35 protein-coding genes and 3 pseudogenes are annotated in these 48,085 nt (G+C 75.1%); 7 read left to right on the forward strand and 31 right to left on the reverse strand.

Features of this window, described 5'->3' with window-relative positions:
* The 10 genes from AB0M99_RS27925 to AB0M99_RS27970 form a co-directional block, all read right to left on the reverse strand.
* The coding region (locus tag AB0M99_RS27925) for a hypothetical protein (RefSeq protein WP_365925115.1) at positions 1-1,330 on the reverse strand (1,330 nt) is incomplete at its 3' end.
* 146 nt (positions 1,331-1,476) lie between these two features.
* Complete coding sequence (locus AB0M99_RS27930) at positions 1,477-1,635, reverse strand: DUF6760 family protein (RefSeq protein ID WP_365925117.1); 159 nt, start codon at positions 1,633-1,635, stop codon at positions 1,477-1,479.
* Positions 1,632-2,123, reverse strand: a complete 492-nt coding sequence (locus AB0M99_RS27935; RefSeq protein WP_365925118.1) for a hypothetical protein — start codon at positions 2,121-2,123, stop codon at positions 1,632-1,634. Before AB0M99_RS27935 ends, AB0M99_RS27930 begins: the two co-directional genes overlap by 4 nt.
* A gap of 7 nt (positions 2,124-2,130) precedes the next feature.
* Positions 2,131-2,574 carry a phage tail protein gene (locus AB0M99_RS27940; RefSeq protein ID WP_365925120.1) on the reverse strand — a complete coding sequence of 148 codons (444 nt, stop codon included), beginning with the start codon at positions 2,572-2,574 and terminating at the stop codon, positions 2,131-2,133.
* 22 nt (positions 2,575-2,596) lie between these two features.
* Positions 2,597-4,192: a phage tail sheath subtilisin-like domain-containing protein gene (locus AB0M99_RS27945; RefSeq protein ID WP_365925122.1), complete on the reverse strand. Its 1,596-nt coding sequence runs from the start codon at positions 4,190-4,192 to the stop codon at positions 2,597-2,599.
* 118 nt (positions 4,193-4,310) lie between these two features.
* Positions 4,311-11,729, reverse strand: coding sequence for a DUF4157 domain-containing protein (locus AB0M99_RS27950; RefSeq protein WP_365925124.1), 7,419 nt, complete (start codon positions 11,727-11,729; stop codon positions 4,311-4,313).
* 16 nt (positions 11,730-11,745) lie between these two features.
* Positions 11,746-13,773 carry an ATP-binding protein gene (locus tag AB0M99_RS27955; RefSeq protein ID WP_365925126.1) on the reverse strand — a complete coding sequence of 676 codons (2,028 nt, stop codon included), beginning with the start codon at positions 13,771-13,773 and terminating at the stop codon, positions 11,746-11,748.
* Positions 13,773-14,498, reverse strand: coding sequence for a DUF4255 domain-containing protein (locus tag AB0M99_RS27960; RefSeq protein ID WP_365925128.1), 726 nt, complete (start codon positions 14,496-14,498; stop codon positions 13,773-13,775). Before AB0M99_RS27960 ends, AB0M99_RS27955 begins: the two co-directional genes overlap by 1 nt.
* A 6-nt stretch (positions 14,499-14,504) precedes the next feature.
* On the reverse strand, positions 14,505-18,494 hold the full coding sequence (locus tag AB0M99_RS27965) for a hypothetical protein (RefSeq protein ID WP_365925130.1): 3,990 nt from the start codon (positions 18,492-18,494) through the stop codon (positions 14,505-14,507).
* Positions 18,495-18,711: 217 nt separating this feature from the next.
* Positions 18,712-19,389 (reverse strand): response regulator transcription factor, encoded by a 678-nt coding sequence (locus AB0M99_RS27970; protein ID WP_365925132.1) that lies wholly within the window; start codon positions 19,387-19,389, stop codon positions 18,712-18,714.
* 182 nt (positions 19,390-19,571) lie between these two features.
* Between AB0M99_RS27970 and AB0M99_RS27975 the strand changes: the two genes are divergently transcribed.
* A complete protein-coding gene (locus AB0M99_RS27975) occupies positions 19,572-20,846 on the forward strand; it encodes a hypothetical protein (RefSeq protein WP_365925134.1) in 1,275 nt (424 codons plus the stop codon).
* Positions 20,847-20,876: 30 nt separating this feature from the next.
* Here the strand turns inward: AB0M99_RS27975 and AB0M99_RS27980 are convergent, their stop codons facing one another.
* Both AB0M99_RS27980 and AB0M99_RS27985 read right to left on the reverse strand, forming a co-directional pair.
* On the reverse strand, positions 20,877-23,483 hold the full coding sequence (locus AB0M99_RS27980) for a LuxR C-terminal-related transcriptional regulator (RefSeq protein WP_365925136.1): 2,607 nt from the start codon (positions 23,481-23,483) through the stop codon (positions 20,877-20,879).
* 109 nt (positions 23,484-23,592) lie between these two features.
* Positions 23,593-23,814 (reverse strand): hypothetical protein, encoded by a 222-nt coding sequence (locus tag AB0M99_RS27985; RefSeq protein ID WP_365925139.1) that lies wholly within the window; start codon positions 23,812-23,814, stop codon positions 23,593-23,595.
* Positions 23,815-24,120: 306 nt separating this feature from the next.
* Here AB0M99_RS27985 and AB0M99_RS27990 point away from each other — a divergent pair.
* A pseudogene (locus tag AB0M99_RS27990) lies at positions 24,121-24,573 on the forward strand (helix-turn-helix domain-containing protein); the annotation flags it as partial.
* Complete coding sequence (locus AB0M99_RS27995; RefSeq protein WP_365925141.1) at positions 24,570-27,329, forward strand: SpoIIE family protein phosphatase; 2,760 nt, start codon at positions 24,570-24,572, stop codon at positions 27,327-27,329. The pseudogene AB0M99_RS27990 and the gene AB0M99_RS27995, both read left to right, overlap by 4 nt.
* A gap of 58 nt (positions 27,330-27,387) precedes the next feature.
* Here AB0M99_RS27995 and AB0M99_RS28000 read toward each other — a convergent pair whose 3' ends face one another.
* The 3 genes from AB0M99_RS28000 to AB0M99_RS28010 form a co-directional block, all read right to left on the reverse strand.
* Complete coding sequence (locus AB0M99_RS28000) at positions 27,388-29,460, reverse strand: SpoIIE family protein phosphatase (protein WP_365925143.1); 2,073 nt, start codon at positions 29,458-29,460, stop codon at positions 27,388-27,390.
* A gap of 823 nt (positions 29,461-30,283) precedes the next feature.
* Positions 30,284-31,699, reverse strand: coding sequence for an NAD(P)/FAD-dependent oxidoreductase (locus tag AB0M99_RS28005; RefSeq protein WP_365925145.1), 1,416 nt, complete (start codon positions 31,697-31,699; stop codon positions 30,284-30,286).
* Between the two features lie 136 nt (positions 31,700-31,835).
* Positions 31,836-32,660: an inositol monophosphatase family protein gene (locus AB0M99_RS28010; protein ID WP_365925147.1), complete on the reverse strand. Its 825-nt coding sequence runs from the start codon at positions 32,658-32,660 to the stop codon at positions 31,836-31,838.
* Between the two features lie 204 nt (positions 32,661-32,864).
* Between AB0M99_RS28010 and AB0M99_RS28015 the strand changes: the two genes are divergently transcribed.
* Positions 32,865-33,995: an alpha/beta hydrolase family protein gene (locus AB0M99_RS28015; RefSeq protein ID WP_365925149.1), complete on the forward strand. Its 1,131-nt coding sequence runs from the start codon at positions 32,865-32,867 to the stop codon at positions 33,993-33,995.
* 42 nt (positions 33,996-34,037) lie between these two features.
* On the opposite strand, the gene AB0M99_RS28020 is transcribed toward AB0M99_RS28015, so the two are convergent.
* From AB0M99_RS28020 to AB0M99_RS28040, 5 genes and pseudogenes are all read right to left on the reverse strand, one after another.
* Positions 34,038-34,586 carry a hypothetical protein gene (locus AB0M99_RS28020; protein WP_365925151.1) on the reverse strand — a complete coding sequence of 183 codons (549 nt, stop codon included), beginning with the start codon at positions 34,584-34,586 and terminating at the stop codon, positions 34,038-34,040.
* Positions 34,587-34,613: 27 nt separating this feature from the next.
* A complete protein-coding gene (locus tag AB0M99_RS28025) occupies positions 34,614-34,793 on the reverse strand; it encodes a hypothetical protein (RefSeq protein WP_365925153.1) in 180 nt (59 codons plus the stop codon).
* A gap of 103 nt (positions 34,794-34,896) precedes the next feature.
* A complete protein-coding gene (locus AB0M99_RS28030) occupies positions 34,897-35,220 on the reverse strand; it encodes an STAS domain-containing protein (RefSeq protein ID WP_365925155.1) in 324 nt (107 codons plus the stop codon).
* Between the two features lie 354 nt (positions 35,221-35,574).
* A pseudogene (locus tag AB0M99_RS28035) lies at positions 35,575-36,033 on the reverse strand (SRPBCC family protein); the annotation flags it as partial.
* 298 nt (positions 36,034-36,331) lie between these two features.
* Positions 36,332-36,865 (reverse strand): type 1 glutamine amidotransferase domain-containing protein, encoded by a 534-nt coding sequence (locus tag AB0M99_RS28040; protein WP_365925157.1) that lies wholly within the window; start codon positions 36,863-36,865, stop codon positions 36,332-36,334.
* A 194-nt stretch (positions 36,866-37,059) separates the two neighbouring features.
* Between AB0M99_RS28040 and AB0M99_RS28045 the strand changes: the two genes are divergently transcribed.
* Both AB0M99_RS28045 and AB0M99_RS28050 read left to right on the forward strand, forming a co-directional pair.
* Complete coding sequence (locus AB0M99_RS28045; protein ID WP_365925158.1) at positions 37,060-37,185, forward strand: hypothetical protein; 126 nt, start codon at positions 37,060-37,062, stop codon at positions 37,183-37,185.
* A 117-nt stretch (positions 37,186-37,302) separates the two neighbouring features.
* Entirely contained in the window at positions 37,303-37,491 is a 189-nt protein-coding gene (locus AB0M99_RS28050; RefSeq protein ID WP_365925160.1) for a DUF6381 family protein, read from the forward strand.
* A 53-nt stretch (positions 37,492-37,544) separates the two neighbouring features.
* Here AB0M99_RS28050 and AB0M99_RS28055 read toward each other — a convergent pair whose 3' ends face one another.
* From AB0M99_RS28055 to AB0M99_RS28070, 4 genes are read right to left on the reverse strand one after another with little or no spacing between them, the layout of a single operon-like run.
* A complete protein-coding gene (locus tag AB0M99_RS28055) occupies positions 37,545-37,724 on the reverse strand; it encodes a hypothetical protein (protein WP_365925162.1) in 180 nt (59 codons plus the stop codon).
* Positions 37,725-37,737: 13 nt separating this feature from the next.
* Positions 37,738-38,787, reverse strand: a complete 1,050-nt coding sequence (locus tag AB0M99_RS28060) for an NAD-dependent epimerase/dehydratase family protein (protein WP_365925164.1) — start codon at positions 38,785-38,787, stop codon at positions 37,738-37,740.
* A gap of 15 nt (positions 38,788-38,802) precedes the next feature.
* Positions 38,803-39,387, reverse strand: a complete 585-nt coding sequence (locus tag AB0M99_RS28065; RefSeq protein WP_365925166.1) for a hypothetical protein — start codon at positions 39,385-39,387, stop codon at positions 38,803-38,805.
* Between the two features lies 1 nt (position 39,388).
* Complete coding sequence (locus AB0M99_RS28070) at positions 39,389-39,931, reverse strand: hypothetical protein (RefSeq protein WP_365925168.1); 543 nt, start codon at positions 39,929-39,931, stop codon at positions 39,389-39,391.
* A 97-nt stretch (positions 39,932-40,028) separates the two neighbouring features.
* Here AB0M99_RS28070 and AB0M99_RS28075 point away from each other — a divergent pair, with 97 nt between their 5' ends.
* Complete coding sequence (locus AB0M99_RS28075) at positions 40,029-40,370, forward strand: SpoIIE family protein phosphatase (RefSeq protein ID WP_365925170.1); 342 nt, start codon at positions 40,029-40,031, stop codon at positions 40,368-40,370.
* Positions 40,371-40,485: 115 nt separating this feature from the next.
* On the opposite strand, the gene AB0M99_RS28080 is transcribed toward AB0M99_RS28075, so the two are convergent.
* The 7 genes and pseudogenes from AB0M99_RS28080 to AB0M99_RS28110 all read right to left on the reverse strand — a co-directional run bounded on the left by AB0M99_RS28080 (position 40,486) and on the right by AB0M99_RS28110 (position 47,964).
* Positions 40,486-41,487, reverse strand: coding sequence for a TIGR03842 family LLM class F420-dependent oxidoreductase (locus AB0M99_RS28080; protein ID WP_365925172.1), 1,002 nt, complete (start codon positions 41,485-41,487; stop codon positions 40,486-40,488).
* Positions 41,488-41,526: 39 nt separating this feature from the next.
* Positions 41,527-42,915: a dihydropyrimidinase gene (gene hydA, locus AB0M99_RS28085; protein ID WP_365925174.1), complete on the reverse strand. Its 1,389-nt coding sequence runs from the start codon at positions 42,913-42,915 to the stop codon at positions 41,527-41,529.
* Between the two features lie 194 nt (positions 42,916-43,109).
* Positions 43,110-43,594 (reverse strand): annotated as a pseudogene (locus tag AB0M99_RS28090) (amidohydrolase family protein); the annotation flags it as partial.
* Positions 43,595-43,611: 17 nt separating this feature from the next.
* Complete coding sequence (locus tag AB0M99_RS28095) at positions 43,612-44,907, reverse strand: aspartate aminotransferase family protein (RefSeq protein ID WP_365925176.1); 1,296 nt, start codon at positions 44,905-44,907, stop codon at positions 43,612-43,614.
* Complete coding sequence (locus AB0M99_RS28100) at positions 44,904-45,746, reverse strand: nitrilase-related carbon-nitrogen hydrolase (protein ID WP_365925178.1); 843 nt, start codon at positions 45,744-45,746, stop codon at positions 44,904-44,906. The genes AB0M99_RS28095 and AB0M99_RS28100 overlap by 4 nt, the downstream gene beginning before the upstream one ends.
* Positions 45,747-45,918: 172 nt before the next feature.
* Positions 45,919-47,481, reverse strand: a complete 1,563-nt coding sequence (locus tag AB0M99_RS28105; RefSeq protein ID WP_365925180.1) for a hypothetical protein — start codon at positions 47,479-47,481, stop codon at positions 45,919-45,921.
* 90 nt (positions 47,482-47,571) lie between these two features.
* Positions 47,572-47,964: a PPOX class F420-dependent oxidoreductase gene (locus AB0M99_RS28110; protein ID WP_365925182.1), complete on the reverse strand. Its 393-nt coding sequence runs from the start codon at positions 47,962-47,964 to the stop codon at positions 47,572-47,574.
* Positions 47,965-48,085 lie beyond the last annotated feature (121 nt).

Below are 48,085 nucleotides of genomic sequence, written 5' to 3' on the forward strand. Positions count from 1 at the left end.
GCGGCGGATCGACCACGGCGCGCTGCACCGGCGGAACCGACGGCACAACCGGCAACTCCCCCGCCGGACCAACGGCCCGTACCGGCAGATCCGGCACAACGGGCGGCCCGAGCGGCGGATCGACCACGGCGCGCTGCACCGGCGGAACCGACGGCACAACCGGCAACTCCCCCGCCGGACCAACGGCCCGTACCGGCAGATCCGGCACGACAGGCGGCCCGAGGGCCGGATCGGCCACGGCGCGCTGCACGGGCGGAACCGACGGCATGGCGGGTAGCTCCCGCGCCGGGACCACGGCCCGTACCGGCGGGTCCGGCACGACGGGCGGCCCGAGCGGCGGCTCGACCACGGCGCGCTGCACCGGCGGAACCGACGGCACAACCGGCAACTCCCCCGCCGGACCAACGGCCCGTACCGGCGGGTCCGGCACAACGGGCGGCCCGAGCGGCGGATCATCGGGCACGGCGCGCTGTGCGGGTGTCGCGGGCTCGGGCGGGAGGTCCGACTCGGGGCCCCGGGCCGCGGGGTCGGCCGCGCGCTGCACCGGCGTCCGGGCGGGCAGCGGGGCGGCGCCGGGCGGCGCCGACGGCAGCGGGGCACCCAGGCCGAGGCGGCGGGTGGGCGGTTCCGGCGCGACGGGGGCCGGTGGTGCCGGGGACTCCGGCCGGGGCGGGAGCGGGGCCCCCAGGCCCAGCCGTTTCGGCGCGGCAGGCAACGGCGACGGCAACGGATCCGGAGCCGGAGCCGGAGCCGACGGCTCGCCCCCCACCAACGGGCGCTGGACCGGAGGGACATCCGGCGCGGGCGGCTGCGCCTCAAGGCGCTGCACCGGAAGCCGGCGTACGGGGAGGTCCACCGGCGGGGCCACCGTGAGCGCCTCCTCCCGCCGGGCCTCCACGACGGGCAGCGGGGCGGCGGCGGCCGGGGCCTCGGGCGGCGGGGGCGGCGCTTCGGCGGAGCCGCCCGGGAGCTCCGGGGAGGCGGCGGAGCCGCCCCGGGCCGACCGGCGCCGGACCGGAGCCGGCTCACCGTGCACCGTCCCGCCCGGGACCTCCGGCAGCCGGGCCGGCGCCTCGGCGGAGCCGACCGGGAGCCCCGAGGTGGCGGCGGAGGCACCGGAGCCGCCCGGGGGCGCCCAGCGCTGGACCGGAGCCGGCTCCGCGTACACCGTCCCGCCCGGGGCCTCGGGGGTCACGGCATGGCCCAGCGCACCCGTCAGCGACGGGTCGCGCCACGTCGTCAGCCCGGCGCCGAAGCCCTGCGGGTCGGTCAGCAGCGCGGGTGCGCCGAACGTCCCTTGCTGCGGCGGCAGTTGGGGCCACTCCGGCAACCGCGCAGGCGCAGGCGCAGGCGCAGGCGTAGGCGTAGGCGCGGGCGCGGGCGCGGGCGGCTCCGCAGCGTCAACCGCGGGCGCAGGCGCAGCCGACTCCGCGGAACGCCCCCGCAACCGGCTCCGCAACGCGTCGAACACCCGGCTCACCGCCCCCCGGCCAACCGGTTCAGCCGCGCGATCTGGTCCACGTACAGCCGCCGTTCGGCGTGCTCCAGGTCAAGGATGGAATCCATCGGCCAGTGGAAGTGGTAGGCGATGTACGCGACTTCGCCGTACAGCTCGTCCGTCGTCGCGTACGTCACGATTCCCCCAGGCGCCCACCACCCGCGAGGTCGACGGCGAACGCCGTCTCGCACGACGGGCACGTCACCTGCGCCCGCGTGTGGCCCTCCGCGTTGATCCGGCGGTAGAAGTCCTGGAGGAAGGCCAGGTCGGAGGCGAACAGGTCCTCGATCACCCCGGCGTGCACGTCCGTCACCGAGCCGATCCGCTCGACCACCCGCCCCAGCAACACCACCGACAAGTACGCCGGGTTCTCCCGCACCCGGTCGTCCCGCAGCGGTACCAGCTCGTCCCGTGCGGTGGCCAGCCTCATCACGCCCGTGCGGTGCACCTGCCCCGCGCCGTCGACGTACCCGCGCGGCAGCTCGAAGGCGAACTCGGTCCGCATCGACCCGCCGGAGGCCGGTCCGGCCACCGGCGACGGCAGGGCGGCGGCAGCCGCCGCTGCCGCCGAGGAAGCCTCCGCGCCCGCACCCGCACCCGCGCTCGGCGCCATCTGTCGTCGCATCAGCCGATCACGCCACGTCCATGGACTCGTACGTGATGACGAGCTTCTCGGTCAGGACACTGGTGTCGCCCGCCTTCAGCGAGCTGATCTCCAGGCTCTTCGGCCAGGCGTTGACCAGGGTGTACCGCTTGATCGGCTGGCCCTCGTAGTCGAAGACGATGATCGCGCCGCCCTTGCGGGCCGAGCTCATCTTCCCGAACCGCGCGTCCTTGATCCATTTCTCGAAGTTGTTGTCCGCCGTCAGACCGCGCGTCAGTGTGACCTCGCCCGCCTTCGGCCGCCCCGGCAGCTTCTTGATGACGTACTTGCCGTCCGCCGTGTTCTGTTTGAGCTCGATGACGTCCTGTTCCATCTTCAGGCCCGTCACCTCGTTGATCTGCTTGATGACGACCCCGTCGATCTCCAGCCCGAAGGAATGGCCGACCGAGGTGTCCATGTCGGGAAGTGCCATGCTGCTGACTCCCTAGCCGCTGCTATTCGTTGACGAGACTGGTGCCGCCCGAGAACTGGGCCAGCCGGAAGATCACGAACTCGGCGGGCTTCACCGGCGCGATGCCGATCTCGCAGACCACCTGGCCCGCGTCGATCCCCTCGGCCGGATTCGTCTCGCGGTCGCACTTGACGTAGAAGGCCTCGTCGGGTGTCAGCCCGAACAGCGCACCGCGCCGCCACTCGTTGACCAGGAACGCCGAGATGGTCCGCCTGATGCGCGCCCACAGCGCGTCGTCGTTGGGCTCGAAGACCACCCACTGCGTGCCGATGAGGATGGACTCCTCGATGTAGTTGAAGAGCCGGCGCACGTTCAGGTAGCGCCACGACGGGTCGGAGGACAGGGTCCGCGCGCCCCACACCCTGATCCCGCGCCCGGCGAAGGAGCGGATGCAGTTCACCCCGATCGGGTTGAGCAGGTCCTGCTCCCCCTTGGTCAGGTGGACGGCCAGGTCCACCGCCCCGCGCACCACCTCGTTGGCGGGCGCCTTGTGCACGCCCCGGCTCTCGTCGTTGCGCGCCCACACCCCGGCCATGGCTCCGCTCGGCGGGATGAACCGGGACTGGCCGCCCGCCGACGGGTCGGCCACCTTCACCCAGGGGTAGTACAGGGCCGCGTACTTGGAGTCGTATCCGGCGCCCGTCATCCGCCAGTCCTTGACGCGCTGCGGCGACAGGTCGGGCAGGGGGTCGATGATGGCGACCCGGTTCCCCATCAGCTCGCAGTGGGCGATCATCGCGAGCTGGACCGCCTTGACGCCTTCGGCGTCGATCGCGCCCTGCTGGTAGGCGCTCATCACGTCCGGTACGGCGAGCATGGTGATCTCGTCCACCGTCTCCAGCCCGCCGAAGCCGGTCCGGTCGTCCGAACTGCCCACGTACGAGGCCGGGGTGAGCGTCACGGGGACGACGGGCACGGGCGCGGGCGCCGGGGCGACCGCGACCGTCTGGTTCTCCGGCCGGGTCAGGACCTGGGAGGGACCGGCGTCCTCGACGGTGACCAGCCGGGAGCGGTCCCGTACGACGGTGACGACGTAATTGCGGCTGCTGCGCTTGCTGGAGACCTCCCAGGTCTCCTCGGTGCGGTCCCCGCGCTTGATGTTGAGCGTGAACGCGTCCTCGGCCGGGGACTCGCCGCCGACATCGGCGACTTCGACGCTGATGCCCTCGCCGGTGCCCTCCAGCGCGGCCACCTGGAAGCCGCCGAGCGCGGTACGGGCCCCCGCGGGCAGCGCGCCGGGCCTGGACCGCTTGCCGCCGGCCGCCGCGGGCGGGGCGGCGGGCCGGGCCCGGTCACCTTCGCCGCCGTCACCGCCGTCGCCGCCGACCCGTACGACGTAGCAGGTGCCGCCGCCGTTGAGGAAGTACGCGTAGACGGAGTGGGCGAGGTACGCCCCGTCCATGAACTCGCCGAAGGTGGAGGCGAACTGGCTCCAATTCGTCACCAGGGTCGGTGTGTTGTACGGCCCGTCCGCGGCCAGCCCGACGAAGGCGGCGACGGCGGTACCCACACCCTCGATCGGGCGCGAGCCCGCCTCGACCTCTTCGACGTAGACGCCTGGTGACAGGTACGACGGCATCCGGGTCCTCCCCCTGGGGTGTGACGGTCGGTCCCACCCTCCCCCTTGGCCCCGCCCCATGGTCATGACCGGTCGTACGGACCCGGGGGAAACCCGCGCTGCCCCTTCGGGCAGCCCGTCACGGCCGGCGCACCTGCGGATTGGCGATGGCCTCCGCGATCGCCGCCCGGGCGCGGGCGTCGGCCGCGAGCAGCGCCTCCACGACGTCAGGGGGCAGGGGGTCACCCGCGGCCCGGCGGGCGGCGATCCAGTCCGCGACCGAGCGGTTGCCCTTGGAGCCGTTGGCCTCCGCGGTCATGGGCAGGAAGTTCTCCGGCACCTCCAGCAGGACGAAGCGCTGCTCCGCCGGGGAGAGCCGCTGGAACTCGGGCAGCTTCGAGATCTCGCTGCGCGACATGATGTGGTCGGTGGCCCAGTCGCCGGTCGTCATCGGCTGACCGGTCTCGACGTCGATCGGCATGCCGCCCCGGGGTTCCAGCGGCCCGCCCAGAGCGGCCGCGTTCTCCATCGCGGGAGCCCGGCCGGCTTCGCCGGGGGTGGCTGCGTCCACCCGGGCCTTGAGGCTCTCGGTGAGGCCGCTCACGCTGTCCTGCAGCGCTGCGCGGGCCGCCCTCAACTCGCCGCGGATCCGGGAGAGTTCCCTGCCCTCCGGCGAGTTGGGCGGCGGCTCCATGTTGCGGCGGATGCCCCTGCGGTACTGCTCGGGGGTGGGTTCCTGGGAGAGCTGTGCCCGCTCCGCGGCCACGAGGTCCGCCACCTCGGCCTCGTACGTACGGATCCGCTCCTCCGACCCCGCCACGGCGGTCGCTTCGCGCTGGGCCGCCGCCTCGTTGGCCTCCAGCGGCCGGAGCTCCCGCTGCGCCAGGTCCACGGCCTCCTGGGCCTCACGGGCCATCTGCCTGGCGTCCCGGTTGCCCGGGGCTTCGGCGAGGAGCGCCTCGGCCGCCTCCAGATCGGCCCTGGCCTCGGCGAGTTTCGCGCGGGCGGCGTCGGCCCTCTCCGTGGCGCCGGCCAGCGCGGCCTCGGTGTCGGCGATCCGCCTCTCCGCCGCCTCGGTGTTGGCGGTACGGAGCTCGGGCCTCTCCGCCGGAACCTCTGCCGGGCCGGCGGTGTCGGCCGGGGCCGACGGGTCCACGGGGGCCACGTCCGTACCGGCGGGGGCGACCTCCGTACCCGCCGGAGCCACGTCCGTACCGACCGGGGCGACGTCCGTACCCGCCGGAGCCACATCCGTACCGACCTTGGCGACGTCCGTACCCGCCGGAGCCACATCCGTACCGACCTTGGCGACGTCCGTCCCCGCAGGAGCCACATCCGTACCGACCGGGGCGACGTCCGTACCCGCAGGAGCCACATCCGTACCGGCCGGGGCGACGTCCGTACCCGCCGGGGCCACATCCGTACCGGCCGGGGCGACGTCCGTACCCGCCGGAGCCACGTCCGTACCGGCCGGGGCCACATCCGTGCCGGCCGGGGCCGCGCCCGTCCCCGCCCGGGCCACGTCCGTACCCGCAGGGGCCGGATCCGTGCCGACCCGTGGGCCGGAGTCCGGGGTGAGGGGGCCGCCCGTGTCGCGGACCGTGGGGTCCGTGCCCGTGTGGGCGGTATCGCCCGGCGGGGTGCGTTCGGCGCCGCCGCCCACCGGGCGGTCCGCCGTCGTGGTCCCGGCGCCGCCCTCCAGCACCCTCAGCTCCGGCGGCCGGGGCCCTTCGCCCGGGGGCAGCAGCCCGTCCGCGGTCATCTGCCCGGCCTCGGGCGGGAAGCCCGCGTTGTCGTTGGCCGGTATGCCCATGGCGTTGTCGTTGGCCGGCGCCCCGCCCAGGTCCAGCCGCTCGCCGAGGGGCGCGCGCTCAGCCGGCACCGGGCCGGTGTCCACGGCTCCGGGGGCCGCGTCGACCGGCGTCGCCACCGGATCCGTGCCCCGAGCCCCCGGCGCCGAAGGCGCCTCCACGGCAGCCGTCGCCGGATCCGAGACCTGGGCGCCCGGCCCAGGAACGACCTCCGCCGGGGCCACCACCGGATCCGTGACCCGGGTCCCTGACGCCGGGACCGCCTCCACGGGAGCCACCGCCGGATCCGTGACCCGGGTGCCGGAGGCCGGGGCCGCGTCCGCCGGGGCCGTCACCGGATCCGTCGCCCGGCCCGGGGCGGCGGGCACCTCCCCGGGGACCGCCGACGGTTCCGTTACCTGACCCGGCGCCGACGGCGTCACGGCGGGCTCCGTGATCTGAGCGCCCGCGGTGCCGGAGGTGTCCACCGGGGCCGGAGTGCCCGGGGCGGCGGACGTGTCGACGGGTGTCGCCGCCGGATCGGCGACCTGGGCAGGCGCCGCATCGGCCGGCCCCGCCGGGGTGGGCGCCGCGTCGGCCGGCCCCGCCGGGGTGGGGCCGCCGCCCGGGCCCGGTGCGGGGCGCAGCGCGCCGTAGCCCTCCTTCGCCGCGTGCATCACGGCACCCATGGCGAAGCCCATGCCCGCCCCAGAGGCGGTACCGCTCATGCCCGCCCGCAGGATGGCCTCCAGCGGGTCGCCGCCCTTCCAGGTGGCCTCGTTCATCATGGCCGAGGCCATGCCTCCGGGGAGTCCGCCCAGGGCGCCCTCGATCGCCCCCTCCGCGCCCTTCTCCAGGATCCGGCCGAGGGCCCCGCTCTCCGCCGCCTGCACCAGGGCCACCGCCAGCGGGGAGGTCGCCGCCGCCTTGATCGCCCTGATGGCCGCCTCGCCCATGCCGGCCGTGGCCACCGCCACCCCCGCGCCCACGAGGGCCTGCCCGAGGTCGGCGCCGAACTCCTCCAGACCGTACGCACCGCCCCTGCCGAGCGCGTGCACGGCGATCGTGGCCACCCCGCTGGCCAGCGCCCCGTACAGGGCGACGACCGCCGGCGCCGCGGTGCCCGCCGTGGCGACGGAGACGACGATGCCCACCACCGTCGCCGCCACCGTCGCCGCCGTGTCGGTGGCGCTGTCGACCGCCGCCCGGTGGGCGTCGATCTCCTCGTCGCCGTACCCGGCCCACCGCCTGAACCGGTCCAGCGCCGCCTGCGTCCGCGGGTCGTCCGCCCCGAACTGCCCCACCAGCCGGCGGTACTCCTCGTACGCGCCCTGCGCCTCGTCCGCCGTATCGCCCAGCACCTGCGCCTCGTCCCCGGCGAAGAGCGCGCCGAGCACGCCGGTGCCGTCCCCGAGCTCCCACTCGCGGCGCGCCCGCAGGTACGCGGCCATCTCCTCGGGCGTGCTGGTGCCTTCGAGCATCGCCTGGGTGTCGGCCCAGTCGCGGCCGCCGAGATCGCCCTCCAGGTCGTCCAGCAGCGGCCGGCCCGTCAACCGCTGGTAGTCCGCGGAGATCCGTGCGATCTCCTCGCGGGACTTGCCCCGCAGGGTCCGCCGGATGGCCTCCTCGTCGGTCCCTTCGCCGGCCACCGCGTAGTGCAGTTCCTGGGCGTCGGTCAGCCGTCCGCCCTGGGCGATCAGGTCCCGCGCCTGTTCCTGCGCGTAGCCGGACAGCTCCCATGCCACGAGCACGTCGAAGGAACCGGTGCCGCCGCCCGAGGAGGCGTCGTAACGGCTCTCCAGCGCGGCCAGGTTCCGCTGCGCCCGGGCTTCGATCTCCCCCTCGGCCTCGCCGCGGATGCGTTCGGCGGCGGCCGTGCGCTGCTCGGGGGTGAGCGACGGGTCCCGCATCACCTCGCGGATCCTGACCTGGGTGTCCCGGTTGACCTCCGCCGCGGCGCGCTCGTGCTGGCGGCGCAGCACGCTGTTGACGCGGTCGTCGTCCGTGTACATGGACTCGTGCTCCTGCTGGATGGCGGCCGCGTCCATCGCCGTCCGGTCGCCCGCCTGTTCGGCCAGCGCCATGTTCAGCTCGCCGCCCTCCAGGTCGTCGCGCAGATCGGCCTCCAGGGCGCCGGCCCCGCCGCCGGTCTGGGTTCCGTACCGCTCGGCGACCAGGTTGTTGCGGCGGCGGATCTCGGCCTCCACCTCGGCCGTTGACATGCCCTCCCGGGCCGCCCGGGCCTCGACCTCGGCGCGGATCCGGTCGTACGTGGCGTGCAGTGCGGCCTCGTCGGTGCCCAGGCCCTGGACCGCCTCGGCGAGGGCGTAGGCGTCGGCGGCCTCGGTGTCGCCGGTCAGCAGCGCCTGCGCCTGGCCCGCCTCGTTGCCGCTGAGGTCCCCCTCCAGGTCCGCCTGGAGGTCCACGCCGTACCGCTCGCGGTAGGCGCGCATGATGGCCTCGCGCTCCAGCTGCGACTTCCCGCGCAGCGTCTGCATGATGACCTCGGTGTCCGTGCCGAGGCCGTCGACGGCGCCGTGCAGTGCCGCGACGGCGCCGCCCACCTGATCGCCCGCGAGCAGCGCTTCGGCCTGGGCGATGGTGTCCTCGGACTCGTCGTCGAGGTCGCCCCGCAGGTCCTCGTCCAGGTCCGAGCCGTTGGTCACCACCGGATAGGCCTTGCGGATGGCGGCGATCTGGATCGGGGTGCGGCCCTGGAGCGCCGCGAACAGCCTGGTCCTGTCGGTACCCATGCCGCGGACCGAGTCGTTGATCTGGTGGGCCACCGCGCGCGGGTTGAAGCCGGGGGTCTGTGCGGCCCCGAGCAGCCCGAGGTTCTCCCAGTCCAGGGTGGCGATCGCCCGCTCCTCCAGGGTCCTGGCCATCTCCGGGGTACGGGTGTTCTTCAGCCGGTCGACGAGCAGCCGGGCCACGGCCGTGATGGGGTTGCCGCCGCCGGAGTTCAGGAACGCGAGGGCGATGGCCCGCTGTTCGCCGGAGAGCCGGGCCAGTTCCGCCTCGACCGCCGCTTGGCCCTGGGTCTGCTGGGCGTCGCGCAGCCGGGTCAGCAGGGCGAAGTCCCCGGCGATGGCGTCCCGGTTCTGGGCGTCGACCTGGCGCTGCCAGGCCGCCGTGTCGGTCTTGGCCTGCTCACCCCAGTCCCGGAAGCCGTCCAGCAGCCGGTCCCACCAACTGCGCTGGGTGCCGGACTGGTTGGCCGCCCATTCGCGGATCCGTTCGCGCGCGCCGTCACGGGAGCCCTGGAGGGTGGTGGTCAGCCGTTCCACCTCGGCGGTGTTGTCCCGCTTGAGGTGGTCGAGGGTGACGTCCACCTGCTCGGCCTGCCGCGCCGCCCAGTCCAGTGCCCGGCGGCCCTCGACCCGGCCCTCGTCCTCCGTCCGGCCGTCGCGGACGAAGTCCCGGCGGATGCGGTCGGCCGCGGCCCGGGCCTGCTGCTGGTAGGCGGTCTTCTGCTGCTGGGCCACCCGGTCCAGTTCGGACTCCCGGGCGCGGCCCGCGGACTGGTAGGCGGCCGACCCCGCCGACAGGGCGGAGTCGACGGCGCCGAGGTAGCCGTCCCGGCTGCGCTCGATGGCCGCCTCGTCCGGTGCGCCCTCGGCGGCCCGGGCCCGCTGGTCCACCCCGGCGTCGGCCGCCTGCCGGGCTCCGTCGATCAGCGCGGCCTGTTCGGCCCCGGCCTGCTGGAGCCGGGCGGTCTCCGCGGTGGACGCGGACTCCAGGGCCGCCGCGGAGCTCTGCGCCTGCTGGGTCGCGGTCGCCTCGTGGGTGGCCACCCCGCCGGCGAGCGTGCCGGCGGCCAGCCCGGCCGCGGAGACGACTCCGTCGAGCTCGGCCGTGATCGACTGCTCCTGGTCGGCCTTGAGCGCGTCCACGAGGGGGGTCAGTGCGGACACCGACCCCCGGGGGTCGAGCCGGCTCTTGGCCGCGTCGGCGAACTCCTGGGCGTACTGGGCCGTATGGGACCTGACCTCGGCGACCACGGCGCCGATCTGTTCGGCCTGGGCCGCCGGCGGGGGTTCGAGGGAGGCGGCTCCCGGATCGTGCAGGGTCACCGCCTGGCCCGCTCCCGCGCCGGCGGTGGGCGGGGTCGCGGCGGCCACCTCGCCGGACACCCGGTCCGCGCGCGGATCGGCGGGCACCGCGCCCGGCTCGACCGGGCCGCCGGGGGGCCGTTCGGTGGGCATGGGCTGCGGCGGTACGGCCGTGGGCCCGGCGGCGCCGCCGGGGCCCGGCGCGTGGCTGCCGCCGCCGAAGGCGGGCATGGGGGTCATCCCGGGGAACGTCTGGTCCCGCAGCCGGGTCGCACCCTGCTCCCGGACCCCGCGCACCACGTCCTCCGGGACGTGGGTGTCGAGGGTCGCCTGCCGTTCGGGCTCGGCGGGCGGCGGGGCGACGCGGGCCTGCGCCTGCGCGGCGTAGTCGGGCCGGGCGGCCTGCCGCTCCGCGTCGAGCGATGCCGCCTGGCCGGTCAGCGCGGCCGCGGCCGCGCCGGGCTCCAGCTGCGGCGCGGCGATGCCTCCGGCGGCTGCCGACACGGCGCTGGTCCACTGCCCGAGCGGATCTCCCCCGGCCGCGCGGGCGGCGGGCCCGGCCGGTGCCGGTGCCGCCTGACCGGGCCCTGCCGAGCCGGGCCGCGCACCGCCCGCGGGAGCCGCACCATGCGCTACGCCGGCTGCGGATGCGGGGGCGTGCGGCACCCCGCCCGCGGCCGCACCCCCACGCCGCCCCCCGCCGCCGCCCACTCCGGGGGCGGACTCGCGCGCCGCCGGTCCGGCCGCACCATGGGCAGCCTGCCCCGCCCCGGCGCCGGCCACCGCCGACTGCGGGCCCACCCCGGGGGCGGACTCGCGCGCCGCCGGGGCGGACTGCCCCGCCCCGCTCAGGTCGGCACCCCGCGCCGCGCCACCCGCCACCGGCACACCGACCGCCCCCGCGTCAGCCACCCGCGCCGCCGAACCCGCGCCCCCACCGCCGTCCCCGCCCCGCGCCGCATCAGCCGCCCGCGCACCCACCGACCCCGCGGCAGCCACCCGCGCCGCCGAACCCGGCCCGCTCACCCCGGCCGCGCCCTGCGACGACTCCGCCGCCACCGGCGCACCGGCCGAACCCGTGGAGGGCACGCCACCGGCGGCGTCCGCGGGCTGCGGGCCCGCCCGGCCGGACACCGCCTTGTCCGCCGCCGCGACGGCCTCCCGCTCGTGGTGGTCGTCCGGGTCGCTCAGTTGCAGGCCGCCGGCCGTCGGCGTGCCCGCCACCGGGCCGCTGCGCTGCTGGACGACGTGCGTGAGCTCGTGGGCCAGGGTCGTCGCACCGTCCGTGGACCCCGGGTCGAACGCCCCTTCCTGGAACACGAGATGACTGCCCGAGGTGTACGCGCGGGCGCCCATCGCGCGGGCCGACTCGTCCGCCGCCGTGTCCGTGTGCACCCGTACGTCCGAGAAGTCGTGGCCCAGCCGGGCCTCCATCTCCTCCCGTACCGGCTCCTCCAGCGGGCTGCCCTCCGACGCGGTGACATCCCGTACCGTCCGGGCCGAGTCCTCCGCCGTCTGCACCTCCTGGCGACGGGCGAGCAGCGCGGTCACCGCGGAGTTGCCGACCGTCTGCTGGAGGCCCAGCAGGTCCTCCGGTGTCAGCGCCTCCGGGCGGTCCAGCGCGAGCGGGGCCGGCGTCGTGCCCGCCGCGTGCGCCGCGGCGGGGTCGGGGGACGGACCCCCGTGGCCGCGTCCGTCCCCGCTCCGGTCGCGCATCACGCCTCCCCCGCCCTCACCGCGCGAGCCGCAGGTACGGCCCGAACTCGCTCTCCAGGCACAGCCGTCCAAGCTTGCGGTACTCGCGGGCCACCGCCGCCACCAGGTCGGCCATGGTGACCGGGCGGTCCGCCTCGGCCGCGAGGTAGGCCGCCGTCACGGCCGCCGAGCGGATGTCACCGCCGGCCAGCTCGAAGGACTTGGCGCAGAAGGGCAGGTCGAGGTCGTCGCCGCGCGGGAGGCGGGGGCCCAGGCAGCGGTCCCACAGGGCGAGCCGCTGCTCGGCGTCCGGCAGCGGGAAGTCGACGACCAGGTCGAGGCGCCGCGTGAAGGCCTCGTCCAGGTTGGCCCGCAGGTTCGTCGCCAGGACGGCCAGCCCGTCGAACGACTCCATGCGCTGAAGGAGGTACGCGCTCTCCACGTTGGCGTAGCGGTCGTGCGCGTCCTTGACCTCGGACCGCTTGCCGAAGACGGCGTCCGCCTCGTCGAAGAGCAGCACGCCGTTGACTCCGGCCGCCTCGGTGAAGATCCGTTCCAGGTTCTTCTCCGTCTCGCCGACGTACTTGTCGACCACCGTCGCGAGGTCCACCGTGTACAGGTCCAGGCCCAGTTCGCCCGCGATGACCTCGGCCGACATCGTCTTGCCGGTGCCCGAGTCCCCCGCGAACAGGGCCATCACGCCGCGTCCCCGGCCCCCGCCCGGCCGCATCGCCCAGTCCCCGAGCACCCGGTCCCGGTGCCGGGCGCGGGCCGCGAGCTCGCGCAGCTGCCCCAGTACGGGCGGCGGCAGCACCAGGTCCGGCCAGCCCACGCCCGGTTGGATGCGGCGGGCCAGGCGTTCCAGTCCGGAGGTGCTCTGGGCCCGGGCCCCGTGCAGCAGTTCCGCCTCGCCGGGGGCCGTGCCGTCCAGCGCGCCGTCCAGCGCGCCGCCGGGCGTGCCCGCCAGCGCCGCCTGCTGCCGGGCGGTGGCCACCGCCCGCCGCATCTGCTCCGGGCTCAGTACGAAGGCCGCCAGCGCCGGGCCGGGCGGGGCGCCCAGTACCGAGGTCCACAGGGCGGCCCGCGCGGCGGCCCCGAGCCGCTCGGCCTCCACCAGCAGCGGCGCCCGGTCCGACCACTGGGGGTTCCAGCCCGCCTGCCCGGACAGCACCACCGGTACGGGCAACGCGGCCAGCGCGCGCAGCAGTTCGGGGCGCTGCGCCAGGGCATCCACCGGGGCCGCGATCAGCCCGGCGCCCGCCAGCGCGGCCTCGCGCCCGGCCGCCCGTACGAGCGGTACGGGCTCGGCCTGCCGTTCCAGGCGGGCCAGGTCCAGTACGAGCGCCCCGCGCCCGGCGCCGGCGAGCGCGCCGGCGGCCAGTTCCGCCGCCGCCCCGCCCGGGGGCTCGCGTACGTACACCGGCGAGATCCCGGCCAGCAGCGCGCCCGCCAGCCGCGCGGCCGAATCCTCGTCCGGGCCGGGGCCGCCCGGCGCCGGGCGCAGCAGGTCCACCAGCTCGGGGGCGATGGCGTCGCCGCCGAGGAGGTGGGCGGCGACCCGGTCGGGGACGCGTAGCGACCGCCCGAGGAAGGGCCGTTCGGGCTCCTCGACCAGCAGCAGCCCCCGGGCCGCGAGCGGGCCGTCCGCCGACAGCCTGGCCCGCGCCGCCGCCGAGGCGGCCGGGACCGCGCACAGCCCGAGCGCGAGTCCGATGCTCGGCCGGCGTCGCGTCACGTCGTCGTTGAGGTAGCCGTAGAGCTGCTCGAAGCGCCGGTCGACGTCGGGCGCCAGCGCGATCAGCAGCAGCTCGACGTCGAGCGCCTGGAGCCCGAAGTCCCTCTGCAGCAGCTCCAGTCGGGAGCTTCCGTCGCCGGTGGCGGGTGCGGCCACAGGGTCGGGCCACGGCACCTGGTCGGGTGCGTCGAGGAGCCTGCGCACGGCCGCGTCGGACAGGTACAGCCCGCGGAACGGGTCGTCCGCGTCCGGGTCCGTCCCGCGGCGCGCCTCGACGGCCGAGCGTACGCGGGCCTCGACGGCGGCCAGCCGGGCCAGCAGGTAGTCCATCAGGCGTCGCCCCGGCGGCGCGCGCGGGCCGCACGCGGGCCGGGCACCCGGGGCCGCCGCCCCGGCTCCGCCGGCCCGGAAGGCTCCGCCGGGTCCGGCACGTCGGACGCGTCCGGGGCCTCCGACAGGTCCGGCGCGTCCGGGGCCTCCGACAGGTCGGACAGGCCGACCACGAGACCCTCCTCGACCGGGGGCCCGGCCTCGTACTGCGGTGCCGTCGCCACGGGGGCGCTGACCACCACGTCGAGCGAGGGCTTCAACTCCCCGCCCAGCGCGCTCCACACGTCCGTGAACGCCTTGTCCTCCGGCGGCGGCAGTGCGATCGACAGCGGCACCGGCAGTCCGGTGACGCCGAGTTCGGGGCCCAGCCGGCCGGCCGGCAGTGCCTCGTGCCGCAGGAAGCAGGCCAACAGCGAGGACAGCAACCGGTGTTCGTCCTCGGGGCGCTGGGTCCAGGCGCTGATCAGGTAGGACAGTTTGAAGTACCGGGGCGGCAGGGTCCGGGCCGTCACCCGGCCCTGTTCGTCGTACACGTTGCGCCGCCCGCGCGAGCGCCGGCCGAGGTCCTCCCGGATGTCGTACAGGTAGAGGTTGACGGTGGGCGTGTTCCGCCGGGCGGCCCAGTCCCGGGTGGGGGCCTCGAAGACCACCTCAACGCCGGCTCCCCCGCCCAGCGCCTCGGCACGTACCAACTCCCGCAACGCGTCGTCCACTTCATGGATCACGGCGGATCACCTGCGCCACTGGAAGTTGTCGGGCTGGAGCACCCCGGGCACCACCAGGTAGGGGGCCGACACCTCGGAGAAGAGCGGACGGTCGGTGTCCGCCTGCGCCGCCGCCAGGTTCCGCTCGCCGAGCGTGTCCTGTACGAGGACCAGCACCGGGGCGGAGAAGGTCCCGTCGGCCCCCACCACCACGGGCGCGGAGGCGACCGTCACCCCCCGGCTCCAGCGCAGGTCCACCGTCACGCCCGGCGGGAACTGGCTGCCGCGCGCCTGGGGCACCGAACCGGGCGGCCCGAGCGGCGGGCTGAGCTCCAGCGCCGGCTGCCGTACGGTCACCTGCGCGGCGGCCGTGTTGTTGCCCGGGACGGCGTCCGAGCCGGTGGTCGTGACCGAGGCGGTGATCGCCCCGGTCAGCGCCGGGCCCGCGGCGAGTTCCAGTTGGACGGTCGTCCGCTCCCCGGGCCCGAGGTCCGCCACCGGGCAGCCGGCGGCGCTCGCGCAGCCCGGCCGGGACACCGAGGAGAGGCCCAGGCCCGGCGGCACCGTGAGGGTGAGGGTCAGCCCGGTCGCCGGCACGGCCCCGGGGTTGGAGACCACCACCTCGGCGGTGATCCGGCCGCCCGTGTACGCGGTGCGCGGCGCGGCGGTCACGGACACCGACGGGTCCGCGAGGCGCACCTGGGGCGGCGGCGGGGCCTCCTCCACGACCAGCGGGGCGGAGGCGGTGTTGTTGGTGGGGTTGCTGTCCTCCCCGGCCGTGACGGCGGTGCCGGTGGCGTTGCCGCTGAGGGGGGTCGCAGAGCCGACCACGCGGGTCACGGTCACCGAGGCGCCCGGGGCCAGGTCGCCCAGTGCGCAGCCCGCGGCCGGGCAGGGCGGGGTGGCGGAGACCACGGTCATGCCGGCCGGCAGCACCGTGGTCAGCAGCACGCTCTTGGCGGGGGCGTCACCGAGGTTGGTCACCTTGTAGACGACGGTGGACTGCTCTCCCGTCCTGAAGTGGTCGGGGGTGGCCGTGACGGTGACCGCGGCGTCGGGGCGGCGCGGGTCGACGAAGGTCAGGTCCACCGCCGCCCGGTCGTTGTCCGGGTTGCCGTCGGCGCCGCCCCGGGTGGTGGTGACGGCCTTGCCCTCGACGGTCCCGGAGAGGCCCTCGGGCGAGGTGTACTCCCAGGTGAGCGTCTTCTCGCCGCCCGGTTCGAGGGAGCCGAGCGCGCAGCCCCCGGCCGGGCAGGCGGTGCCGGTGAGCAGGGTCAGCCCGGGCGGCAGGGTCAGTTTCAGGAGCACGTCCTCCGCGACGGCGGTTCCGGCGTTGCGGACGGTGAACTCGACCTTCGTCCGCTCGTTGATCTTCAGTACGGGCGGTGTCGCGGTCGCGGTCACGGCGAGGTCGGGGACGACGACGGTGACCACGGACGCGGCCTGGTTGTCGGCGGGCCGGTGGTCGGGCAGCCCTGTCTCGGCCGCGGCGCGGGCCTCGTGGGCCCCCAGTGCGGCTCCCTTGACCGGCAGTTCGACCCGGGTGGCGGCACCGGCGGGCAGTACGCCGAGGTCACAGGCCAACTGGACCGTGCAGCTGCCCTGTTGGGGGACGGGCGGGCCGGCGGCCTGGAGGCCCGGCGGCAGGGTGAAGCGCACCTTGGTGGCGGGCGAGGGGGCGATCCCGTCGTTGCGCAGGGTCAGGACCAGTTTTCCGGTGGCTCCGAGCAGCAGCGTGGGCTCGGTGGCCGTCAGCGTGACGTGCAGGTCGGCGCTCGGCTCCCAGGCGGGCTGCGACTGGCCGGCTCCCGTGGTGCCGGGGAACAGCTCCGTGTGGTCGTCCTCGCCGCCGTCGTTGTCGGGGTCGATGACCAGGATGCGGCGGTCGGTCTGCCGGGCGCCGGTCCTGCGTACGTCCACGGCCAGCCGGTGCCCGCCGGGCGAGTACGCCGGGTTGTCCGGCTCCTGGTATCCGAACCCCTCGGGCGGGTCGGGGATCTTGTCCGCGCAGCCGGGCTGACGGGGCACGATCGCCCGGCAGTTGCTGCCGTCCGGGGCGGCCAGCAGCACGATGCTCGGCTCGCCCGTCACGGTCCGGGTCACCGCGTTCACGGCGGGGGCGGGGCCGGGGGCGCCGTCTGCGGACCGGACGGCTCCGACGGTGTTGTTGACGTAGTGCTCCTGCCGGACGAAGGCCAGCGCACCGCCGCGCGGATCGTAGACGGGGCGCTGGTCGATCACCGAGCAGGCCGCGCCGCACTGCGCGCCGGTCACGTCGAACTGGCCTTTGCCGTCGCTCGCGTTGGCGGTCCAGATGTGCCGGTCCGCGTACCAGCGGGGCGGCCCCGGGGCGGCCGCCGCGGCGGGCCGGGCGGCCGAGAGGTGCGGGTCGGTCGGCTGGGGGACGCACTCGCTCCAGCGGGAGAAGGCCAGCTTGGTGCCGTCCGGGGACCAGCTCGGCTCGCGGTCGTCCGAGCCGCAGTCGTCACCGGTCTGGCTGCGCGGCCGCACGGTGGTCAGGAGCTTCCAGTCCGCGGGCCGTCCCGAGACGTCGACGACGGCGATCTCGGTCCGGGGGGTGGGGTTGGCCTCGGTGGCGGCGGGCTGGCGGGCGAAGGCCAGCCGGGTGCCGTCCGGGGACCAGGCGGGCCGGGTCTGCGTCTCGTACGCGTCCATGCCCTGGTACGTCAGCGGCTGTGCGCCCGCGAGCGCCTCCGGCTCCCCGATCATGATCTGTACGTCGCTCCCGTCGGCCGCGGCCACCTTCCCGCCCGCCGCCTTCCCGCCCGCCGCCGCGCCCTTGGCCGCCGGGCCCTTCGCGGCCGTCCCCGGCACCGCCGTCAGCGATGCGCCGCCCAGTACCCGTACGAAGGCCAGTCGGCGCGCGTCGGGCGCGTAAGCCGGGTCCGCGAGGTAGTACTCCTCCCCCAGCACGGACCGCAGGAGCACGCGGTCGAGCGGCAGCCCGGCCCGCTGGCGCTCGATGCCGATCCGCTCCCAGTCCTCGCCGGCCACCAGCGGCTGCGGGTTCGCCGCGGGCGCGGTGTACCAGCCGACGTTGTGCGTATCCAGCGGTACGACGCCCTCGGGGTCGTACAGAGGTGTGCCCGGGCAGCCGGCGCACGGCGCGGCGGGATCGACGAGGTAGGGCTGGCCGACCAGCGCGAGAAGCCGCCCGGCGTCCGGCCGCCAGGCGAGGTCGAGCCGCTCCTCGCCGCCGCCCGCCTCCGCCCGGGCCAGGGCCGTTTGGGGGATCTGCCCGCGCCCGCCGGCCGGCACGGTGACCACGCCGTACGCGGTGACGCCGTCGTTGCCGTACGGGGTGAGGTAGGCGATGCGGTCCTTGCCGCCGGGCTCCCACACGGGTCGCAGGGCGCTCACCCCGGCGGGCGAGACCCGTACGGCGGGACCGCCCGCCACCGGGGCGCGCAGGGCCGCGTCGCCGCGCGAGTACACCAGTTCGGTGCCGTCGGGCGACCAGTCGGGGTCCTCGGCGCCCTCGGCGACCTGCCGCAGTCCGGTGCCGTCCGTGCGGACGACCCACACGCCGATGGGGACCTCGCCGCGCCCCTCGCGGTCGTCGCAGCGGTAGCGGGTGGCGGGCTTGCTGTCACCGGGGTCGTTCTCCCAGGCCGTGAACGCGATCCACTGCCGGTCCGGGGAGAGCACGGGGTTCGCGATCCGCAGGCCCGGCTGCCAGAACACCCGTACGGCGGGCCCGTTGCCGGTCCGCCGGTAGAGTCCCTCGCCCTGGCCGCTGCGGTCGCTGACCCACACCAGGTCGTCGCCGCGGGCGGCGGGCTGGCAGTCGTTGCCCGCCGTGCCGACGGGCAGCAGCCGGGCCAGCTCGCCCCGGGGGCCGACCGTGTCGATGCGGTGGCGCAGGCCTTCGGCGATGTACGCGATCCGCCCGGGGTCCGCGGCGTCCGCCGGTGCGGCCAGGGGCGCGGCGGGCGCGCGGGCAGGCGCCATCGGGGGCACGACCCCCATCAGCGCCATGGCCGCCACCAGCACCATGGACCGCCCGAACCTGAAGCCACCTCGTCGCCCTGCTCGTCGCACGCGCGTCTCCCGGACGTTTCCCCCGCACGCCCCGGGGCGGGCCGACGGCATCCGGATAGCCCTCCTCGCGGCAACCGTGACCCGTGGGGTGCCCCGCCCGTAGCCCAGGGCGGGGCACCGTTGCGGGTAACTCCCGGTGCCCTAACGGGCATTCACCGCCGCTTCGGGGTGCTCAGATGAACCCCTGGCGCATCGCGTAGGCCACCGCGTGCGACCGGTTGCGCAACTGCAACCGGGTGGTCACGTCGTGCAGGATGTTCTTCACCGTCCGCTCCGAGAAGGCCAGGGTCCGGGCGATCTCCGCCGTGTCACTGCCCTCGGCGACCAGGCGCAGCACGTCCACCTCCCGGGGTGCGAGCCCGGTGAAGGCCAGTCCGCGCGGATCGAGCACCTGCCGCTGGAGCCGCCCCACCTGGTCGAGCAGCCGCCCCAGCAGGTCGGCCGGTACGCTCCCCTCCCCCCGCGAGGCCGCCGTGATCACCTGGACGAGGCGCTCGCCCGAGGCCTCGGAGCGCCGCACCACCCCGACGACCCCGCACTCCACGGCGGCCACCAGCCCGGCGTCGTCGATCTCCGTGACCACGAGCACGATCCGGGCCTCGCCGGGGCCGCCGGCGGCCCCGTCGGGTGCGCCGCGCTGGGCGCGCCGCAGCGTCTGCGTCTCGTTCTCCCCGACCCGGTCCGCGGCCACCACGGCCACGCACGAGGGTCCGTACGGTTCCTCGTCCCCCAGCAGCCGCACCTCCGGGCAGTTGCGCAACTGCCCGGCGAGGCCCGCCCGGGAAATCGGGTCCTGGGCCGTCAGCCGTACCGGAATCCGCTCGGCTCCGCTCTCCCCTTGATAGCGCATCGCACAATCCCCCCTGCTCGACGCCCCCGCGTCCCGCGAGAGCCCCACCTCCTGCGTGGACCCAGTGAACACCCGGGCAGTCAGCGGGAACTCCACGCGGACTCAACGGGCAACGCGACATGCCCTCGGATGTGTCCGTACGGGTGCGGTCCCGCCTTCGTACCCCTCCCTACCGTCCCCTCATGACCACTTCCGCTCATCTGGCCGCCTCCCCGGCCTCCGTCATGCCCGGGGACGAGATCCGGATCCCTCTGGAGCTGCGCAACAGCGGCCACCTCGTCGAGGCCTACGGTTTCGAGGTGCTGGGGCCCGCCGCGGCCTGGACGGTGGTCGAGCCGTCGACGCTGTCCCTGATGCCGAACACGGCGGGCACGGTCGAGCTGGTGGTCCGGCCGCCCCGGGACTCCACCGTCCCGCCGGGGGAACTCGCCTATGCGGTACGGGTGTTGCCGCAGGAACAGCCCGAGCACGCGACGGTCCCGGAAGGCCTGCTGGACATCGGGGCGTACGCGGACTTCACCGCCGAGCTGACTCCCCGGATGAGCCAGGGCCGCACCGGCGCCCGTTTCCAACTCGCCCTGGACAACCGGGGGAACCATCCGCTGACCGTTTCCCTCGCGGCCAAGGACCAGTCCGAGGCGCTGCGTTTCACGCTGCCCGCCGCGCCGACCGTGGTGGCTCCGGGCCGGGCCGCGTTCGTACGGGTGCCCGTGCGCGCGAGGCGGCGGATGTGGCGCGGGGTGCCCACCCCGCACCCCTTCCAGGTGACGGCGGCGCCCGCGGAGGGCGTGGACCCGGTGACGCTCGACGGGACCCTGCTGCACCGGCCGGTCCTCACGGCGGCCGCCCTCAAGGCGCTGATCGCCGTGCTGGCGCTGCTCGCGCTGCTCGCGGTGGCGTGGTTCGCGCTGCTGCGGCCGGTGGTGCGCGGCGCGGCCAAGGAGGCCGTCAAGGGCCCGGTGCAGGCGGCCGAGTCGAAGGCGGCGGACGCCAAGGACACTGCGGACCGCGCGGCGGACGCCGCCTCGGCGGGCCCCGGCGGGGGCAAGCCGGGCCCCGGCCCGACCACGTCGCCCACCCCGGGCACCGGCCCGGCGGCGCAGCCCCAGGCGAACCTGTTCTCGTACCGGCTGACCGCGTCGGCCGCGGCGGGCGGCACCAAGAGCACGACCTTCACGGTCCCGGACGACAAGGTGCTGCGGCTGACCGACCTGGTCCTGGAGAACCCGCAGGGCGACTCGGGCACGGTGACCTTCTCGGTGGGCGGCAAGCCGCTGCTGGCGCCCGCGCTGGAGAACTTCCGCGAACAGGACTTCCACTGGGCCTCGGCCCTGCTCGCCGGGCCGAAGGAGGAGATCACGATCACGCTGACCTGCCGCACGGTCGGCCGGCCCCCGGCGGCCCCGGCGCCGTCCGGCTGCTCGGCCGCGGCGCTGCTCAGCGGCACCCTGGAGTAGCCGCGCGGGCGCCGAAGCCGCTGTGGCGGCCTACGGCGCCAGTACCGCGGCCAGGTCGGTGCGGCCCGGGATGCCGAGCTTGGCGTAGATGCTGGTGAGGTGGTTGTCGACGGTGCGCGGGGACAGGATCAGGCGGTCCGCGATGGCGCGGGAGGCCAGGCCCTGGGCGGCCAGCGCGGCGATCTCCCGTTCGCGCGGGGTGAGGGCCGGGGCGGCCAGGCCCGCCAGGGCGGGGACGGCGGCCGCCGAGACCCCGGCGCAGCGCGCGGCCAGCATGTGGGCCCGGGCGGCCGCCGCCCGGGCCGCGGCTCCGGGGGCGATCCGCGCCGCACCGGCCGCCGCCTCCGCGGCGAACAGCCCGTAGCCCAGCCGCTCGAACTCCTGCGCCGCCTCCCACAGTCCGGTCCCCGACCGGCCCGCCAGCGCGGCGACGTGCGCCGCGCACACCGCCGCGAGCGCGCCCTGGTGGGCTGCGGCGACCTCCCGCATCCGCGCGGCCACCGACCGGGCCCCGCCGGTCCCGCCGAGGCGGGCCGCGTCGTGCAGGGCCAGCAGTTCGAAGCCGGGGAGCGCGGCGGCCCGGGCCCCGTCGGCGACGCCTCGGGCCAGTTCCACCGCCCGGGTCACCCGGCCCCCGGCCGCCGCGACCCACGGCCGCGCGAGCTCCGTCCACTGGTCGAAGACCACCGGCACGGCGGCCGAGCCCCGGTCGGCCGCCGCCAGGTGGGACTCGGCCCGGGCGGCGTCCCCGGCGAGCGCCGCCGCGTGCGCGGCGCCGCCCAGGTGGGAGGTGTCGTAGTAGCCGGGCCCGCGCGCGGCGATGCCGGCCCGGAAACGGGCCAGCGCGGGTCCCGGCCGGCCCCGCCACAGCAGTACGGCCCCGTACAGGGCGTCGACCGAGCGTTCCGCCACGGGCCAGTCGCCGCGCCGCCGCAGCAGTTCCGCGAACGCGTCGGCCGCCCGGTCGGCGCCGTCCAGGCTGCCGGCCCAGAACTCGGCCGCGAACTCCGCCAGTCGCAGCGGCAGCACCTCCGCGGGCTCCCGCCCCAGCAGGGCCGCGGCCCGCGCGACCTCGCGGCGGGCCTCCTCCGGGCGGCCGGTGTAGGCGTGGGCCACGGCCGTCGTGGTCAGCAGCGCCCCGGTGCGCCTCGGCTCCACCGGCCGGGCCAGCAGCCGCCCGGCCAGCCCGAGCGCGGCGGTGAAGTCCCCCTGGGCGCCCACCAGCGCCACCCGCCGGGCGCCCGCCTCCCAGCGCAGCGCCGGGTCGTTGACCGCCGACTCGGCTTCGTCCAGCGCCCGTTCGGCGTCGGCGAAGCTGCGCAGCCCCCAGCTGAGGCCGTGCGCGCGCAGCACCGCGTGCCGGATGCGCTGTACGTCGCTCATGGCGAGCCCGGCGCACTCCCGGAGCACCCGCTCGGCCTCCTCGTACCGTTCGGCCCAGCTCAGGGCCTCCGCGAGGAGCAGTGCGGCCTCGGTTCCGCCGCCCGCGTCGCGGGCCGCCGAGGCCAGCCGTACGGCCGAGGCCGTGTCGTACGCCGCCCACGCGGCCCGCGCCCCGGCCAGCAGGGGCACGGGGTCCTCGGTCAGTCCGCCGGCCAGCCGCCACTCGGCCAGCCGCAGCGCGTCCCCGGCGCGGCGGGCGCCGGCCGCCTCGACCGCCCGTACCAGCGCCCGGTGGTGGCGCCGTCCGCGCAGTCGGGGGCAGCGCGCCGTGGCGACCTCGGCGTACAGCGGATGGGCCGTGCGCACGTAGGTCCGCCGGCCCTCGTCGGCCAGGGTCAGCAGTCCGCGGTCCTCGGCCTCTTCCACCAGCCGGACGTCGACCAGTCCGAGCAGCAGGGACAGTTCCAACGGCTGGCCCAGGGCCACGAGTTCCAGGACCTCGCGCAGTTGCGGCCGGTCCTGTCCGTACCCGCCGATGCGGTTCTCCACCAGGTCGGCCACCCGGTCGGTGATCCGTGCGGCGGGCGGGCCGGGCGGGGTGCCGGGCGGCGCCCCCCACTGGCCGTCCTCCAGGCGGAGTTCGCCGGAGTCCACGGCGGTGAGCGCCAGCTCCCGCAGCAGCAGCGGGTTCCCCCGCGAGCGTTCGTGGAGCCGGGCGGTGGCGGCCTCGGACACCGCGCCCAGCGCCGCGCCCAGCAGGGCACTGGTCTCGGCCGGGGTGAACGGCGCGAGTTCGAGGCGGTCCAGGAACCGGTCCTCGCTGAGCCGCCGCAGCCCGTCGGGCATCGCGGCCCCGGTGCGCACGGCGGCGAGTAACCCCAACTCCCCATCATGTACGAGGCGTTGCAGCAGTGCGGCGGACATCGGGTCCAGCAGGTGGGCGTCGTCGACGCAGACCACGGCTCCGGTGAGGGCCTCGGCCGCACAGCGCCACCGGTTCGTCCCGGGGTCCATCCGCTCGGGCAGCAGCGGGGCCAGCGCCCCCAGGGGCACGGTCCGCGTCCCCTCCGAGCCCTCCAGGAGCGGCAGTTCGGGCAGGGTCCGCCGGACCTCGTCGATGAGCCAGGACTTTCCGGCCCCGGCCGCGCCCACCAGGAGCACCCCGCGCGTCCCCGCCGGGCCCCGCCCGGTCAGCGCCGCGCGCGCCCGGATGACTTCCGCAGCGCGCCCGTGGAAGGGCCAGCAGACCACCATGGGCCCGATGGTAGGACCGCCCTCGCCCCGCCCGGGACGCGCTGGCCGAAAATCGGGCCACCCGTCCGGGTGCACCTGGCCGGCGCTGTGACCGGTGGGGTCCACGGCATCAGGAGGTGCTCGCGAGCCGGTCCGCCGCGGCCGGGCGGGCCGCGGCGAGCCGGTCCGCCGCGGCCGGGCGGGCCGCGGCGAGCAGCGCCTCCGCGGTGAGCACACGGGCGAACCCGCCACCCTGGAGGTTGACCACGGTGGCGGTGGCAAGCTGGTCGGCCGTCAGGTGCAGTCCGTCCGGGCCGGCGAGGTCGAAGGTGTGGGTGGCGTCGAGGGGCACGAGGACGCGAGGTGTGCCGTACGAGGACCACCGGGCGGCCGGTCTCCTGCCGGGCGTCCCATCAGGGCGGCGAGGTCCGCCTCGGCGGCCGGGTTGTCGCGCGGCCCCCAGGACGAGGCGCCGTCGAAGCCCTTCCGGACGTCGATGGCCAGCAGGGCGCTGTTGGCAGCGATCTCGAACCCGGGCCTGATCCCGGTCTCTGTCACGGCTCCCTGCCCAGCGGCGAGCTGCGCCGGTGGGCCCCGGGCCCCGGCCCCGTCCCGCCGTCCGGCGGCCTGCCCCTGGCCCCCGGCCGCGGACCGACCGGCTCGCGCGGCCATCGCCCGCTCCATGGTGACGGGCCCCTTCCGCACCGGCGACCACGCCCAGTACCCGGACCGCCCGACACCCGCCGCCGACCGGACGGCGGAGGCGCCGGCCGCCGTACGGGAGCGGGCCCTGCGCCGGCTGCACGAGCCGCCGGACGTGGCCACCCCGGCCCGCTGGGCCGGCATGTCGCCGCGCACCTTCGCCCGGCACTTCGTCGCCGCCACCGGCACCACCCGGCACAAATGGCTCCTCGGCCACCGCCTCGACGAGGCCCGCAAACTGCTGGAGCGCACCGACCACCCCGTCCCCGAGGTGGCCCGGCGCACCGGATTCGCCGGCGAGGTCACCTTCCGCCAGCACTTCACCTCGTACGTCGGGATCAGCCCGCGCGCCCACCGCGCGGCCGCCGCCCCCCGGAACCGGGACGACAGTGTTAGAAATGGCTCATGACCGGACGCTTTGGCCGACCCAGGGGCACGCCCCTGGGTGCCCGCAGTGTCGCCGGTCAGGTCTTCGCCCTCCAGGCCGTGATCGTGCTGCTGCTGATCACCGCGGCCGTCGTGGCGCTGGTGTTCCAGGCCCGGTACGACAGCGAGCGCGACGCCCGCCACCGCTCGCTCGCGGCCGCCGAAGCCTTCGCCCACGCGCCCGGCCTCCCGGCCGCGCTGGCGGCCCGGGACCCCGGCGCCGAGCTCCAGCCCCTGGCCGAGGGCGCACGCCGGGCCTCCGGGGTGGACTTCATCGCCGTCCTGAGCCCCGACGGGGTCCGGTACACCGACCCCCGCCCCGAGCTGATCGGCAAGCGCGCCACAGGCGACCTTTCGCGCGCCCGGGCCGGGCAGTCCTTCACCGAGACCTTCAGGGGGCAGCCGAGCGACGTGGTCCGCGCCGTCGTGCCCGTACGGGACTCCACGGGCGCCGTGGTCGGACTGGTCTCCACCGGCATAGACGTCGCCAACGTCGGCGACGTGGTCGAGGGACAGCTCCCGCTCCTCATCGGCGCGGGACTCGGAGCCCTGCTGCTCGGCACCGGCGGCGCCGCCCTCGTCAGCCGGCGGCTGCGGCGCCAGACCCGCGGTCTCGGCGAGGCCGAGATGACCCGGATGAACGAGCACCACGAGGCCGTTCTGCACGCCGTCCGCGAGGGCGTGCTCATCATCGGCTCCGACGGCCGGCTCGTCCTCGCCAACGACGAGGCCCGCCGCCTCCTGGACCTGCCGCCCGACGCCGAGCAGCGGCACGTCGGCGACCTGGGCCTCGACCCGCGCACCGCCGCCCTGCTCTCCTCCGGCCGGGTCGCGACGGACGAGGTCCACCTGGCGGGAGACCGGCTGCTCGCCGTCAACGTACGGCCGACCAAGCCCTACGCCGGGAGCCCCTCCGGCACCGTCATGACCCTGCGCGACTCCACCGAGCTCGCCGCGCTCTCCGGCCGGGCCGAGGTCGCCCGCGGCCGGCTCCAGCTGCTCTACGACGCGGGCGTGCGGATCGGCACCACGCTGGACGTGGTGCGCACCGCCGAGGAGCTGTCGGAGGTCGCGGTCCCGCGCTTCGCCGACTTCGTCACCGTCGAGCTGCTGGAGCCGGTGCTGCGCGGCGAGGAGCCCTCCCTCGTGTCCGGCGCTTACACCGAGATGCGCCGGGCCGCCCTGAGCGGGATCCGCGCGGACACCCCGCTGCAGCCGGTGGGCGACACCATCCGGTTCATCGTGCCGACGGCGCCGATGGCGGCCGCCCTGGATGCCGGGCGGGCGGTGCTGGCGGCGGATCTGAACGCCGCGTTCGGCTGGCGGGCCCAGGACCACGAGGGGACCCGGGTGGCCCTGGAGTACGGACTGCACTCGCTGATCTCCGTACCGCTCCAGGCGCGCGGTGTGGTCCTCGGCATGGCGAACTTCTGGCGGGCCGACACCCCGGAGGCCTTCGACGAGGAGGACCTGTCCTTCGCCGAGGAGCTGGCGGCGCGGGCGGCCGTCTCCATCGACAACGCCCGCCGCTTCACCCGCGAGCACGCGATGGCCGTGACCCTCCAGCGCAGCCTGCTGCCCCGGGTGCTGCCCGACCTGAGCGCCGTGGACGTCGCCTTCCGCTACCTGCCCGCGAAGGCCGGGGTGGGCGGCGACTGGTTCGACGTGATCCCGCTGCCGGGTGCGCGCGTCGCCCTGGTCGTGGGCGACGTCGTCGGCCACGGCGTGCACGCGGCGGCCACGATGGGCCGGCTGCGGACCGCCGTGCACAACTTCTCCACCCTGGACCTGCCGCCCGACGAGCTGCTGGGGCACCTGGACGAGCTGATCGACCGGATCGACCAGGACGAGTCCGGTGCCGACCCGGACGCCGAGGAGGGCGGGGCCGGGGCCGGGGAGTCCGCCGGCGTCACCGGCGCCACCTGCCTGTACGCGGTCTACGACCCCACCTCGGGGCGCTGCACCATGGCCAGCGCCGGCCACCCCGGGCCCGCGCTGGTCGGCCCCGACGGGCGCGTGGAGTACCCGGAGCTGCCGGTGGGGCTGCCGCTGGGCGTCGGCGGGATGCCCTTCGAGACCACCGAGCTGCACCTGCCGGAGGCGAGCCGGCTCGTACTGTTCACCGACGGCCTGCTGGAGGACCGCGACCGGGACTTCGACACCGGTCTCGGGATGCTGAGCGACACCCTTTCCCGGCCCGGCCGCAGCCCGGACCAGGCCTGCTCGGACATCCTGGCCGCGCTGCTCTTCCCCTCGCCGAGCGACGACATCGCGCTGCTCATCGCCGACACCCGCCGCCTCGACCCGGGCCACATCGCGGAGTGGGACGTGCCCGCCGATCCGGCGGCAGTCTCCCGGGTGCGCAACGCCGGTTCGGCGCAGCTGGCCGACTGGGGTCTGGAAGACATCTCCTTCACCGCCGAGCTCATCCTCAGCGAGCTGATCACCAACGCCATCCGGTACGGCTCCGCCCCCGTCCGGGTCCGGCTGCTGCGCGACCGCACCCTCATCTGCGAGGTCTCCGACGGCAGCAGCACCTCCCCGCACCTGCGGTACGCGGCCACCACCGACGAGGGCGGGCGCGGTCTGTTCCTCGTCGCGCAGTACGCCGAGCGGTGGGGCACGCGCTACACCGAGCGGGGCAAGGTGATCTGGGCGGAGCTGCCGCTGACCGGGGGGGCGGAGCCGTTCGAGTCGGCCGTACCGGACCTGGACGCGCTGGAGGACCTGGCCTGGTGAGGCGGGCCCGGGCCGCGCCCGGGCGTCCGTACGCGCGGGTCCACGGGGTCTGCCGGGTCTACGGGACCGGCGGTGCCACCGTACGGGCCAGCAGTACGGCCACGTCGTCCTGCGGATCCCCCGGCAGCAGCCTCGCCAGGATCCCGTCGCACAGCTCCTCCAGGGGCTGCCCGGCCGCCCGCAGCGCCGCCGCGAGTTCGGCCATTCCCTGGTCCAGGTCGCGGTCGCGGGCCTCGATCAGGCCGTCGGTGTACAGCACGAGCAGGCTCCCCGGGGGCAGCCGCACCACCTCGGTGCGGAAATCGTGCCCGCCGGTGCCCAGCGGAGTGCCGGCCGGCCCGTCGAGGAAGGTGATGCTCCCGTCCGAGGCCACGACGGCCGGCGGCGGGTGCCCGGCGCGGGCGATCACGCAGTTGCCCGTCGCCGGGTCGTGAACGGCGTAGACGCAGGTCGCCATCTCGTCCTCGCCGAGGTCGGCCACGACGGCGTCCAGGGAGCGGAGCATCCGCGCCGGTGGCACGTCGTGCCGCGCCAGGGTCCGTACGGCCGTGCGCAGCTGCCCCATCACGGCGGCCGCGTGGATCCCGTGGCCCATCACGTCGCCGATGACCAGGCCGGTCCGGCCGCCCGGCAGCTGGATCACGTCGAACCAGTCGCCGCCGACGTCGTGGTCGCTGGCGGGCAGGTAGCGGCCGGTCAGCTCCAGTCCGGTGACCTCGGGCAGGTCGCTGTTGGTGAGGCTGCGCTGGAGGGTCAGCGCCGCCGCGCGCTGGGTGGTGTACATGCGGGCGTTGTCGATGTTGAGCGCCGCCCGGGCGACCAGTTCGTCCACGAGGACGCAGTCCTGCTCGTCGAAGGGCTCGCGCCCCTTCATCCGGGTCACCGCGACCGCGCCGAGCACCCGGCCGCGCGCGACCAGCGGGATCAGGCGGGCCGAGCCGAGGGTGGCCAGGTAGGTGCGCAGCGCCTCGGCGCTCGGCCCCGGCTCCCTGATCAGCGCCGGAATGTCGGACAGGTAGAGGTTCATCGGCCGTCCCTCGGCGATGACGCGCTCGTAGACGGTGCCCTCGGGGATCTGGAAGGTCTGTCCCGCGACCAGTCTGGCCGTGGGCGCCGCCGGGTCCGGGAAGACCGCGGCGAGGCGCCGCAGGACCCCGCGCGTGGAGGCTCCGGCGTCGTCGGGCTCCAGCACCGCCGCGAGCATCTGTACGTCGGCCGAGTCCGCGAGCTGCGGTACCAGCACCTCCACGATCTCCTGCGCGGTCTGGTGCAGGTCCAGCGTCGTACCGATCCGGGTGCCGGCCTCGGCGAGCAGGGCGAAGCGGTGCCGGGCCCGCTCGGCCTCGGCCTGGGCGCGCTGCCCGTCGGTGATGTCGATGAGGGAGGCGATCAGGCCGAGCGGGCGGCCGGAGCCGTCGAGCAGCGGGGCGTACGAGCAGGACCACGTCCGGTCGGTCTCCGGATCGGCGGCGGTCCGCCCGGTGCGGCGGACGTCGACGACGGCGGTGCCCCGGTCCAGGACCTGCTGCATCAGCAGCTCCAGCGCGTCGGCGTTGACCCCGGGCACGACCTCGGTGAGCCGTTTGCCGACGTGCTCGGCGGCGGGGACGCCGTTCATCCGGGCCAGTGCGTCGTTGACGCGCAGGAAGCGCAGGTCGGTGCCGAGGGTGCCGAGGCCGATGGGCGACTGGGTGAAGAGGCTCTGGAGGGCGGCGAGGGAGTCCCGCATGCGCAGGACCTCGGAGGTCTCCACGGCGATGAGCATGGCCCCCGTGCGCCCCTGGGGGTCCGCGGCGGGGACGATCCACATCTCCATCGGGACCGTGTGGCCGTCGCGGTGCCGGACGGGCAGGGTGCCGACGACGGTTTCGCCGGCCTGGACGCGGCGCGTCAGGTCGTCGGCGAGCTCCCGGTTGGCGTCGGGGACGAGCACGGAGCTGCCGGGGCGGCCCAGGATGTCGTCGGGGCGGTGGCCGAGCAGGTCCTGGGCGGCCAGCGACCACTCGACGACGCGCCCGTCGGCGTCCTCCCGCCACAGGGCGATCGGCAGCAGCTCGCGGAGCACGCCCGCGTACCCGACAGCCGCCGTCGGCTGATCCGGCACCTCGCTCGTCTCCTGGTAAGTGTCCAATGCACCGACCTCACCCCGGGGGGCTGATTCCTACCGATTCACCCTATCCGAGGGCTCGGATCGGGGCGCTGCGTCGGGTGGCGGCCGCCGCTACGGCCGCCGCGGCACGTGCCCCGGAAGGGGACGGTGCAGCGGACCGGGGCTCCCCACCAGCCGCCGGGCGCGGCGCCCAGCCACCGGGGGACGCCGCACCGCCGGGGCGGTGCGGCTCGCAGCAGCCGGAGCGCGACGGGCGGGCGTACGGGGGCCCGGGACGCGACGGCGGCCGTCGCCCGCCCCCAGCGGTTCGACCCGACGGAGAGCACGGCCGCGGCGATGACGAGGGTGCGCTCCCGGTCACCGACCCCTCCCGGCGGGGTGCTCGCAGCAGACGGAGCGCGACGGGCGGGCCGCGAGGGCGTCCAGGGGCCCGGGACGCCGCAGGCTGCGGCACAGCAGCCGGAGCAAGGGGCCGGCCCGCTCATCGCCACCTGGACCACGCGGGCCAGGGGCGTTCCCGCGGCTGGAGGGCGGGCCGGGCGATGAGTCCCGTACCCATGGCCGGGCGGCCGGGATGGGGGCCCGGACCGACCGGTCGACCCGCTCGGCACCGCCGTCGGCGATGACGCGGCAGTCCGGTCCCAGCGGTTCCTCGATCGTCGTCCGCGGCGTCACCGGACCGGGCGGCCGGGCGGTCGTCGGTGGCGCCGCCGGTGACGAGCGGGGCTCCGCTCAGCCGGTTGCCGCCGAGCCCGGCCTCGGCCATCGGCTCCGGGGTCCGGCCCCGGCCCCGGCCCGGTACCCGGGCTGCGGCCCGACTGCCGTTGGCGTGCCGGGGTGCCGGCTACGCGTGCCGCAGGTGGCGCCAGACGGCCTTGGCCGCGTTGTGGCCCGACATGCCGTGGACGCCCGGGCCCGGCGGGGTGGCGGAGGAGCACAGGAAGACGGCCGGGTGGGCAGTCGTGTACGGGGAGAGGGAGAGCTTCGGGCGCAGCAGGAGTTGGAGTCCCGAGGCCGCGCCGCAGGCGATGTCGCCGCCGACGTAGTTGGGGTTGCGGGCGGCGAGTTCGGGCGGGCCGGCCGTGGCGCGGGCCAGGACCAGATCGCGGAAGCCGGGTGCGAAGCGCTCCAGTTGGCGCTCGACGGCGTCGGTGAGGTCGCCGTCCCAGCGCGCGGGGACGTGGCCGTACGCCCAGAACACGTGCTTGCCCTCGGGCGCGCGGCCGGGGTCGACGAGGCTGGGCTGCGCGGTGATGAGGAAGGGGTTGCGCGGAGCCCGGCCGCCGGAGGCGAGTTGCAGGGCGGCGTCGATGTCCCGGGTGGTCGGGCCGATCTGGACGGTGCCCGCGCGGCGGGCCTCCTCGGCGGTCCAGGGCACGGGGCCGGAAAGCGCGTAGTCGATCTTGAACACGGAGGCGCCGTACTTGTAGCCGTCGTACGCGCGTCCCAGCCGGGCGATGCGGGCCAGCGCGGCGGGCGAGGTGTCGAACACGTATGCCCGCGCGGGCGGGAGGTCATCGAGCCGCTTGACCTCGAAGCCGGTGTGGACGGCGCCGCCGAGGTCCCGCAGGTACGCCGCGAGGGCGTCGGACACCGACTGCGAGCCGCCGCGCGGCATGGGCCAGCCGCCCGCGTGCGCGGCGAGGGCGAAGACCAGCCCGACGGCGCCGGTGGCGATGCCGCCCAGGGGGGCGATGACGTGTGCGACGAGTCCCGCGAAGAGGGAGCGCGCGCGGTCGTCCCGGAAGCGGCGCAGCAGCCAGGTGGACGGCGGCAGCCCGGCGAGGCCGAACCGGGCCAGGGTGAGCGGGTCCCGGGGCAGCGCCGTCGACGGCAGGGACATGAAGTCCCGGGCCAGGGTGTCCCATTTGCCGAGGAACGGCTCGACCAGCCGCCGGTACGCGCCCGCGTCGCGCGGCCCGAAGGACGCGGCCGTCTCCGCGACCGACCGGGAGAGCACGGCGGCCGTGCCGTCGTCGAAGGGGTGCGCCATGGGCAGCGGGGCGTGCAGCCACTCCAGCCCGTAGCGCTTCAGCGGCATGGTGGCGAAGACGGGCGAGCCGACGCCCAGCGGGTGCACGGCCGAGCAGGGGTCGTGCCGGAAGCCGGGGAGGGTGAGCTCCTCGGTCCGCGCTCCGCCGCCGACGGTGCCGGCGGCCTCGAAGACGGCCACGGAGAATCCGCGCCGTGCCAGTTCGACGGCGGCCGTCAGCCCGTTGGGCCCCGCCCCCACCACGACCGCATCGAGAATCGACGGCACTTGCGACTCCTTCGTCCGGCAGCGGCACCACCCCCAGGGTATTCCGCCCGTCTACACGCGGGCTCGCACGCCCGGCTCGGGCACGGCCCCTACGCGCCGCACAGGCCCGGCCCGGGCACGGCCCCGCCGCGCCCGCTCACGCCCCCCGCAGCAGCTCGCGGATCCGTACCGCCGTGGCCTCGTCGCGGCCCACCGCGAACGGCAGCACGTTGTCCCGGTCCACCCGGAAGGGGACACCGGCGACCGTGCTCTGCGCGCCACCCGCCTCGGCGACCAGCAGCAGCCCCGCCGCGTGGTCCCAGGCCGAGGGCCAGGTGAAGGCCAGACCGTCCATCTCTCCGCGGGCCACCTTCAGGTACTCCAGGCCCGCCGACCCGCACGCCCTGGCGGCGACCCCGGGCACGTCCAGCCGTGCCAGGGCCCGCTTGTCCTCCCCGGACGTGTAGAACGGGTGGGCCGTGGCGACCCGCAGTTCGGCGCCCGGCTCCGGCGCGCCGCTGTATATGCGCTCGCCGTTGACGAAGGCGCCCTGCCCGCGCACGGCGGTCGCCATCTCCTCCAGCGCCGGGGCGAAGGTCCAGGAGGCGAGGAGCTCCCCGCGGTGGGCCAGCGCGACCAGGGTGCAGAAGCCGGGGTCGCCGTGCACGAACTGGCGGGTGCCGTCGACCGGGTCGACGATCCACACCGGGGCGTCGGCGCGCAGCGCCCCGTACACGGTCGGATCGGAATGCACCGCCTCCTCGCCGACCACCGCCGAGCCGGGCAGCAGGCGCGTGAGGGAGGCCGTGAGGTGCTCCTCCGCCTTGCGGTCGGCGACGGTCACCAGGTCGTGGGGGCCGTTCTTCTCGTCCACCTCATGGTCGGCGAGCTGGCGGAATCTCGGCATGATCTCGACCGCCGCGGCCTTGCGTACGGCTTCTTCGACGGCGGACAGGTCACGGGCGAGGAATTCATCGATCATGCCTCCAGCAAAGCACGGCCCGCTGACAAACCCCACCGTCGATCGCGTCAACCCGTGGGACACCGGGTGGACTCCCGGTGAACCGGCCGCCCGGGGGGGGTCCGGGGGCGTCGGAGCGGAAGCGTGCGTACCTCCTGGTGGGTGCGGGGCGGGCGTGTTAAACCGGCGTGGCCCCGCCGGTTTACACCCCCTCCGGGAGTCTTCGTGCGCCGTCCCGCCGTCCTGCGCCGCGTACTGTCGCTGCTCGCCACCGCCGCGCTCGCCCTCTCCGTGCCGGCCGGTCCCGCGGGCGCCGCGGGCCCCTTCGCCCTGCCCTCGCTGCCCTCGCCCAACGCCGCCGGGCTGACCCTCCGGTCCTGGTCCGTCGCCGCCGGCCAGGGCGGACGCATGGGCGACGCCTCGGTCACCACCGCCGCGGTCTTCGCCCCGCACGGCGGGACCCCGACGATCGATCCGGTGCAGGTACCGGTGCGCGTACGGGTCCTGCTGCCGGCGGATTACCAGCGCGACCCGGCCCGCCCGTACCGCGTGCTGTACCTGCTCCACGGCGGCACGGGTGACGTCGAGCAATGGTCGAAGACCGACGAGGGCAATGTCACGGCCGCCCTTGCGGGTTCGGCCTTCGACGGCATCGTCGTGATGCCGGAGGCGGGCAAGGCGGGCTGGTACAGCGACTGGCCCGGCCACACGGACGGCTTCTTCGCCCCGCAGTGGGAGACCTTCCACGTGGGGCAGCTGGTCCCTTGGATCGACGCCAACTTCAACACGGTGAAGGCCGCTTCCGGGCGGGCCGTCGCGGGCGTGTCCATGGGCGGGTACGGGGCCCTGCGCTACGCGGGACGGTACCCGCAGGTGTTCTCGGCCGTCGGCGCCTTCTCCCCGGGGACGGACATCTACCACCCGGGCGCGCAGGCCGTCATCGCCGACTCCGCCTGGACGGTGGGGGCCTCGATCCTCTGGACGGGGCTGTTCGACGGCAAGTTCCGCGTCACGGGCGACACCCCGTACCGGATGGCCACGGTCTTCGGCCCGCCCGCCACCTGGCCCGGCCAGAACCCGGTCAACCTGGCTCTGGACGGCAAGTACGCCTCGTACGGCGGGAAGATGGCGCTGTACGCGGGCGGGGCCGGCGGCACCGGTGAGACCGACATCGGCGCCGGCACCGCCGCCCTGCACCAGGACCTGAAGGACCGCGCGGTGCCCCACCGCTACTGCCAGGGCGCGGGCGAGCACAAGTGGCCCTACTGGGTCCCGGAACTCAAGGACTTCGTGGCCTACGTCTACGGCACGAAGCCGCAGTCCTGCCCCAACGGCTGGGGCCCGGAAACGGACTAGCTAGGCCCGTCGGGGCGGTGAGGGCCCGTGCCGGGCGGACCCTCAATCCCAGCGGCTCGGATCGTGGACGGCCCGGGTCCACTGGGCCTCGAACTCGTCTCGGCCGATCACGAACGGCACCCACGCGGGGGCGTAGCGGTCCACCCACGGCGGGTTGAAGGGCCAGTCCTCCGGAGTGCTCCGGTAGGCCGATCCGTCCTCGGTCAGCTCGACCTGGCGGAGCCGACGACCATCGGGGCCGACCTCCATCAGGTAGACCACCGGGTCGTCGTCCTCGTCCCACCGGCGGCTCAGGTACAACAGGTCCCGGCCGGCCAGGGCGCCGAAGCCGGGCATGCCGCGCTGGGCGTCCCGTTCGGCTCGGGCCTCGGCCAGGCCGGGCGGTGCCGTCGGTCCGTCGACGTCGGCCTCGTCCAGACCCCACGTCTCGGCCTTCGCGCGGGTGGCCTCGGTGTGCACGACCTCCACGTCGGCGAAGGTCTCCAGCACCTCCTGTTCGGACCGGGCATGGACCCACCACCAGACGCTGCCCATGCCGTAGTCGTGCAGGACCAGGAAACGTGTCTTCGGTACGGCGTCGGAACGGGTCACCCGCACACCCTAGGCGTGCCCGAGGCACTAGTTCGTGGCGAGGTCCCCGACAATGGACTGCTGCTGCGGGTCGAGGTGCTCGAAGTTGCCGTCCTGGGCGACGGTCGCCGTGCCGGCCGACGGGGCGTGGTTGGCGTACGGCGTGGCCCCCGCGGTGACGGCGGCGGCGAGAACGGCGACGGTGACGGCAGCGGTTCTGAGACTCATGGCGATCCCCCGGTTCGCTCCGGCCCCGCTCCGGAGCCGGTACCGGGCCAGGCTGCCAGCCCGGTCCCGGTACCGGCAAGCAGCGGGGGTCCGGCAACCGCGGCTACGACGCCGTCCCGGGCTCACCGCCGGCGGTGAGCCTGCTCCGGGTTCCGGTGAGGTCGAGCAGGCGGGCGACGGGGCGGCTGAGGGCGGTCAGCACCAGGGACTTCCCGGCCTTCAGGGCCAGGCCGTTCAGGTCCAGCAGGACGTGCAGGCCCGAGCTGTCGCAGAAGGTGACGCCGGACAGGTCGACGTCGAGGCCGCTACGGCTGGACTCCAGCGCCGTGGTGAGGTCCTTGCACAGGCCGTCGGCGTCGGCCATGTCGATCTCGCCGCGCGGCTGCGGCGGCGGCTGGAGTGGGACGTCATTGCCGTGCTCCTTCACCAATCCCCGGCGGGCCGGGAGGCCGGGGCCCGGCGCTCGTCCCGGGCCGCGGGGCCAGGCCGGCCAGCAGGTGCAGGAGGGTCGTGATCTCGGTTCGGTGGCGATCACGAGGTCGGCGTGCCGGCCCGCGAGGGCGCAGGAGCGGGGTCCCCGGAACCCGCCCCGCCCCGGGTCCGCTGCACGTGCAGCGGGCCCGGGGCGGTGAAGGGACGGTCAGGCCCGGCCCATGTCGTCCGGGCCGGTGAGGGGCACCTCGGCCGTCGTCCCCATGGGGGTGCGTCCGGCCGGCTTCGGCATCTCGGGCGGTGCGGCGCCGCGCCGCAGTCCCGCCCCGGCGGAGGTGGAACCCGCCGCGTCCGCGGGGGTGATCCGCCCGCGCCAGGCGCCGCTCTCCCGGCCGCGCTCCTCGATGAAGCCCTTGAACCGCTTGAGGTCTCCCTTGACCCGCCGGTCGAGCACTCCCAGCGCGTCCCCGGCCGTCTCCGCCATGCCCTGAGGGTCGAAGTCCATGGCCAGGCTGACCCGGGTGTGGGCGTCGTCCAGGCGCTGGAACGTCACGACCCCCTTCTGGTACACGTCAGCGCTCACCGAGCGCCACGAGATCCGCTCGTCGGGCAGCTGGTCCACGATCTCCGTGTCGAATTCGCGTGCGGCACCCGCCACCTCGGTACGCCAGTGACAGTGACTGTCGTCGATCTGGCGGACCTCCTCCACGCCTTCCATGAAGCGCGGGAATTCCTCGAACTGGGTCCACTGGTTGTAGACGCTGCCCACAGGAACGTCGATGTCGATCGTTTCCTTCACCATGCTCACGGGGTGTCATCTCCCTGGGATCGGGCCGGCCGCTCGCCGGCCAGACCGCGCCTGCCCGCCCTGCCCCGCTTCAATCGGTACCGGCATCGCACGGCGCGCGGTGGGTAGACGCCGCTTCGGTCCCCGTGGGGCCCGGCGGCGTCGCAACGCAGGAGGGCGGCCTCCTCGGCGGGGTGCTGGACGTCCGTACGAGCTGGACCGACGGCCGTGCCCGGATCACCCTCGGCCCCGCCCGCGGCCGCCGCGTGATGGCCCGTACCCCCGCAGCGCCCCGTGGCCCGTATCCCGTGGCGCGGCTTCAGCCGCCGAAGACGGTCAAGAGCGCCGCGCAGAACGCGTCCAGGTCGGCCGGCTTGCGGCTGGTTACCAGGGCGGCGGAGCCCGCCCGGCAGACGTGGACCTGCTCGTCCACCCAGGTGCCGCCCGCGTTGCGGATGTCGGTGGCCAGGCTGGGCCACGAGGTCAGCGTCCGCCCGCGGACGACATCGGCCTCCACCAGCAGCCAGGGCGCATGGCAGATCGCCGCCACCGGCCGGCCGGCCTCGAAGAAGCCGCGCGTGAAGTCGACCGCGGTCCCGCTCATCCGCAGCGCGTCGGGATTCGCCACTCCGCCGGGCAGGACGAGGGCGTCGAAGCTCTCGTCCGTACGGCCGGTCAGGACCCGGTCGACCGGGTAGGTGCCGGCCTTGTCCAGGTGGTGCATCGCCTGGACCTCCCCCGGTTTCGTCGAGACCAGCCGCGGGGTCCAGCCGGCCCCGAGGACCGCCTTCCAGGGCCTGGTCAGCTCGATCTCCTCGACCCCTGCGGCCGCGGTCAGAAATGCGATGCGCACCGCACTCACGTCCCTTCGTATCGGGAAACGCCGGGTGAGCTCCGCGCGCCTGCCCGGTCCGTCCGGCTCCATGCCGGGCGGACGGAGGGATGTCAGGAGGGTTCGGGACTGCGGGTCCGGGACCGCGGGTTTGGGACGGCCGGTCTGATCGTCGTCTCGGCGGCGGACGCCGCCAACGGGCAGGGCTTCGCGCAGTGGCTCGGGTCATCCAGTCCTGGCTCGTCGCCATCGGCGTGGTCGTGTTCGGCGGCGCGCTCGTCGGCAGGCTGCTGCACGACGAGCTGCCGCGAGGCCCGGCCCCGGCTGACCGGGGCGGCTGAGGCCCCCGCTCCCGGGGCGGCCGCCCCCTTCGCCCCGGCCGGACGGCCTGGGTGGCGGGCGCGACCCGGTGCTGTTTGGCTTGGGGGGACCACACTTCCCCCACCCGAGGACCGGTCATGAGCAACAACAGCGGGCCGAGCGAACGAGCCCGGGAGATGCGCGACAAGGCCGAGGAGCTGGAGCAGGCGGCCCAGCGCGCGACGGATCCCGCGGAACGGCAACGGCTGAGGGACAAGGCCATGCGCATCCGTGAGAAGAGCGAGCAGCAGAACGGCCCGGGCAGCGGGACCATGGACCCCATGTAGGGCCGCACACCGAGGGGCCGCGGTACGCCGATGACCGGCGGCCGCGGCTCTCATCACGTGTCGTCGTGCTCGCGGGCCATGGCCCGCTCCTGCCTCCGCCTCAGCTCCTCGGGGGTCCGGCCGGGCACCGGCTTGCCGGCCTCGGGGTGCACCGGGTCCGGGCCGGGGTGCTCCTGCACCTGCTCCTCGCGGCCGATGCCGGGCTCCTGGCGCTTGTGTTCCATACCGTTCATGGCGGTTGCTCCTTCAGTGGACGGCTGCGCCCGCTGCCGCGGGGGCCAGGGGCGGGGTGTCGGCGCCGGCCCCGCGGTGGAGGCCTTCGAGGAACTCCGCGACGGCCTCGGTGGCGGTGGCCGACGGCACCCAGCCCAGCTCCTCGCGGGCCCGCCCGGCGTCGAGCAGGGGCAGGCGCAGGACGGCGTCGAGGAGTCCCGGGGCCGCTGGTACGAGGTGCATGCGCCAGGCCGCGGCGAGCGCGGCGCGGGCGGCGCCCGCGGGGAGCGGCACCGTACGGGTGTGCAGGAGGCGGGCGATGGCGGCGGTGTCCAGCACCGGGTCGGCCACCAGGTTGAAGGGGCCGCGGACCGGGCGTACGACCGCTGCGCGGTAGGCCTCGGCGGCGTCGTCGGTGTGCAGGGCCTGGAAGCGCAGGCCGGACACGGCGGGGAGCGCGGGCAGCAGGCCCGGGCGGATCAGGCGCCAGGGCAGGAGCGGTCCGGCGAAGATCCGGCGCTGTTCGCTCGCCGACTCCTCCTTGAAGAGGAACGCCGGCCGCATCCGCACCAGCCGGATGTCGGGGTGGGCGAGCTGGAAGCCGTCGAGGTAGCGCTCCAGGTAGGCCTTCTCGCGGGTGTAGGCGGCGCCCGGCCAGCCGTGGGTGGGCCAGGACTCGTCGACGGGGCGTCCGTCGGCGGGACCCGGTGAGTACGCGCCCACGGACGAGGCGTGCACCAGCACGCGTACCCCGGCCCGGGCGCAGGCCTCGAAGACCCGGATGCTTCCCAGCACGTTGGTCCGCCAGGTGGCGACGGGATCGTGGGTGGGCTGGAACTTCCAGGCGAGGTGGACGACGGCGTGCGCGCCCTCGAACAGTTCGGTCAGCCCGCCCTGGCCGGGGTCGATGTCGGCCGCGGCCCAGCGCACGCCCGGGATGCGCAGGTCCGGCAGCCGACGGGCGACGCCGAGCACGTCGGTGACCATTGGGTCGGCGGCCAGGGCCCGTACCACGCTCGTGCCCGCATTGCCGGTGGCTCCGGTGACGACGACCGCTCCCGAGCCGTTGGGGTGGGCGTTCATGGCGCGTCCGATCCGCTAGGTGGCCAGCAGGCGGTTGAAGAACGACCGGTACTGCTGGAGCGCGAGGCGCAGGTCCTCGGTGGCCGCATGGCCCTGGCTCCACTGTCCTTCCAGTTCCTGCTTGCGGGTGGAGAACGTTCCCGCGAGCGTCTGCATCACTTCGGCGACGAGCTGGTCGGCCGAGCTGACGGCCGCCTGCGGATCGTCCACGAACCGGCCCTGGACCTCGCTCCAGCGGCGGCGCAGCTCTTCGGCCTCGCCGGTGGCCATGAGCGGTTCCTCGTCGGAGGCGGTGTCCTGGGCGGGAGCGGTGTCCTGGGCGGGAGCGGTGTCCTGGGCGGCCTCGCCGATGTCGGTGTCGTCGCCCTCGCGAATGTCGTCGCCCTCGCGGGTGCCGTCGGCGGATTCTGCGTTCCGCTCCTGCGGCGCGTCCTCGCCCACGTCCTCCCGCCCGTCCCCTGCGTCGTCCCAGTCGGCGGTGGCGTCGCCCGGGTACACGGCCGGCTCACGGGGCCGGCCGCCGCGGGCCAGGCTCTCGGTGGTCAGCCCGTCTCCCTCACCGGTCCGGCTGATGCCCTGGTCGTTCTCTCGCTCCTGCATGTCATCGACCTCCTTGAGTGGCGAGGAGCTCCTCGAACAGGGCCCGGTAGTGCACCATGGCCCCGCGCAGCTCCTCCGTCGTGACCTGTCCGTCGCCGGTGCGCACGTTGACGTCGTGGGCAGCCCGGTAGTGCTGCAGCGTGCGGCCGTGGTCGACGGAGAGGTCGCGTACCCGTCCGCCGTAGTTGTCGGCCGGGTAGCCGCGTTCGCGCATCAGGCGGGACACCAGCTCGTCGGCCTGGGCGACCGCCCCTTCCGGCCGGTCCACGAAGCGTTCTTGCACAGCGCGCCAGTCGCCGGCGTAGCGGGCCCGGCTCTCGGGGGACAACTCCTTGATGTCGAAGGAGTCGTGGCGCTGCTCCCGTGCGCGCAGCTCTTGGTCGGCGGCCATGTGCCCGCCTTCCGCTTCGACCGTGCGGTCGTACTCAGGACCGAACCGGCGGCGCAGGTGCCGTCGGCGGGAGAGCATCCACAGTCCGACCACGAGGGCGATCAGTACGAGCGCCGACGGGACGATGATCGCGACGAGCGTGCTCGTTGACATGGCGGGCCTCCAACTCCGGGGCCGTTGCTTCGGCTCACTGGTTCGGTTGGCGCGTGCCCGCGACCGCCCGGCACAAACCCCGGGAGGCTGCCTGCGCGTGTCGGAGCTCGGACAGCCGCTGTTCCTCCCGGCGAGCGGCACCATCGTCCACGTCCACCTCTCGCCCGCGTCCGACGGCCGTTGGCGCCTGCGGTGGAGCAACGCCGGTCACCCTCCCCCGCTCCTGGCCACCCCGGGCAGCGCCGTCGAAACCCTGGCCCGGCACGACGTGCTCCTGCACCCCGCCCTGCCGGCCGAGCCCCGTACCTGTGATGGGCGCTCCATGGCTCCCGGCAGCACGCTGCTGCTGTACACCGACGGGCTCGTCGAGCAGCGGCACGGGGACATCGAGGCGCACATCGACCGCGTCGGTCGGCTGCTCGCCGCCGCCACGCCGTAACTGCCCCTGGAGACACTGCTGCGGTCCCTCCTGCGCAGCCCCGGGACCTCCGAGCCGGAGGACGACACCGTCCTGCTCGCCGTGCGGGTCCCGCGAGCGGCCGGGGCCGGTGGCGTCAGCCGTTGATCGCGGGGATGACGTCTCGGCCGTACGCGTCGATCGTGGCCTCCTTCGCGTCGTGCATGTCGTAAACGGCGAACTGGTCCACGCCCAGGTCCCGCAGGGCCCGGAGCTTCTCGATGTGGGCCTCGGCCGGGCCGAGCAGGCAGAAGCGGTCGACGATCTCGTCGGGGACGAAGTCGGCGGAGGGGTTCCCTGCGCGGCCGTGGTGGCTGTAGTCGTAGCCCTGGCGGGCCTTGACGTACTCGGTGAGCTCGTCCGGGACCATGGCGGAGTGCTCGCCGTAGCGGGAGACGAGGTCGGCGACGTGGTTGCCGACCATCCCGCCGAACCACCGGCACTGGTCGCGGGCGTGGGCCAGGTCCTCGCCCACGTACGCCGGGGCGGCCACGCAGATGGTGATCGAGCCGGGGTCCCGGCCGGCCTGCGCGGCGGCGTCCCGTACCGCCTTGATCATCCACTCGGTGAGGTAGGGGTCGGCGAGCTGGAGGATGAAGCCGTCCGCCTTCTGCCCGGCCAGGGCCAGCGCCTTCGGCCCGTACGCCGCCATCCAGACGGGCAGCTTCCCGTCCTTGATCCACGGGATGCGGATCGGGTTGCCGTCCACCTGCGCTTCCCGGCCCTCGGCGAGGTCGCGGATCACCTCGATGGCCTCGCCGAGGCGGGCGAGGGTGTTCGGCGCCCGTCCGGCGACCCGCATCGCCGAGTCCCCGCGGCCGATCCCGCACACCGTGCGGTTGCCGTACATGTCGTTCAGGGTCGCGAAAGTGGAGGCGGTCACCTCCCAGGTGCGGGTGCCCGGATTGGTGACCATGGGGCCCACGTGCATGCGCTGGGTGTTGGCGAGGATCTGGCTGTAGATGACGAACGGCTCCTGCCACAGCACGGCGGAGTCGAAGGTCCAGCCGTAGCGGAAGCCGTTGCGCTCCGCGCGCTTCATAAGGCTGACGACCTGGTAGGCCGGCGGGTCGGTTTGCAGGACGAGGCCGAAGTCCATGCATGGCTCCTTGCTGCTGCGTGCGGGCGTGCGTGTGACTTACAGGTACTGACAGGTGGAGCGGTGGACGAAGGCCCCGTGGCCAGCTCGCCCTGTGTACTCGCGCCGGTCGATGACCACTTCGCCCCGGGACAGGACCGTGTCGACGCGTCCGGTGATCCGCTTGCCCTCGTACGCCGAGTAGTCCACGTTCATGTGGTGCGTCTCGGCGGAGATGACCTGCTCGGCATGCGGATCGTAGAGGACGATGTCGGCGTCGGAACCCGGCGCGATCGTGCCCTTCTGCGGGTAGAGGCCGAACATCCGGGCCGGGCTCGCACAGGCGATCTCGATCCAGCGGCGGCGGCTGATGTGCCCGTCCAGGACGGCCTGGTGGAGGAGGTCCATGCGGTTCTCCACCCCCGGCAGCCCGTTCGGGATCTTCGAGAAGTCCCCCCGGCCCAGCTCCTTCTGCCCGCGGAAGCAGAAGGGGCAGTGGTCGGTGGACACCACCTGGAGGTCGTTCGTCCGCAGCCCCCGCCACAGCGCAGCCTGGTGCTCGCGCGGCCGCAGCGGGGTGGAGCAGACGTACTTGGCCCCCTGGAAGTCCGGCTCGGCCAAGTTGTCCGTGGAGAGGAACAGGTACTGCGGACAGGTCTCGCCGAAGACCGGCAGACCCTTGTCACGAGCCGTAGCCAGTTCAGCGACGGCCTCCTCCGCCGAGACGTGGACGACGTACAGGGGGGCGCCGGCGACGCGGGCGAGCTGGATGGCCCGGTGGGTCGCCTCGGCCTCGAGGAGGACCTTGCGGACCTCTCCGTGGTGGCGCGGGTCCGTCTCTCCACGGGCCAGGGCCTGTTCGACGAGCACGTCGATCGCGATGCCGTTCTCGGCGTGCATCATGATCAGCCCGCCGTTGCCGGAGGCCCGCTGCATGGCTCGCAGGATCTGGCCGTCGTCCGAATAAAATACGCCTGGATATGCCATAAACAATTTAAACGAGCTTACGCCTTCTTCGACGAGTCCATCCATTTCCTTCAGGGAGTGCTCGTTGACGTCGGACACGATCATGTGGAAGGCGTAGTCGATCGCGCATTTACCGTCGGCCTTCGCGTACCAGGTGTCCAAGCCTTCTCGGAGGGAGTGCCCGGGTGTCTGCACCGCGAAGTCGACGATCGTCGTCGTCCCGCCCCAGGCGGCGGCTCGGGTACCGGTCTCGAACGTGTCCGATGCGAAGGTTCCGCCGAACGGCAGCTCCATGTGGGTGTGCGCATCGACCCCGCCCGGGATCACGTACTTCCGCGAGGCGTCGATCACCCGGTCAGCGGTCCACTGCTGGCTGCCCGCTGTGGCCATCGCCACGACACGGCCGTCCTCGATCAGAACATCCGCATGCAACTCGTCGGAAGCCGTGATGACAAGGCCGCCGGTAATGAGAGTTCTAGTCATGCCCGAGAATTCCCTTCGCCTTGCGATTCCGAACCAAGAGGGGCGCCGACCGGAACACCGCAAGAAGGGCGGTGTTCCGGTCGATGGCACAAGCCGTTGGGACGCCAGCAGCCGACGCTGCCGAGCCTTGCGCCGTTCAGTACGAGGCGCCCGCACCCGCTAGGTCGCCGAGCCGCCGTGGAAATTCCTGGTCACGCGAGCCAATGAGACTCTTGAAGGAGCTGACGCCTTCCTCGACGAGGAGGTCCATCTCCTTCAGGGTGTGCTCGTTGACGTCCGAGAGGATCATGTGGAAGGCGTAGTCGATGGCGCACTGGCCGTCCGCCTTGGCGTACCAGGCGTCGAGCCCCTCGCGCAGCGAGCGGCCGACGCCCTGTACGGCGAAGTCCACGATGGTGGTGGTGCCGCCCCAGGCGGCTGCCCGGGTCCCGGTCTCGAAGGTGTCCGAGGCGGAAGTGCCGCCGAAGGGGAGCTCCATGTGGGTGTGCGCGTCGACCCCGCCGGGGATGACGTACTTCCCGCTCGCGTCGATCGTACGGTCGGCCGTCCAGGCCTCGGCGGCGGCCGAGCCGTGCGCGGCGAGGGCGGCCACGCGTCCGTCCTCGATCAGGACGTCGGCGTGCAGTTCGTCGGCGGCGGTGATGACGAGGCCGCCGCTGATCAGGGTGCGGATGCTCATGTTCGGCTCCCCCGTGGCTAGTTGAGGACGCTCAGGGCCTGTTCGAGGATCTCGGCGCCCTCTTCCGCCTCGGCGACGGTGAGGGAGAGCGGCGGCGCGATGCGCAGCACGCTGGTGTTGTGCCCGCCGCCCTTGCCGAGCAGCAGCCCGCCCGCGCGGGCGGCCTCCAGGACGGCGGCCGCCGCGTCCGGGTCGGCCTGGTCGGTGCCGGGCCGGGTCAGCTCCAGTCCGGCCATCAGGCCCCGGCCGCGGACCTCCCGCACTGCGGGCACCGTGGCGGCGATGGCGCGCAGCCGCTCCAGCAGCAGCCCGCCGACGCGGCGGGCGTTGCCCTGGAGGTCGTGCTCCAGCAGGTACGCGAGGTTCGCGACGCCGGCCGCCATGGTGACCGGGGAACCGCCGAAGGTGGAGATGGAGTTGGAGTCCAGGCAGTTCATCACCTCGGCGCGGGCCACGACCCCGCCGATGGACATGCCGTTGCCGATGCCCTTGGCGAAGGTGAGGATGTCCGGCGGGCCGTTCTGGGCGTGCGCCTGCCAGCCCCAGAAGTTGTCGCCCGTACGCCCCCAGCCGGTCTGCACCTCGTCGCTGATCCAGAGGATGCCGTGCCGGTCGAGCACCTGACGGAACGCCCCGTACAGGCCGTCCGGCGGCGAGGTGAAGCCGCCGACGCCCTGGATCGGCTCGGCGATCAGTGCGGCGACCCCGCCGCGGGCCTGGCCGAGGACGTCTTCCAGGTCCGCGACGGCCGCGGCGGTGAACTCGGCGTCGGACAGTGCCGCGAAGGGCCCGCGGGTGCGCACCCCGCCGTGGACGTAGTAGGTCTGGAGCGGCGAGAGGCTCGTCGGGGACCAGCCGCGGTTGCCGGTGATGGAGACGGTGGAGAAGGACCGGCCGTGGTAGCTGTTGCGCATCGCCAGGATCTGGTTGGAGCGGCGGTACGTCGTCGCGAGCAGCAGGGCGGTGTCGTTGGCCTCGGTGCCGGAGGTGGTGAAGAAGACCCGCGCATCGGGGATCCCGGACAGCGCGGCGACCCGCTCGGCCAGCTCGATCATCGGCCGGTTGAGGTAGAGGGTCGAGGAGTGGATGATCCGGCCGGCCTGTTCGGCGACGGCCTTGGTGACCTCGGGCAGCGCGTGCGCGGTCATCGTGGTGAGGATGCCGCCGAAGAAGTCGAGGTAGCGGTTGCCGTCGGCGTCCCAGACGTGGCGGCCCTCGCCGTGGGTGAGCTCGATGGGGCGGGCGTAGTAGAGCGCGAGCCAGTCGGGCAGGACGGAGCGGTGGCGGCTGTGCAGGGGGGTCGGGTTGGTCACGGCTGTACGAGCCCTCCGTAGGCGTCGGGGCGGCGGTCGCGGTAGAAGGCCCACTGGTCGCGGACCTGCTTGATCAGGTCGAAGTCGAGGTCGCGGACGAGGAGTTCCTCCTCCTTGTCGCTGGCGACCTCCCCGACGAACTGGCCGCGCGGGTCGACGAAGTAGCTGGTGCCGTAGAAGTCGTTGTCCCCGTACTCCTCCTGGCCGACCCGGTTGATGGCGGCGACGAAGTACTCGTTGGCGACGGCGGAGGCGGGCTGTTCCAGCTGCCACAGGTACGCGGACAGGCCCCGGGAGGTGGCGGAGGGGTTGTAGACCAGCTGGGCTCCGGCGAGGCCCAGTGCGCGCCACCCCTCGGGGAAGTGGCGGTCGTAGCAGATGTAGACGCCGATGCGGCCGACGGCGGTGTCGAAGACGGGCCAGCCGAGGTTGCCCGGGCGGAAGTAGTACTTCTCCCAGAAGCCTTTGACCTGGGGGATGTGGTGCTTGCGGTACTTGCCCAGGTAGCTGCCGTCGGCGTCGATGACGGCCGCGGTGTTGTAGTAGAAGCCCTCGGACTCCAGCTCGAAGACCGGGACGACGATCACCATGCCGGTCTCGCGGGCGAGTTCCTGCATCCGCCGGACGGTCGGGCCGTCGGGGACGGCCTCGGCCCAGCGGTAGTGCTCGGGCTCCTGGACCTGGCAGAAGTAGGGGGCGTTGAACACCTCTTGGAAACCGATGACCTTCGCGCCCTGGGCGGCCGCCCGGCGGGCGTGCTCCTCGTGTTTGGCGATCATCGACTCGGTGTCTCCGGTCCAGGTGGCCTGGACCAGTGCGGCGCGGACGACTTGGGCCATGAGCTGCTCCTCGCGACGGGAACACCGACTTCTACGCACGTAGACGGTGTGCGTAGGGAGTAGAACGTAGGCCTCGTCACCGCGTGGGGCAAGAGCGCCTTGCGCGGTTGGAGTAGTCGATCACGATACGAGCACGTGCCGACGTTTCAGGTCGGCACGCGGTCGCTTCCGGTCAGGAGGAGGGTGGTTTCGCGACCCGCAGGGCGTGCACCAGGTCCCGGTGGTGCGTGCCGGGGAGGGCTTCGGCGGCCCGGAGCAGGCGGGGCCCGAACCACTGCGGGTCGCGGCGGGCGAGCCGGGCCGACTCCTCGGCGGTGCGCAGCCGTACGAAGGCGCCGAGCAGGGCGTCGGCCTCCCGGGTGCGGCCGGCCGCGCCGAGCGCGAGGGCGGCCTCGGCGATCTCCGCGGGGGGCCGGGCCGCGCCCTGGCGCAGCAGCGCGTCGCAGTCGGCCGCGCGGCCCGCCTCCCCGAGCACGGCGGCGGCCGCGGCGAGGTGCTCGGGCGGCAGGGAGGCCACCTCCCAGAGCAAGGTGGCCCAGTCGGCCGCGAGCCCGGCGCGTGTCAACTCCGCGGCGAGGTCCGGCAGTCGGCCCGCCGGCCAGGCGGCTGCCACGCAGAGCAGCGCGTGCGCCTCGCCGCTGCAGCCCTGGGCCCGTAGCGCGACCAGGCGGGCGACGAGGTCCCCGACGGCGTCGGGGGCCGGTCCTGCCGGGTCCGGGTCGGGTTCGGGCTCCGCCGGGGCGTGCCCGGCCCCGCGCGGGGCGGCGGCGTGTTCCGGGTGGCCCGGCGGCACGGGTTCCGCCCGGGGGCGGCCGAAGCGGGCCCCGCGCGGGGCCGTGCCGTGTTCCGAGTGCCCCGGCGGCACCGGGTCGGCCGGCGGCTCGGGGGCCGCGGCCCCCGCGTACCGGGCGCCGCCGCCCCGCCGCGCCCCGCGCAACCACCGCCCCTCGGCCCGGCCCACCGGCGCGGCGCCCGTGCCCGGCTCCGCCGCCCCCGGCCCCGCCTCAGGCCGGGCCGGACCCCCCGGGGCAGCCCCGGCCCCAGCCCCCGCCGGGGCGGCCTCCCACGCACCCTCGGCAGCAGGGGCCACGGGCGCCGCAGCCGGGTCCCACGCACCCCCGGCCGGGGCCGAGGCGTCCGTGCCCGCAGGGGCCGCGCCCCACCGCGGGCCCGCCGGCGCGGGCGGCGCAGCGGCGGGGGCGGGGAGCGGCGGCGCCGGGGTGGTTGCGGCGGGCCGCTGTCGCGGGACGGCGGGCAGGGGTTCGGTGCCGGGCGGCGGCGCGAGCACCGTGGCCAGGCGGGCCGAGAGGTCCTGGTGCCGGGCGGCCGCCCGCAGCGCGTCGTCCCGGGTCCAGGCCAGCTCCCGGGCCACCGCGTCGACCTGCGCCCGGTCGACCGCCTCGGCGAGCTGCACGGAGAGCACGCGCAGAGCCGTCTCGGAGGCGGCCCGCTGCGCGGCGGCCGCAGCGAGCAGGGTCCGCAGCTCCTCCACCCCGCCCGGCAGCCGGTCCCACACCGCGACGGCGGCGGCCCGCAGCCGGGCCGCGTGCCGCGCCTCCCGCTCCGCGAACTCCGCACCCCGCGCGGCCGCGAGGTCGCCCAGCAGCGACTCCAGCACGTCCCACGGCGGCATCGCGGCGCCGTCCAAGCAGGCCCGCATCCCTTCCGGGTCCCGGCGCAGGAATTCCCCGTACCAGCCCGTCCCGGGATCCAGTCTCTGCGTCAATCCCTGCATATATCCAGCGAGTTGACCGATCACGAGCGAGGTCGCCGTCTCCATCCCCGCATTGCATCCCACCCGTGTTACGGGCGGGCTACGGGAGTCTCAAAGGTTGACGGCGAGTGAGACACCGATCGCGGTGTGCGGCCGCTTGCCCCGCCGGGCCACCGCGGCCGGCACGTCCACCGCCCAGAACTGCCAGGTGTACTTGCGGGACATGAGCCGACGCACCCGCAGCAGCCCCGCCTCGTCGAGCAGCCGTGCCTGGCCCTCCCCCACCGGCGCCCCGTCCGCCAGGCGTCCGCGTACGTCGCAGGGGGCGACGGTGACCCGCCCGTTGTTGCGGATCCGCTTCACCTTCCAGGAATCGCTGCGCGTCCACACGTACAGCTCACCGCCATCCGCCACCGCCCACACCGGCGTGGCCACCGGCGTGCCGTCCTTGCGGAAGGTGGTGAGACTGACGTACCGCGCCTTGCCGAGCTCCTCAACCGTCATGGCGCCGAGCCTAGGGGGTGTCTGGCGGATCAGGGCCGGGCCCGGCCCAGATCCGCCAGACACCCCCCACGGGAGTGGGCCGCACCGTGGACCCAACCCGACACACCACCCACCGACCCGC

Origin of the sequence: Streptomyces sp. NPDC051183, assembly GCF_040682455.1 — a bacterium.
GTDB lineage: Bacteria > Actinomycetota > Actinomycetes > Streptomycetales > Streptomycetaceae > Streptomyces.

Excerpts from the sequence above, each read along its gene's own strand:
- AB0M99_RS27965 (WP_365925130.1), bottom strand. The coding sequence starts at position 18,494 with ATGGTGCTGGTGGCGGCCATGGCGCTGATGGGGGTCGTGCCCCCGATG.
- AB0M99_RS28050 (WP_365925160.1), top strand. The coding sequence starts at position 37,303 with ATGAGCAACAACAGCGGGCCGAGCGAACGAGCCCGGGAGATGCGCGAC.
- AB0M99_RS28100 (WP_365925178.1), bottom strand. The coding sequence starts at position 45,746 with ATGGCCCAAGTCGTCCGCGCCGCACTGGTCCAGGCCACCTGGACCGGA.
- AB0M99_RS27945 (WP_365925122.1), bottom strand. The coding sequence starts at position 4,192 with ATGCCGTCGTACCTGTCACCAGGCGTCTACGTCGAAGAGGTCGAGGCG.
- AB0M99_RS28080 (WP_365925172.1), bottom strand. The coding sequence starts at position 41,487 with ATGGACTTCGGCCTCGTCCTGCAAACCGACCCGCCGGCCTACCAGGTC.
- AB0M99_RS27955 (WP_365925126.1), bottom strand. The coding sequence starts at position 13,773 with ATGGACTACCTGCTGGCCCGGCTGGCCGCCGTCGAGGCCCGCGTACGC.
- AB0M99_RS27975 (WP_365925134.1), top strand. The coding sequence starts at position 19,572 with ATGACCACTTCCGCTCATCTGGCCGCCTCCCCGGCCTCCGTCATGCCC.
- AB0M99_RS28025 (WP_365925153.1), bottom strand. The coding sequence starts at position 34,793 with ATGAGTCTCAGAACCGCTGCCGTCACCGTCGCCGTTCTCGCCGCCGCC.
- AB0M99_RS28055 (WP_365925162.1), bottom strand. The coding sequence starts at position 37,724 with ATGAACGGTATGGAACACAAGCGCCAGGAGCCCGGCATCGGCCGCGAG.
- AB0M99_RS28105 (WP_365925180.1), bottom strand. The coding sequence starts at position 47,481 with ATGCAGGGATTGACGCAGAGACTGGATCCCGGGACGGGCTGGTACGGG.
- hydA (WP_365925174.1), bottom strand. The coding sequence starts at position 42,915 with ATGACTAGAACTCTCATTACCGGCGGCCTTGTCATCACGGCTTCCGAC.
- AB0M99_RS27935 (WP_365925118.1), bottom strand. The coding sequence starts at position 2,123 with ATGCGACGACAGATGGCGCCGAGCGCGGGTGCGGGTGCGGGCGCGGAG.
- AB0M99_RS28010 (WP_365925147.1), bottom strand. The coding sequence starts at position 32,660 with ATGATCGATGAATTCCTCGCCCGTGACCTGTCCGCCGTCGAAGAAGCC.
- AB0M99_RS28065 (WP_365925166.1), bottom strand. The coding sequence starts at position 39,387 with ATGCAGGAGCGAGAGAACGACCAGGGCATCAGCCGGACCGGTGAGGGA.
- AB0M99_RS27950 (WP_365925124.1), bottom strand. The coding sequence starts at position 11,729 with ATGCGCGACCGGAGCGGGGACGGACGCGGCCACGGGGGTCCGTCCCCC.
- AB0M99_RS28060 (WP_365925164.1), bottom strand. The coding sequence starts at position 38,787 with ATGAACGCCCACCCCAACGGCTCGGGAGCGGTCGTCGTCACCGGAGCC.
- AB0M99_RS28070 (WP_365925168.1), bottom strand. The coding sequence starts at position 39,931 with ATGTCAACGAGCACGCTCGTCGCGATCATCGTCCCGTCGGCGCTCGTA.
- AB0M99_RS28110 (WP_365925182.1), bottom strand. The coding sequence starts at position 47,964 with ATGACGGTTGAGGAGCTCGGCAAGGCGCGGTACGTCAGTCTCACCACC.
- AB0M99_RS27980 (WP_365925136.1), bottom strand. The coding sequence starts at position 23,483 with ATGGTGGTCTGCTGGCCCTTCCACGGGCGCGCTGCGGAAGTCATCCGG.
- AB0M99_RS27995 (WP_365925141.1), top strand. The coding sequence starts at position 24,570 with ATGACCGGACGCTTTGGCCGACCCAGGGGCACGCCCCTGGGTGCCCGC.
- AB0M99_RS27970 (WP_365925132.1), bottom strand. The coding sequence starts at position 19,389 with ATGCGCTATCAAGGGGAGAGCGGAGCCGAGCGGATTCCGGTACGGCTG.
- AB0M99_RS27940 (WP_365925120.1), bottom strand. The coding sequence starts at position 2,574 with ATGGCACTTCCCGACATGGACACCTCGGTCGGCCATTCCTTCGGGCTG.